Source organism: Nitrospira sp. MA-1, from assembly GCA_032139905.1.
Classification (GTDB): Bacteria; Nitrospirota; Nitrospiria; order Nitrospirales; family UBA8639; genus Nitrospira_E.
Map to the genome: position 1 here is coordinate 115,344 of JAQJDB010000003.1, position 57,671 is coordinate 173,014.

Here is a 57,671-nt window from a genome sequence, read left to right on the forward strand (position 1 = left end):
CATAATGCAAATCTTAAGGTTTTCCAATTTCCCACAGCCGCTTATCATTTTCCTGATACCCGTCAGTTAGATCCTTTTCTCAATTTCCACCCTCGGCAAAAGTCGAGCGCCACCTGACTTCCGCCTCAGGAAAGAGAGATTGCATACGGGAGGTTTGCTCAGCAGATGTGAATGGTTACCTATGGGACTATCGAGACAATATCTCTAACTAAACCGATCGACCAACTGGACGAAGAAGGCAAGAGAGGTCTACCAAGCAATATTGGTTCGCACGATCTTCTGCCGGGCGTTGCCCCAACTCGTGACATACATAGACGGCGTGCGGAAATTCCTTTCCTAAAGGCTGAGCCATGGAACCCTACGATTTCAGCTAAAAGGTGATTGGAAGATCTGGCCCTTAAATTCATTTCGAAAAGTGTTTTCATCCTAAGCAGCACACGCCGCAAGGGCGAGATCCTGTCGCGCGTTCAGTGCAGCTTTCGTCTCTTTCTTTGGACCTGCTCGTACTTTTTTGTATATTTAGGTCACGTACTTTTCATTCAGAATGATTAAGAGGCTATTTAATCCCTTGAATATCGGTTCAAATGATTTAATGTTCTTTATTTCTTTTTCCCCGTGAAAAAAATTATTGCGAAACCTGAAGGCTATGTATATTAGAATCTTGATTGCCTCTTCTATTTTGTCCTTCTTATCCTTATTATATGTAGCAACCAAATCTTTGAAATGAGTTAAATCCTTTCCTTTAAGACCTATATCGTGGCGGAGTTCATCATAATTCCCTTTTTCAAATTCATACCTTGAACTGAACAGGGCATACACATCCCTGATACAAGTAGTTTCTTGATCCGAAAAGCTATAGCGAGCAGTTTTGCTACAAAAGGCTTGGATGTTTTTAGTTTTAAAATTCTTGTCAAAACTCGTAGATTCGAAATAATTCCATATGATAGAAAAGTTTCGGATTTCGTCTAGGTCACAGATACTTTCGCAGTCACTAAACTTAAGAATCCAGGCTTCAGAGTCGTTCATCTCTTGTCCTTTTTTTACCCCATGTAAAGCAAAGGGCTTTAACACGTCGCCCTCGATGCACCTGTTATACGCCATCTGCCGATTCCTGGTTGAGAATGGCGATTGCCTCCGCATACTGCGACTTGCTGAGCCACGCTGGAGCTTTCTCCCTTATTTGATTCCAGATAGAAACGTCTGCGTGAGTTCGGATGCCAAGTCGTACGTTCTCGAAAAAATAGCGCTCATGTCCCTCGACCTGCTGGATCCAAGCATCTGCGATTTCTTCGACGGTTGGACGACTGCATTCTTTTAGAGTCGCTGTGGCAAGGACGAAATCGACATCTACAGTTGCGCCGGTTGCCTTTAGGGGCCAAGGAATTTCGAAAACACCGCGGTCATCCACTGGGGAGATAACGCGTGTCTTCCTCTCACGGAAAGTTTGACACCATGCTTTGAGCCAACTGTGTGATAAATCCGAAAATTTGACGCCGACACAACCCCAAGTTGCGCCCAGTGCACCCGCTGCCGCCTTGGGGTATTCTGCTTTCCAGAGTTCCTCAGCCTCCTCCAATAGTTCTTCAAACCTATCTGTCCGCACCGCGCAAGGCACCAGCACTGCCTGGCCTCGTGGAGTGATAGAAGACTCTAATGTCATCGTGAACGTGTTCCCCCGACTACTGGACCGACGCCTGTACTCCAGCGGCATCTGGACATGCTCTTTCCCAGCAAGTCGGAGGCGGCGCTCGCGCCACTGCCGCCGTACTTCTTGACAGTCGTCCCAAAGAAGAGACCCAATGATCAGGATAGCGCCGCGCATCTCATCTCTTGTGCCATATAACAACAATGATTAAATTTGCTACGCTCGATAAAATTGTCTGAATTTTATCTTGGAATTCGTGCCCCAGACCTTGCGGCTGCTCTTCATACCAAGCTGCGGCATCCGCTAAATCCTCCTCTGCTTCCTCCCGGAGTCGAACCTCAAGGGTCACAGCTTGCGCCGAATTTCCGTGATAGATTCGGTTGCGATTCGACCACGGTTTCTATCGACTTCGTAGGCATCAAGACGTTTGTTGAGTTCCGCCTTTTGCTCGTCGGTAAGGGGTAGCACCTTCTAATCGAAAGCAATGCTATCCCACAACTCTTCAACAAGCTTGATACGCTCGTCGACTGGAAGTTCTCTCAGCTTCGTATTCATCACGATACCTCCCAATTTCAATTGGATAAGTTTAAATCAGAAAACCCAAAACTTCACTCAATGAGTCGATTACGGCACAAACAATTCGGCCATTACCAATTCACGCCACCCACTACTCACCTCCACGGCCTTGCTTCGATGCGTAGGGTGCCGGTCAGGCCAGGGCGAGCGTTCTGCTCGATGGGGATATCGAAGGTGATGCCCGCACTCGGTTTCCCCTTGATGAGAGGACGGGTTTCTACATCTTTGCCGGGTTTCCCGGGATTCATGTCTTGATAGCCATACTTGATGCGCCATCCACTCGGATTTCCCTTATCGGGAAAGGCCTCGACCAGAATCAACTGACGATAGATGAACCCACCCTCGTAATGGCGCTTCATGAAGAGCAGGCCATCCACGACGTAGTCGGGTACGAGGACCTTGATGTCGAAAGCGAAGCTGACCGATTTGGATGCTTTGACGCTCTTGCTTGGATCCAGAAAAATGGAGAAGAGGTGTGGACTCTTCGTGCGATCCGGCCTGCGCTTGGTTCCATCCTTCCCAGGGAAGAGTTCCCCATAGCTGCGGAAGATGGCGGAGTTCTCGCGCACCTCGCGCCGTGTCATCTGCCACTGGCAGCCGCGCACGCTGGCCGCAATTTCGAACTGGTAGGACGCTCGAATCTTCTTGCCGTCTTCGTGCGCTTTTTGCACTTCCACGGGCAATGTGATGTCGTCGATATCCAGAATGCCATCCACGCGCAGTGCACCAAACAGGAACCGCGTGAGGTTCTGATAGCCTTCCTCGGAGTTGACGATACCGTAGTGGCCGGAATGGCTGCGGTGCACGAACGCGCGCGGCGAACTCACATCCTTGCCGTCGGAGCCCGGCCCATGCGTGGTGGCATTCTCAAGACGCACCAGCCCGTCGCTGGCATCCCCTGCCGCCCACGACGAAATGCCGCCGGCCACGGTGTAATCGCGTGCATCGGTGCCGACCAGGTTGAAGATGCGCTCGGGCGGAAAATTTTTGACGACCGAGACGTCATCGCCCTTGGGTACCGCAAGGTATCCGGCCATTTTGTCGCGATTAAAATTGTTGATATCGCCGAACGAGAGCCAACCCGGCACATTACGCACGATCCGCATGTCAATGCCATTATGCGGCGTGGCATAGGTAAAGACTTTATCAACCGCCCCTCGCGCCTCCGCTGAGCCAAGTTTCGTATTCTGCAGAAAAGCCCGGCAGATCAGCCCTCCCATGGAATGAGCCACGAGATAGACCCGGAAGTCTTTAGGCGTAACCTTGTTATCCTTATTCGCGCAGACCTTTTCGCGCAGGCGCAGAATAAGAGTGCCCAGCCCTTTGGCGAAGTGCTCAATAGGGGGCGTCTTGCCGTCCCCAAAGTCCTTCGAGGCTTCATCGTAATAGCGGTAGATAATTATTGAGCGATATGGAACGGGATGGTCGGCACGCTCGGCTGCCACGAGGTCGTCCCCATCCACGAAGACATCCTCATATTCGTGGTCGCCCATTAGCCGCACGAGCGGTGACTCGAAGTAAAAGCGCTTGACGTCACCGGTCCAAGCCACGCGCGACTTGGTTGAGCCGATATTGAACCCCATGTAAGGATCGGCCACCGTTTCTTCAATTTCGCTCGATGTGGCGGCAAAGCCGCGGACATAAATGATGGGGTGGTAGGGATGCTGCGCGGATGTCGTCATGAAAGTACCTCCGAATTACGATTGCGCAAATGGCAGTGTGAACGAGCCTGCTTCGGTTCAAGTGTATCTCCCATCGCAGACGTTGCGATCGGCTGAAGGGAGATTTTTGGTCAAGTGATGAATTTAGTCAAGTGATGAATCAATCGAGGTTAAAACCGTATCGGATCTGAAATCCTCTTCGCAGCGTCTCAAAACGATTGTCATGATACAAAACTTCAGTCGCTCGACAAGACGCCCGCTCTACCAGATTCGAATAGATCACACCACGCGCCTCACGATCATTTCGCTGCCCGGCACCTGTGAGATAGCCGGAGAGAAAAGCGAGTAATTCGCTACGTTCACCCAATCCAATTCGGTGCATTCCCTTGACCCAGATATCACCCAGGTGAATTCCGCATTGCTCCATTGACATCCGCATCAAAAATGGGTGTCCACGTTCGCGGTCAATCACAACAAAACATTTTCGAAAATCTTTATAGTTATCAGAAACACAAATTAAATCTTCTGGGCGAACCTTGGAGTCAATCCCTTTTCGATGGAGTGTACCCATCAATTCACCATACAGGCGAAACAGGCGCCGACGAATTCGTAGGGGCGCTGCTCGATAGACGTCCCGAAACTCTTTGCCCACAACCTCCTCCACTAAAATAAAACCCCTCATAGGCCAGCCCAATAAGCTGTGTGCTCCCCAAGCCACGGCCTTCATGACCGGAATCCCCTGGTCTCGAAATAACTCAAGGACTAACAGCTCTTTGGCCGAGTCCGAAAGAGGGGATCGAAGTCGGCACCAATTTTTCAGTACCCGATGGAAAGATTGAATACCGCTTTGCTTGAGAAAGTACTTCTTTTTCTGTCCCGCTACGTCAAGGAAAAGACTGCGGACATGTCGTTTGGAGGGACGAGATACGAGCTTCCCAGCCGAGTAATTCACAAAATCTTGAAATTTGGAGATACCAACATTGGCCAGGAACGGCCTTATGTTGTGATCGATATGCAGACTCTTGTGAAAAACGTATGAGGGAGAGAGGCCAGCAATGAACTCAAGGCATCTTATTGGGAATGTTGAAAGATTTCCCAAACGGGGTTTTGGCCAATTTGCCGTGTTCACGGCCCTAATATACCCCCTGCGCGTTAAAATGGCTACAGCCTTGCTAGACGGAATTTCTTGAACGTTCCCCTTCAGCTGATGATGGATGTCTCTTCTTCGGCCTGTATTAGCCAAGAGAGAAAAATTTTCAACAGCGCCCTATTACAAAAACTACCAACGCAAATTTTGGCATGAGCTCCTCAATCGCATTATGGCCTCACCGAATTATAATTTGGTCGTTCACTGTCTGAATGGTGACATCCAGGTTTTTACAATTGAGACATGCCAGCCCGGTCCTTTTTCTAGCCTCTCGCTCCACACCATCCACAGTTGTTGAGGCGGACGATCACCCCGCCCGCCTTAACAGATAGTATCCTGCAGCCCCACCCACCAGAGAGGCCAGCAGGATGCCCAATTTGGCTTGGAGGATTAATGCGTCGCTGAAAGCCAGTTCGGTAATAAACAGCGACATCGTGAATCCCACCGAGGCCAGCATCGCAGCACCAAAGAGGTGGCTCCAGCCTGTCTGCTCCGGAAAGGAGGCCCATTGAAAATGTATCAGGATGTAGCACATGCCCATGATGCCGAGGACCTTGCCGCCCAGCAGCCCTGATGCCACGCCTAAGGTGACCGGATTGGCCAATTGATTCAGGAAGTCGGATGGAAAGCTGATTCCCGCATTTGCCAGGGCAAAGACCGGCATCACCACAAACGCTACCAAGGGATGCATGGCGTGCTCCAGACGTTGCAACGGAGTCAGTGCTTCCTTGGCCACTGCGCGAATGTCTTCCAGTATATGGAGTTGCTCATCGGTAACCAGGGTCACGTCATTGCTTGTTGCCGCCTCGAATCTGTCGCCCAAAGCCTTGATGTGTGAAACGAATCCCTTGTCCGAGATCTTCACATTAGCCGGAATGGTGAACGCCGCCAGCACCGCGGCAATAGTGGCATGCACCCCCGACAAGAGAAAGGCCATCCATAGGCCACCGATTCCCAGCAGTCCATACCACAGGATGTTGCGGACCCCCAGCAGATTGGACGTCACCAGCAGGATCATGAATCCCGCACCAACCACAAGACTCATGACGTCGATGTGCGACGTATAGAAGACGGCAATGACCAGCACCGCACCAAGATCGTCCGCGATGGCCAGGGCAGTGAGAAACACTTTAAGCGACAAGGGAACCCTGTTGCCCAACAGGGAGATAATGCCGAGCGCGAAGGCGATATCGGTCGCCATAGGTATGCCCCATCCGTCGTTCGCGTCGCCCGATGGATTGAACGCCAGGTAGATCAACGCCGGCACAACCATCCCGCCTACTCCCGCCATGATAGGGAGAAGAGCATCACGGGGATTCCTCAGTTCACCCGCCATGATTTCGCGTTTCAGTTCAAGGCCGATCACAAAGAAAAACACCGCCATCAATCCATCATTGATCCAATGATGCAATGTCTTGCTGATAATAAAATCATTGAAACCGACTGAGAATTCATTGTGCCAAAGATGGTGATAGGCATCCGCAAAAGGTGAATTAGCCAGAACTAATGCCACCAAGCCGGCAACAAACAGCACTATGCCACTGGTGGTCTGCCTTCCAAGAAAGGTGGAAAGCGGGTCCGTCACCCAAATGTCGATAGGAGTTTTCTTCATATTCCGAAACTGCCAGAAGGAGCGGAAATGCGAAACCGGATACCAAACCGATCGTTTGTGAAACCGGTACCGGCCCTAGACCTTGCTGATTTCCTTGAGCGAAAAGTCTATCACCAGGGACAATGGCCTCATACCCCACACCCATGCACCAGGAACACGATAGGTGCGAACCGGACCATGAGTTTTCAGATCTGCGAAAGATCTCATCGCAGGTCGAAAAACCTGAGAATCAGCGAGATTCTTTGTTCTCTCAAGTCGTCTTCATTAACTTTCAAGTTCTTAGCTGCTATTGCCCCATATGGGAGGGAAGATTTTTTGGCAAGAAATCTTTTTTGACATAATCTTTGGGAGGGTCAAATTCTTTGGCGGCCACCGACTTCTCCTCCACTCCGGTCAACCGGCTTTCTGTGACAACGGTTCCCTTAGAGAAAATTCTCGTCAACACCGGGTAGCCTTCCATCTTTCCAATTGATTCAAAAAACGACGCTGGACCTCCGCCGCCTTTGAATGCCCCTTGCCATACCTCCTGAGAAAAGGAAGCCATATCAAGAAACACGCCCTGGGCTTCCTGGCTGCCGGGAACCTGCTTCCAATCACTCACGCAATGTTCTGCAACTTTTTCCTTTTCCCGCCAGGTTTCATATTTCACACAGGAGTAGCCATTGACGGTTTGGCTTTCGCCGGTTTTTTTTACCTGCATCTCGACTTTCCCGCCCATCATGGCGGGATTGATCCCCTGCCCCGCAAACATTTTTTCCATCATGGCACGTCGTTCCGGTGGCATATTCTTTAACATTTCCTGCATTTTTTCCATGGCCGGGTTGATCTGTTGACCGAGATTGACCATCGTGGCTTTGTCCATCGCCCGCCAGGTGTGATCTCCATGATTGATCAGCAGAATTTCCTCCTGATCGCCTCGATATATGACCGTGGATTGAGTGTTCCCGGCATCATTTATCGTCATCTTCAGTTTTTTCCCGTCGACCGTTATCGCATCGTTTCGGGAAGGCATTTCTGCCCGATTGGGAAAGGTCGTCTCGACATGAAAAACCACGCCTGCACAAACCGTCGTCTGGATGCCCAGCACCAACCCGCTCACAAGACCAAGAACCTTCACCATATCAACCTCCTTATGCGTGAGAGATGGGACAGACTGCTGTTTTGACATGCTGGAAACGCTGAGACCCGTCAATCTCTCAAAATTCAACCCGATTCACAAGTCTTTTTCTTCCAGAGGCTCCCTCATCGCCCCTCTCCCACTATATTTTTGGTCCCACCAAAGACCCTTTTTAATGAGGGGAGCTAGGAATTGGTTTACCTTTCCTGGTAAAAGAACTATGGACAGGAAACGCTCGTTAGGCGACCACCCCACATAACGACAGGCAGACATCCCTCAAAAAGAGTCACAATTTGTCGTGACCTTTCACGGTTTCGTCATCATGGTCAGGGACCATATGCTGCCCGGCGCGACAGGACCAGCGGGTCGCGGGGTAGGACACGGTAAGAAGGCCCGGTCTTTTTAACATAAGGCCATCCAGCCCAGGGAAACCGGTTCAGGCAGAACCGTCCCTTTCTCTCGTCTTTAACGAACATCACATACCGGCAGACCGGCTCAAGTCGGCCTATACACAACTAAGGACCTCATCCAGAAAGGTTGCAAAACCGTCATGAAACACGACACGTCCAACCCACTCACAGCTCCTACTATGAAGGGCTTTTCACCAGGCTTTGCGGCCCTTGGCCTTGAGGCGGCGCTGCTGACCACGCTCGAGGCGTTGGGATATGAAGAGCCCACCCCTATCCAACGCGAAGCCATTCCACCGCTTTTGGCCGGAAAGGACCTCCTGGGGCGTGCCGCAACCGGAACTGGAAAAACCGCTGCATTCACCCTTCCCCTCCTCCAGCGCCTGGCCCATTCACCCAAGCAACCGAACCCATCCGCCCTTATTCTCGTGCCCACACGCGAATTGGCTATACAAGTCTGCGAAGCTGTTCAGCGTTACGGGAAACAACAGCACATCGCCATCCTCGCCGTCTATGGCGGACAGGCCATCCGCCCACAGCTTATCGCGTTGAAACGCGGGGTCGATATCGTCGTGGCCACTCCAGGACGGGCACTGGATCATATCCGACGCAAAACCCTTCAGCTCAAGGACCTTCAGATTGTGGTGCTGGATGAGGCCGATGAAATGCTCAATATGGGTTTCGCCGAAGATCTGGATGCCATTCTGAAACAAACGCCACCAACCAGGCAGACGGCACTGTTTTCAGCGACCATGCCTCCACGGATTGCCTCCATCGCACGCCAGCATTTACGCAATCCCATTGAGATTCAGATCATAAAGGAACCGGTCAAGGCCGGGGTGGCCCCTCGGGTGCATCAGACCGCCTACCTCGTGGCGAGACCTCACAAAGTGGCTGCGCTGGCCAGAATCCTGGATATGTCCGGTCCAAAATCCGCACTGGTCTTTTGCCGAACACGCTTGGAGGTGGATGAGTTGACCTCTATGCTCAACAGCCGGGGGTATCGGGGAGAAGGCCTGCATGGCGGTATGAACCAGGCTCAACGCGATCGCGTGATGCAATCCTTCCGCGCCGGGAAAACGGAATTGCTTGTCGCCACAGACGTGGCGGCCCGAGGGCTGGATATTCCTCACGTATCGCACGTGGTGAATTACGATGTTCCGTCCTCTCCTGAAGCCTACGTTCATCGTATCGGGCGAACCGGACGCGCCGGACGCGCCGGTGAAGCCATTACACTCGTGGAATCACGCGAACGCTGGCTGCTGCAAAACATTGAGCGCCTGACCAAATCAAAAGTCGACATGGGAACACTCCCGACTGTGGCCGACCTTCAAACTAAGCGGCTGGAACAGATTGGTGTGTCCATTCAAGACATTCTCAAGGCCAACGACTTTGAACAATTCCGGGTTGTGGTCAACACCCTCACCGAAAAATTTGACCAGGCGGATGTCGCCGCTGCCGCGATTCAATTGGCCTACGGATCAAAGACGGGCGATCGAGTTGAAGAAGACATTCCTGCGATACGGGACCGGGCATCTGACACAACCCAGACGTCCAGACGGCCAAGGCGGGGTCCATCGGATTACCCGGATGCTCCTAGAGTTCTCAGAGGCGGAGCTGGTGGTGGCAGACCGGTCGGCAGACGGGACCGTCACAGTCAATCCACAAGTATGGCGACCTTGCACGTAAACGCCGGTCGAATGGCAGGAGTGCGGACAGGAGATCTGGTCGGTGCCATTGCCAACGAGGCCGGGATCAGTTCGAATGTGATTGGCCCCATCAAAGTCTCCGATCAATTCTCTCTGGTTAAAGTGCCGGAAGAGCATGTCCATGGCATCATCAAGGCTCTTGGCCGGACCAGAATTAAAGGGCAAAAAGTCACCATCCGCCTCTATAAGGAATAAAGAGGAATCCTGAAACCGCCAGGGTGGGAATTTTCCCAACCACGTACGTTTGCCAAACATCACTATTATGAAGAAATAGACATGAGAAATTAACACGGCCGTTGTCAATATCTCTCTGAATGTGAATCAATTTTATGTCTAATGGAATGACAATTCTTGATGTGCGTGACCGGATAACCATGGCCCGTTCGGTCACGGTTCTTACCGGTGCGGGAATTTCCGCAGATAGCGGCGTGCCGACGTTTCGAGGCCCCGAAGGCTTGTGGAAAAATTTCCGTCCTGAAGAACTGGCTTCACCGGAGGCCTTTGCCCGGGACCCCAAACTTGTTTGGGAATGGTATAACTGGCGACGGGAATTGGTCGCAACCAAACACCCGAATGCGGCACATGAAACTCTCGTTGAACTTGAACGACGAATTAAACACTTCTGGCTCATTACGCAAAACGTCGATGGGCTTCATGCCCTGGCCGGCTCGCAACGTCTTTCGGAAATCCATGGCAATATCTGGAAAGTGCGTTGTACACAATGCAACCGGATTTCGTCTAACCGCGATCTGCCTCTGGTCTATCCACCAACCTGCACGGATTGTTCGGGGTTGTTGCGCCCCCATATTGTGTGGTTTGGAGAGTCATTGGATCAGGAAGATTTGAATCGCAGTTATCAGGCATTGCGAACTTGTGATATTCTTCTCATTATTGGGACCTCAGGCGTGGTCTATCCGGCAGCCTCTTTTGCTCCCGTTGCCAAAGATGGTGGCGCCCTGGTGGTCGAATTAAATTTGGATCCGACGCCCAATTCCTCCGTGGTGGACGTGTCCTTTCAGGGCCGTGCCAAAGATCTGGTGCCGCTCTTGCGACAAGTCACCTAATCGCACCATTTCTTGACTCCCTTCGTAGGGGTTTGTTACGTTTTTTGTTTAGGGATTTTCAGTACTTACGTTTGGAGCACGGCATGCAATTGACGATCAATGGTAAACCCGAAACCCTGGAGGTTTCTACGGTGCTAGACGTCTTGAAAACCAAAGATATTGACCCGCAACTCGTTGCTGTGGAACTGAATACGCAGATGGTTGATCAAGAGCAATTGGGAACGACTTCTCTTAAGGATGGCGATAAACTCGAATTTTTATTTTTCATGGGCGGTGGCGCGTGAGTGCTGCATATCTTCGAAATATCACGGATGGCATTGGGCATACTCCGTTAGTGCGATTAAACCGGCTTTCGCCTGCAGGAGGAGCCACAATTTATGGGAAGGCGGAGTTTTACAATCCGGGCGGCAGCGTCAAGGATCGTATCTGCCTGAATATGATTGATGAAGCAGAGAACAAGGGTCTGCTCAAGCCTGGTGGCACCATTGTGGAACCGACCAGCGGCAATACCGGCATTGGATTAGCCCTGGTGTCTGCCGTTCGGGGCTATAAATTAATTCTGGTTATGCCGGAGGGGATGAGCCTGGAACGGGCCAGCCTGCTCTCCTCCTATGGCGCGCAGTTGGTGTTGACTCCCGCCCGAGAAGGGATGCGAGGATCGATTAAAGAAGCAGAAAGTATTTTGGAGCAAAATCCCGAATACTTCATGCCGAACCAGTTTTCTAACCCGGCTAATCCAGCAATTCATCGCAAGACAACGGCCTTGGAAATCTGGGAGGCCTTGGAGGGCAAGGTGGATGCATTCGTCGCTGCGGTAGGAACCGGCGGAACGATTACCGGATGCGGAGAACTGTTTAAAGAAAACAATCCTTCGGTCAAGGTGATTGCGGTAGAACCAACCGGTTCCCCCGTATTATCGGGAGGAGAACCCGGGCCGCACAGGATTCAAGGGATCGGCGCGGGCTTCGTTCCTAAAGTTCTGAATCGGTCCCTCATCGATCAAATTATGACCGTGACGGATGAAGAGGCTTACCAAACCACGAAGCAACTTGCCAGGAAGGAAGGGCTCCTGGTTGGAATATCTGCAGGGGCAAATATATTTGCCGCTCAAAAGGTCGCCGAAGCCTTAGGCCCGAATAAGAATGTCGTCACCATTCTCTGCGATACAGGCGAACGCTATCTGAGCATTGAGAAATATTTTAATATTTAGTGCAATTCCACGGATCCCCTTCCCTGAAGGAAGAATTTGAGGAGGGCAACTTCTCTCCCTCAAAAAGATAAGGATAACTGAGATGTGCTCTGCAAAGGGTTATTGGAGAATGATTCCCTGGCCCAATAATTATTTTTGATCATGCTCACCCCAATCTCCTCGGATAGCGAGGATGAACCAACATTCAGCACCTAAAAGGTCAGAGGTCATATGAGTTTCACAGAAGACCAAATTACTCGATATAGCCGTCACATCTTACTGCCGGAGGTGGGCGGTAAAGGCCAGAAAAAGCTGTCACAAGCGAAAGTCTTTATTGTCGGCGCGGGAGGCTTGGGCTCCCCGGTGGCCTATTATCTTGCGGCAGCCGGCATTGGCACCATTGGATTGATTGATAGTGATGTGGTTGACCTCTCCAACCTTCAACGACAAATCCTTCACCATACCCCTGATGTGGGACGGTCTAAGGTCGTTTCGGCCAAAGAAAAAATTCAGGCGGTAAACCCTGATGTCCAGGTCAACATCCACGAAGAACGAATGACTTCTCGCAATGCTCGAGAATTAATTAGCCAATATGATGTCGTCATTGATGGGGTCGACAACTTCCCCGCAAAATTTTTGATTAATGATGCCTGTTACCTGGAGAACAAACCTCTTGTGCATGGAGGAATTCTCCGGTTTGAAGGACGAGTCTTCACCATTATTCCAAATCAATCCGCCTGTTATCGTTGTGTGTTCAAAAATCCCCCGCCAGCAGGAGTTGTCCCTACTTGTCAGGAAGCCGGGATCATCGGGGTGGTTGCCGGACTCATTGGAACGATTCAGGCTACAGAAGCCATTAAACTCATCCTCAACATTGGAACGCCTTTAACGAACCGTATTCTGGATTTTGACGCACGCACCACTGCGTTTCGGGAAATTCGCGTCAAACGGAATCCCTCATGTGCGCTTTGCGGCCCAAATCCTTCGTTGACGGAACTTATCGACTATGAACAGGAAGCGTGCCAACTTCAACCATCGGCTACAACGCTAACCAACGGATAAACCCCGCCGTTTAAAAGGGGAGGATGATGCTATGAAAAAAATGCTAGCTCTAGTGTGTCGGGAGTGCGGGAAAGAATATCCTACGCAGGATATTCATGTATGCGAATTATGCTTTGGCCCACTGGAAGTCAAATACGATTATGCCGTCATCAAACAGGTCATGACGCGTGAAAAAATTACATCCGGTCCTCGCAGCCTTTGGCGATATGTGGATCTTCTCCCCGTGGAAGGCACCAATTTCATCGGTCTTCATGCCGGATTTACCCCGCTGGTTCATGCCAAAAATCTGGGGGCCTTCCTCGGACTGGACAACCTGTACATTAAAAATGATTGCGTCAATCATCCGACATTGTCGTTTAAGGATCGCGTGGTGGCCATCGCCTTAACTCGGGCCAGGGAACTGGGATTTGAAACCGTTGCCTGTGCCTCAACCGGCAATCTGGCAAATTCGGTATCGGCCCATGCAGCTTCGGCAGGAATGAAATGCTATGTGTTCATTCCCGGAGACCTGGAAGCGGCGAAGGTGTTGGGCAATCTGATTTATCGTCCGAATGTCGTGGAAATTGAAGGAAATTATGATGATGTCAATCGACTCTGCAGCGAAATCGCGGGAGAACGTCACTGGGCTTTCGTCAACATCAATATCCGCCCCTATTATGCTGAAGGCTCGAAAACGTTGGCCTTTGAAACTGTCGAGCAATTAGGTTGGCGGGCTCCTGATCAAGTCGTGGTGCCCATGGCATCCGGATCATTGCTGACAAAAATTTGGAAAGGCCTCAAAGAATTTGAAAAGTTGGGCTTGGTCGATTCAGTGAACACGAAAGTGAACGGGGCGCAAGCAGAAGGCTGCTCTCCCATTGCCACGGCATTTCGAGAGGGCCGTGATTTCTTTAAACCGGTGAAACCCCACACCATTGCCAAATCGCTGGCCATTGGCAATCCGGCGGATGGGTACTACGCATTAAAAACCGCTGCGGAAAGCCAAGGGGCCATGGACGCCGTCACCGATGATGAAATAGTCGAAGGCATTAAGCTTCTGGCTCAAACGGAAGGGATTTTTGCTGAAACCGCGGGGGGGGTCACCATTGGGGTCCTTCGCAAATTAGTGAAACAAGGGCGCATTCAAAAAAATGATGTGACCGTGGCCTATATTACCGGGAACGGACTGAAAACTCAGGAAGCGGTCGTCGATTCCGTCGGACGCCCCTTCCGCATCCCACCCAGTCTCAGTCACTTTATCAAGACTTTTGCCATAGAGGAGTCAGCATGATTAAGGTCAGAATCCCCACTCCCTTACGCCCCATGACCGGGGGAAAAAGTGAAGTGGAAATAGCGGGGAACACGGTGTCGGAAATAATTGACAACCTGGGCTCTGCCCATCCCGGCATTAAGGAACGCGTCTATGATGAACAGGGAGAGGTTCGCCGATTCATCAATATCTATGTTAATGAGGAAGATATTCGGTTTTTAACCGGCAAAGACACCCCACTGAAAGACGGAGATGAAGTCTCCATCATTCCCGCAATCGCAGGAGGTGCATGATGGCCAGATTACGCTTTCACATTCGATATCCTGAGGATAAAATTCCTTCTCCCATCCTGTATGAAATCGGGCAGGAATTTCAGGTCGTGCCCAGTATACGACGGGCCGATGTCCGTGAGACCACAGGCTGGATGGATGTGGAATTTTCTGGAGAAACAGATGAAATTGACCGGGCGATTCAGGGTCTTCGTCAAAAAGGCTGCATGGTTGATCCGATTGAACTGAACGTCGTTGAATAAGGATTTCGCTTCCCATGGAATTTACTGAATCTCAAATCCAGCGTTACAGCCGTCAAATTATTCTGTCAGAAGTGGGCGGCAAAGGACAGAAAAAATTGCAGGATGCCAAAATCCTGGTGATTGGGGCAGGAGGCCTTGGTTCTCCGGCAGCTTTGTATCTTGCTGCGGCCGGAATCGGAACCTTAGGTCTGACTGATGGCGATGTCGTGGACCTATCCAATCTTCAACGTCAAATTCTCCATACAACCGACCGTATTGGTGTTCCGAAGGTTGAATCCGGCGGGACATTATTATCAGCCCTCAATCCTGAAATCACTCTTAATCTTTACCCTGAACATGTCAGCGTCACCAATATCCTTGCCTTAATTGAGGCCTACGATATCGTTCTAGACGGATCCGACAATTTCTCCACGCGGTTTCTCGTCAATGATGCCTGTTTTTTTGCAAAAAAAACGCTGATTTCAGGGAGTATCTTTCGGTTTGAAGGGCAATTAGTCACGATTAAACCCCATGAAGGCTTTCCCTGTTATCGCTGTTTATATCCTGAGCCTCCACCAGCCGGCCTTGTGCCGAATTGCCAAGAAGCCGGGGTATTAGGGGCCTTAGCCGGGACCATTGGTGTCTTGCAAGCCAACGAGGCTATTAAGGAAGTCCTCGGACTTGGAGAAAGTTTGGCAAAACATCTTCTGCTCTACGATGCCCTTGATATGACATTCCGAAAGGTCGGTCGTCCAAAATCTCCAGACTGTCCTCTCTGTGGTCCCCATCCCACCATCACCAAACTTGTGGAACAGGAAGTTTCCTGTAGTATCTAGGTCCATGCTTTCCATTCCGTCAAGTATTATCAACAACATGATAGCCCATGCGCGGGAATTGGCACCTCATGAATGTTGTGGCATTCTTTCAGGAACCGGAAGCACAATCACCGAATACTATCGCATTACCAATATTCTGGCTGAGTTATCCGAAGAAGAACTTTCACGCTTTGACCGAGCTAAACTGTCCGACCTGCAACGTTTATCGCCGGAGGAGCGAGCGGATATCGCCTTTCAGATGGACGCGAGAGAAATGGCCATGGCTCAGCGGGACATTCGTTCGAAAAATCTCGACCTTTTAGGATTTTATCATTCCCACACATTTAGTCCGGCCAGGCCATCTCAAACCGATATCACCATCGCCATGGAATTTGAAAGCTATCGGGCCAAACTAAACTTTCCTGAACCATTTCACCTGATAATTTCCTTAGAGCATGTGGAGCAGGCGGTGGTTCGAGCCTACCGAATCCAAGAATCTAAGGCCACAGAAATTCCCATCCAAACCATGCCCTAGCTCAGGCCATCACAAACATGTCTGCAATTTCCTGATGCAACCCCCATAGAAACCCCCATAGACTTTCTGCTAAGAATATTGCGATAATGAGAAAGGCTTCTCAAAGTAACAACAGGAGAAATTTATGCCAAACCTCCATCACCTGCTTGTTTTTCTGCTAGGGTTGATTGTTTTTTTTCAGCCTGGGTCACAGGTGTATGCCGAAGCTTCAACCTCACTCCAGAAGTTCAACAGTCCCATTATGAAAATTGAATCGGACAAAGGCGTATTTTTGATTACGACTGATTCTGGTATTCAATGGGTTCAGGTTGAAGAAGAAGGAAAGATTCAACTGAAAACTTTGGATGTGGGAGATATCATTGACGTGATCGTCGAAATGCGACCAGACCCTACTCCCCCATTAGTTAAATCCTGGAAACTAGCCAGAAGTGGTTCTTCCTGTAAAGTGTTCAATGGCAGGACCTGCAGTCCTTAATACTTTCTCAACGGTAAAATTCTAACCGCCACTTTTCCACGAACTCTCTTGAGGCCTATTTCCTCAATGAGCCATAGCCCAACACACCTGAACCTGGCAGCTTTTCCGAATGAGAAGGTATTGCCTTAACCCCTGTCCCCTATTGGGAAATATGGTAAAAACTGAGTACGTGATGGTGGCAATGCAGCCAATACATCAAATTCTATGAGAAAACGGTGGTTTGTTGCGACCGTGCCCTATCTCCTGACCTCCCAGAGACATTGGAGGAGACACGAAATTACCAATGAAGAATTTTTCCGATTTCGGTCACCGTGTATCCCCCAAGTGATTCGATTTCCCGCCTGAAGGGATGACTGACCATGGCATCAAGAAATTGAGACATCACGGGGTGGGATGTAAGAAATTCGCGACGCATAATCAGGTCATACTGTTCTTCTCGAAGCGGAATAAAATCAAGACCAAAATGACGCGCTGCGGCTTCCACTCCAATGCCCACGTCAGCTATGCCATCTCGAATCAGACGAGCCACTTCGAGATGAGACGGCACTTCATTGTCATACCCCAGTAACATCTCTCCGGTTAATCCAGATTTTTGAAGGAGCGTATCCAAAAGAAATCTCGCGCCGGCTCCTACTTCCCGATTGACGAGACGAATCCCGCCCTGGCCAAAATCTTCAACAGTACGAATATGTTTAGGATTTCCCTGCTGAATTAAGAGACCTTGAACCCAGGAAGCAAATCGCACTCCGACAAAATCCTGCCCGGGAATATGTCGTTTCAGGTAAGGAACATTACTTTGTCCGGATTTCACATCCACAAGATGCAAGCCGGCCATGTGAACTTCTTCCCGTTGAAGCGCACGGAGCGCGTTCGCGCTTCCCATGGTCCAATTCGTGATTCCCGCCATGGCGTTTACCTTACGGACATGCTCCCCGGCTAGAAATAACGCCGGGTCGCATCCGGCAATGAGAATCCCCTTTTTGATGACTTCCGGCGAATTCAGTAATTGAACGCGTACATATGGCCTTTTGGGACTGGTCGATCTCTTGGTCTGCTCCACAACCACACCATCTGCTGGCATCACAAAATTTAACACATCACCCAGTTCAGCCATCGGCCTGGCCAGTATCCTTGATCCAACGTATGCCAGCTTAACCCTTGTCGGGTGCCCCAACGCCGTTGGGGCACCAATGAATTCAGCTTCGACCATTTCTTCTTGATTTGAAAGGATAAAAATATCCTCAACCCGGCACTTCAACGCACGAGCGAACCGTAAAGCAACATTGGTGCTTGGCAAATATTGATTGGCTTCAATGGCATAGACCGCTTGTCGTGTCAGACCCACCAGGGCCGCTAACTCCACCTGGGAAATTCCCTGTTTTTTTCGTATATCTCGCAAGCGATTACACACGGATTCTTGAAGCAAGACCTCCCCCCGGCCAGAAGCTTTCAGACTTTTAGGGACAATTCTTCTCATAATCGTATTGGAATAACGAAATACCTCCGGGATGACCAATAGTCCCATAGCCTACGAAAGACTCTTTCATCATCGTTGGTCTTCTCTATGCAGAACCTCATTAAGGAAGGCTTATCGTTGTCTCTCGGCCTCTTTACATCCCCTACCGGTACAACCCAGGATTAGACGTTTACATTTTCATCATCGACAATCGGGAAAGATCGAGAACGATCTCACCGCTGTGCTCATCCCCCAAAATAGTTTCCCAAAACTTTTTCTCTTTTGGCATCACCGTCTCTTCTGAATCATAAAGTAAATCTACATCAAGGGGAGCCAGAGAAAACAACGGATACCGCCGATCATAGATCAGCCCTGCAGGGGGAATTTCATACGTTGCTCGGTGATTACTGATGATGACGTGGAGATGCCCATCTCTGACATACATCCCTCCCGAGGTCACTTCCCGTTTCGTAGCATTCACCGGATGACTGATGTAAAACGTAACCAGTTCCTGGGGAACAGCTAACCCTAGTCCATCGAGTAAACGTGGGGCTAACAATTCTATTTCCTCCTTCAAGAACGCCGGCTCAGGATCCGCAAGGCCACGGACCCATCGGATGGGGCCTGAACGATACTCACGCACCCGCAATCCGCTCAGGGCCTCGATCATTTGATGTCGAGACATGGTGGCAGGATGCTCGTTCAATGTCTGAGGAACATCAGTGTCGACCCAAGGGGAAACCTCAAGTCGAACAAACGATGTGGGATTTTCGTAGACCAGGTAGGAATAGAACGGTGGAGCAACACAACCCGCCAATAGCCATCCACCAAGGAGACACCAAGGCCAGACCCGCCCCCACTTCTTAGGCATTCGCTTCAGGGACACTCATGGTCATTTCAATCCGATCAATAGGATTATCATTGGCATCCCGCTTAGCATTGACGATTCGATCAACTGTCTCCATTCCACTCACCACCTCACCAAACACAGTATATTGACCATCTAAAAAACTCGAATCTGCTACACAAATAAAAAATTGGGAACCCGCGCTATTAGGATCTTGCGATCTCGCCATCGATAGCGTCCCTCGCTTATGAGGCGTGGAGCTAAATTCCGCATCGACTCGATAGCCCGGGCCACCCATTCCATGGCGTGAACGATCCTGCTCCTTACTATTGGGATCTCCCCCTTGAATCATAAAGTTGGGAATCACCCGATGAAACGTCGTGCCGTCATAAAACTTTTCTTTGGCTAATTTCAGCATATTCTGAACATGATTGGGCGCGACATCCGAAAAAAGCCTTAAGTGGATATCACCCCAGGAATCGCCGTTCACCTGAATATGGATAGTGATTGTCTGATCTTTCTGAGTTGCGTCGCTCATCTCCCGTCCTTTCCGTTACCTGGATTTATTCATAAGGGCCTTTGGGAACCAACTGGACACCCAACCCTTGGCTAATATTCGTCCAATGCGCACCCCCGTCTTGACTTCGAAATGCTCCACTACTGGTTCCGGCATATAACTCCCCGGCATCCGATAGCGTGAGGCTTTGAATAGCCAGGTTAGTCAACCCGGTGTTCATGCCCACCCATTGTTGCTGATCAGTCTTCCATCGGAAAATTCCATTTCCAGTGGCCACAATAATATCTTCATGATCGGGGACAATGCTTCTAATTGAATCATTGGGGAGATTCCGGCTGAGTGACAACCAGGATTGACCACGATCCGTACTCCGGAAGATCCCTCCATCCTGTGTTCCTAAAAAAATGTGTTGGGCCTCATTGACGGCAATGACTCGAAGATAGCGATGTGGCAACCGTTCCCGTGGATCGACAAATATGGATTGGGAGTCCACCCATTTAGCGGGAGAAGCCTGTTGAGTCTCCAGATGAAAAAGCCCTTTGCCAGAAGTCGCGGCGAAAAGTTTCCCATCATCCATGATGGCCAGACCAGGAACCAGAATTCGATCCAATCCGGCTCCGACGATGACCCACTGTTTTTCGGCTTCTACCCACCGGTACACCCCGGTTCCTGTTCCCGCATATACGGCATCCCCGTGAACCAGGAATGATTTGACTTCCGCCTCATGTAATCCTGTTCCAATGGACTCCCAAGTCGTACCCTTGAGCCCAAGACGATAGACCCCACCACGCATCGTCCCGGCATAGATGTGCTTCCCTGGAGTCACCGTAAGACACAGTAAAAATGGGTCCGTCAAACCTCGATTCAACGCGTCCCAGGATTTCCCCTTATCCTGGCTCCGAAACAGCCCCATTCCAAAGGATCCCGCATAGACCACTCCGTCCGGAGTTACCACAAGGGTTTGAATACTCGGGGCAAACCCTTGGTGGGTATTTTCAGAGTCATCAGGATGAAGAGAGGGAATATTCGAGACCGGATATACCGACGATAACAGAGGACGACTGTCTCCAAATCCGGAAAACCCCATAAGCCAGAGCGAAGCAACTGTGCCCACAAGACAATTCCATAGAGGTTTTTGTCCTTGTGTCGATCGGATACCTGATCCCATCCGTTTAGCCTTTCTCTTCATCGTCCACGCCCTCATCCCCCTCGGTTGCTTGACTCTTTTCCCCTGCCGATTGAGGAACACGCCCAAAGACCTTTGCACCCCAAATGCCTATCTCATACAGTAGGATCAAGGGAACGGCCATTAATAACATGGTGAACATTGTCGCATCCGGCGTAATCACGGCCGAAAGAATCAACGCCACCAGAGCGGCATGTTTGCGGAACCGCATGAGGACAGACGCCTGAATGACTCCTGCACGAGACAGAAGAGAAATCACCAGTGGAATTTCGAACGCAAAGCCAAACGCCAGGAGAAACTTGACGTTAAAGTCGACATAAGTTCCGACGGCTAATTCCGGCGTAATGGCTCGATCCATGCCAAACGTCACAAAAAAGTCGATGACCAACGGGAGGATCACCATATTGCAAAAAGCCAACCCCAAGAGGAAAAACCCCAACCCGAGGAAGAAGAGCGGCACCGCCCATCGTTGCTCTTTCTGAAGCAACGCCGGCTCAATAAATTTCCAAAATTGGTACAGAATGATTGGGACACTGGCAATCACCGCCGCCATAAAAGAAATTTTAATGGAGGCAAATAATGCCTCGGCCGGGGCATAAAAAATCAGATCATCTTCAAAGGGCCGTTTAAACCAATCGATCAGAATAGAAGAGTATGAAAACGCTATAACAAAAAACACCATGATCGTGGCTCCCACGATCAATAATCGGCGTTTAATATCACGAATGTGGCGCTGAAGGGGATGCACCACCGCATTCATGGCCATGGTAGGGGAAAAGGCAGCCATTAGAAAGTGGGGCTTAGCGTGCGAAGCAGCCGTTCGGATTATCCAGGTGTGTTGGCATTATCACATGAGGCACGATGGTCACGAATCAGGGCAGCCATTCGATCTTTCTTGCCAAGCTTTTCTTTCTGTAAATGTTTTTTTAGAATTTCTTCCTGAGGAGTCAACACATGATGTTTCAATAACTGCTGGAGTTCCAGATCCAACCGGTGATGGGATTCCTCCAACTCCTGATACTCCACATTGGATGACCGCAAATTTTCGGCGATTTGTTCGTCCGTCACTTTCGGTGCCCTCCCGTGTTAGTAGTGATTGAACCGGCAAGCGTCTCCTATTTGCATTCGACCTGAATTTCCCCTAAATCATTTTTATCGGAAATTTCCCCTGAAATCGGTTCCAGAATCATAAGGATAGCATCCTCGCTAGGATTCGTATAGTAGGAACTCCTTCTGCCATATTCCTTAAATTTAAAGAACTCATAGAGCTTTTTGGCCATCTGATTGGAGTCCCGAACCTCCAACATCCCCCGACAACATCCCTGAGCACTCCCGATGCATAATGCTTCTAGAATTAACTGCTTAGCCAATCCATTTCCACGAAAATGAGGGTGAACCGCCAGATTTAAAAAGCGGATTTCTTCAAAGATCACCCATACACAGATGTAGGCCAGCAAGGGAATTTCCGGCTGTTCCTTTGGCCCTGGGATAACAAGCATTTGGCTGAAAGAATTCCCGTCCAATTCGACTTCAAAGCTTTTTCTCGACCAGGGGACAGCAAAGCAGGACTCTTCCAGACTCACCAATGCATCCAAATCTGCCAATGTGGCTAATCGAATGGCCTCATTGTGAAATGGATCAGTACCCACGAGCCGGTCCTTTGTGAACATCCCTCGCTCCTCTATGGTCGCACGAACAGATATCCAAGAATTCTCACTTGATGGGATTCACGCTTTTTGTTTTTGATATCTCTGCATACGATGGCTGAATATACTGTGGGGTGCAACCTTGAGGAAGGAGAACGCCTCGTTCCAGCAGTACCCGTCCTGCCATTCCGGTCCCTTTGGCCGATGGCCATTGCACCTCGGAAGGAGCTTCGAGAAGAGAGAATCCTTTTGAAAGGAGAGTCGTCCGGTTCTGCATCCACCCATCTCCGAGCACAATGGTGGGTTCGGACAGGGCACCGCAGACATCAATGATATCCCCGATTTGAGACTCTTTCACGCATACCATCTGTTGATTTTCCCAACGGAACAGTGCCCAATACACGACTCCCTGGCGAATACCGATAGTGCTGAGCAGAGGGAGATCGGTAACAGGATGATTCCAGGCAAGCCCTTCGAGTGTGGAAACCCCAACCAAAGGAATCTGTAAAGCCATCCGAAAGGCCGTCATGGTCGCCAGGCCCACTCGTAATCCGGTGAAAGTCCCCGGACCTATGGAAACCACCAAACCTTCCAGATTGGATAAATGCAAAGAGACCGAGGATAACAGCCGATCGATTGTGGGGATGAGTTGCGGGGTCAGAGGTTGGCCTGACTCACAGTCCAGACTACCTAACAACTGTTCGTCGCGAAAGACGGCCACACTCTGATGAGAGGTGGCGGACTCCAGAGCTAAAAACAGCATAGAGCTTATTGACTCCCGACTTGCTGATTAGTGGTGGCTTGACGCATAAGGACAACTACGAGGCCGCATTGACGATAAATTCCTTGAAGTGCAGGGTAATGGATCCTCCGCTGGGTCGATAATCTGTCGCCCGCACAAGAAAAGGCAATCGAACAGGTAAACTCTCTTCGGTAGTCGTCACTTGCACCTCTCGATAATCTTCACATTCCACGGACACGACGATATCATCAAACGAGCGTCGATATTCAATAGATATCAGGTCCATGGTCTGGGCATCCACCCAGGTCCTGACGGTGAAATCGTCTGGAGATGCCGTGGCTGAGGATTGGTTTTCAGGAAGATCAATGCGATAACGTTCGTTGCTTTTCCACACACGGGCCTCTTTACTTGATCCCCCGGAAATCTTTCCTAACACGGCATCCAGGGCACGAATACTCAGCATCACGGTGTGATCCCATGCTGTGCGCTCCTGGGTATCATCAACTTTTCCGATGACCACCTTACCTTCAGCGGGAAAATACAGTTCATACTCGTTCCCCTTGCGATGAAAATCCATCACGGGCACGCCCATTCGAATAAACCCTTTCAGATCCAGAACATCGGGACGCACGTACGAAACCGTTCCAAGAATATTTTGAGAAAGAGGAACGCCGGAACCGGAAATTGATCCGTGAAATAATCCTCGTAGGGTGAGAATCGTCAATTCCTTTTGACGCAAGGCTTGAAGTACCTGTTGCTCTTGCCCGTCTTCGAGCGGTCGTAACGGTCCTTGGAACATTCCGGCGCATCCGACGAGCAGCACCACCGGCAAGAGCGCCCATCGACTTGTAGCCTTCATCGTATACAGTCCGCCTGCAGGTACCATTTATGAGGCATGACTGACAACCGTTTCCCAAATGTCGCCAATGTCACGAATCCCCACGACTTCCATGCCAGCCACAGGTTTCCATTGGTTCAGATTCGGTTCAGGCACCACACAACGCTGAAACCCCAATTTCATCGCCTCACGGATGCGCAGGTCCGCATGCTGTACCGGCCGAACTTCTCCGCCTAACCCGACTTCTCCCATCACAACCAATCGCGAGTCCAGTGCCAACTCTCGAAAGCTCGAAAGCACAGCACATACGATGCCCACGTCAACCGTTGGCTCATCGATCCGAAGCCCCCCCACCACATTTACGTACACATCGTATCCGGCAAAGTGCAACCCGAGTCGCTTTTCCAGGACGGCCAACAACAAAGACACCCGATTCACTTCTACACCTTTGGCCATACGTTTCGGCATAGGGTAGGTCGTCTCCGCTACCAGAGCCTGCAATTCCACTAATAAAGGCCGAGAGCCTTCCACGCTGGACACGACCACAGACCCGGCGCCATGTCCGATTCGCCCCGTCAAAAATAGTTCTGAGGGATTCCCAACCTCGGTCAGTCCCTCATCCTTCATTTCAAAGACCCCGATTTCATTGGTCGGCCCGAACCGATTTTTCACCGCCCGAAGAATTCGATAGCTCTGTCCTTTATCTCCTTCGAAATACAACACCGTATCGACAATATGCTCCAGAAGCCTTGGCCCGGCAATCACTCCTTCTTTCGTCACATGCCCGATAATAAAAATAGGGACATGCGTCCGCTTGGCAAACCACATCAGACGACAGCCCACCTCCTGAACCTGGCTGACACTACCCGGCGCTGATGTGAGCTCCTGGGTAAAGACTGTTTGGATGGAATCCACGACGATGACACCGGGATTCATCTGCTCAGCCACTTTGAAAATTTCTTCCAGGGATGTCGCGGCAGCGACATACAGGTTGGGCGATTGAATACCTATGCGATCCGCCCGCATTTTAATTTGCTGAGGGGATTCTTCTCCCGATACATACAACCCGACCTGTCTGGCCGTTCCCAAGGAGGCGAGGGTTTGGAGCAGGAGTGTCGTTTTACCAATTCCAGGATCACCTCCAATCAAGATAACCGATCCCGGAACCACTCCCCCACCAAGCACTCGATTCAATTCTTCAATGCCAGCCTGAAGACGAAACTCCTGAGTCTGCACTATTGAGCTGATAGGAACAGCCTCTGGTGTTCCCCCAGCGACACTTCGCTGTTGAAGAGTTGAAAGATCTCGATCAACCTCTTCCCGTAAGGAATTCCATTGCGCGCATTCCGGACACCGGCCGCTCCAGCGGACGCCTTGATGTCCACATTCCTGACACACAAAACGGGTTTTAGGTCGTGCGGCTTTCAACGGAGCATCTCCCCTACGATCTATCACATGAGCAGAAAGTTATATGCATCGAGAAATATAAACCTTCCTCACCGGATCATTCATCGCCCGGCTCTTTGCTCACTGTCGTCATCAAAGATGCCGTCGGACACGTGACCAATCATTGAGGACAATGGCCCTGCGTGGAAACCGGTCCTCTGTCTGTGGCAAGGGCAAAATCACGGTTTGCAACCTATTTTGAACGAGAACTTCCGCAAAATCTGCCGTGCGCCCAATGCCACCACTCACTTTTTCCCAACCCTCTTTTTTTAGATCGTGTATAAGTTCGGTCAATGCCGTGGGCGTCTTCGAAAGGATCCTAATCATTCCTGGAGGGAATTGATGCTCCCGCACCCAATCCTGAATATCTTCAAGATGCCCTCGCCCGGTCAAGTCCAGATACACAAGGTTGTAATAGAATTCAGCTAGCTTGCCTAATTCCGAAGCCGCTGCAGGATGGGCATTTCCTAATATGAGCCCGGGATCATTATAAAGTTCAGGCGGAGGCGGTTCCGTGACCACCTCTCCTTCCACTAACACCGCCAGGTCAATCAGCAATATGGGACGGCGCCGTTCCCAGGATAAGAGGACCCCTTTCCCTTGGATGGCATCCACCTTCGATGTCGTCACTACTTTCACAATGATCGGTAAATTCCCCCGCATACTGGGAGCAAAGTCAAGCCGTGCCCACCCTTTCGCGTCGGTATTCGCCTGCCCAACTGTCCGGCCATGAACAATAAATTCCAAAGGCTGATCGGCCAAACCGATTTCCCCTTCTGCCTCAGGATTGGTTAAGCGCGCCTGTAATTGAATGGTCTTTCCTGGAGATGTGAGTAAATCGGTCACTGACACATTCGCGGCCTGAGCCAGCGAGGCCGTCAATCCTATCCCGGGCACCAATAGGCACAGAGCCAGACTTAATCGGACAAAGATAAGCACGTGACGATCGCATTGCTTCATTCTACGATCTCCATATACCTGGCAGATATCAAAACAATCCTCTCCCGCGTTTGCCAAATGCAAACGCATCGAAGCCTGCCAGAATGGCAAATTGCATGTAAATTAACCATCCTGTCGGCCAGAAAAGCTTGGAAATGATCATTAAAAGAATCCCACAGACCAAGAAAATATTCCCGCGTTTGACACCTAAGTATAGATGGCCGATCCCCGGTAAAATGGAGAGAGTGGCGGCTCCAAGAGCATGCATCGTCTTTTCACGATCATTCATCAGGGTGACCCTACCAAACCATACCATTGGCCCTCTGGAGAGTTCCAGGGATAAGAATCAGGGCTAAAAAAGGATTGGGGCACACTCACAGGAATTTAAAAATCTGGAGGGAGGGGGAAAAGAGCAATTCTTCAGCTTAGGTTCCGCTTACGTAATTCTTCCTGGTAGGTTTTTTGATAAAGGACATCCCACTCTTGAGAACCTTCCGGAACCGGCCGGGAATACGATTGCAATCGACCTCGAACCTTTTGAACCAACTCCTCTTCAGCTTTCATGTGCTCGGCCAACACACGCTTCACTTCACGAAGGGCGTGAGCAGTATCGCCGATCATCTTCACCTCGGACATTTCTGTGACATTGGTCAGAATCACATGTGCAAGATGTGTCTGTTTTTCGTCGCTGAGGATGGGAGTATTCATCATCAATCCAGTCGTTCAGGCATTAATCACATTCTTCCGTCTGCCCTATAAAATGACCCCGCGGTCTTTGATGAGCTTTTGTTTCACCATCGTAAACATTTTCTGATAATCCGCTCGACCTTCCGCAAACTCCCGTTCAAATTTTTTCAACATTTCCCGGACATCCGCATTCAACCGATCTTCCACCTGCAACTCGGATACAATTGCTGATTCCAATTTTTGAATGACCACTTCAGATTTTCCGTGAATTTCCAACAATCCACTCGACTGCAATCGTTCAATGACTGAGACGGCCATCTGATGCACGCGAACTTTATTGAGTCGCATCAGGTTCCTTCAGGAAGCCGTTCCACTTTCATGAGGGAAGCCCCTGTGGCCTCCATCAACACTCTCGGATCACCTATCACTTTTCCAATAACATTCACCCGATCAGCCGGAACCGGATCATCGCCAAGACTCATGGGAGTACGCCCAAAAAAGACGGCCAACATTCCCCCCATTCCCCAAAACGCCACATCACCGACTTTCACCTGTGTGGTGGCCACCTCCCGATAATCCTTGACACCCGGCATGTTGCAATAAAACTCTTCTCCCCATTGATTCACGGGCACCTCAACAGGCAGGGCGTCAACCACAGCCTGTGCGGTTCGATTCGGCTTCAGTTGTGCAATAACTTGTATCCCACCGATGGTCATTTTGATTTTCTGTGGACTGAATTCCATATATTCTCTCTAAGGTTTCGAATGAAATACGATCTAAAGATTGCTTCGAATGTAGCTTGTCCTCTTGGTGAAATCAAGGTTAGAATTAAGCCCATTTCCTGTTTAGACACATGTTACAATCCACATTTCTTTTTTTACCTGGTATTGGAGAATCTACCGAACGTCTCTGGTGGGGGGATGGTATTGGCACATGGGATGCTTTTCTCGAGAAAACTATCGCTCCCCGCATTTCTTCGTTTCGGAAAGCGCAGTACGATGAGGCCATTCTGGAGGCGCAAAAACAGTGGAAAGCGCAGAATTCCCGCTTCTTTACCCACATCCTGAAAGCGCGCGACCACTGGCGTCTTTATCCTAACTTTCGATCTCAGGCTGCGTTTCTGGATATTGAGACAAATGGAATCCCATTGCCCGATGGCGAGATCACGGTGGTGGGTATTTACGGAAAAGGTCGCATGACAACCTTCATTCGGGGAGAAAACTTATCCGGGGAGCGGTTGCAAGCCGAATTTGCCTCCTACGATGTTCTCGTAACCTTCTTTGGCTCAGGTTTTGACCTGCCATTTTTGAAGGCCAAATACCCAGACTTGATTCTTGACCATCCTCATATCGACTTGTGTTTTTCGGCCAGACGCCTTGGTTTAAAAGGTGGACTGAAGGCGATTGAGACGGAAATAGGCTGCTATCGCCCGGCTTCGCTGGAAGGACTCACGGGGTGGGATGCCGTCCGTCTGTGGGAAGAATGGCAACTCGGACAAGCGGCCTCTAGAGAGATACTTATCCGATATAATGAAGCAGATTGCAAAAATCTTGAGCCTTTGGCCGACCTTATTTACAACCGTCTGGCCCAACGCCATGGAATCCCGGAATTCATTGCTTCTCTATGACATCAGCGCAACCATCTAACAAATGGACTGGCATAGGACTAACGCATATTGGTCTGGTGAGAAAACTCAACCAGGATGCGTTTTCGATCGACAACACCCTACAACTATGGGTATTGGCAGATGGAATGGGCGGACATGCTGGGGGAGAATTGGCCAGCCAAATTGCGGTTAAAACTATTCCCGATGTCATTCGAACCCAACGGGCGACTGAAACCTCTGAATACGTTCAACCTGAAAAATTAGAATCGGTGCTGAATCAAGGCCTTGAGTCTGCGAATGAAAGGATTCGACGGGAAGCCGCAGAAAATGAACGACTGAAAGGAATGGGGACAACCATTGTCGTGGTCGCCATCAGTCGTTCCCCGACGGGATTTCAGGCCAGTGTAGCTCATGCCGGCGACAGCCGGGCATATCTTTTCAGACAGGGTTCGCTCTCGCTCTGGACAAAAGATCATACCCTCATGGAGGAGCGTTTGGCCCTTAACCTCATTACCCCTGAACAGGTTCGCACACACCCTCTTCGTCATGTGTTGACCAAAGCCCTGGGAATCGATCCTGAGGCACAACCCACCGTTCAAACCTATCCGCTTGAACCCTCAGACCTCATTCTGCTTTGTTCGGACGGGCTCACCAAAATGCTGACTGATCAGGAGATTCAAACGATTGTCAGCCAGGAAGCTCCGCACGCTGAAGCCATATGTCGTACACTTGTGGGTACTGCCAACCAATTAGGTGGAGAAGATAATACAACCGTGGTGTTGATTGGGTTGCACTGAGGAAGGATATGGAACCAGTCTTTAACGGTGAGGTTTTCGAAACATGGCCGACCATCCAAAATATCCCACAGCATCTTTCATATTTGAGAACCAGCGTTGAGCCAGCCCCATTGAGGGATTAGTGACGTATTGGAGCGTCAGCACAATCCGCTCTTCCCCAGCCCCAAGCGGCGTCACGGCATGATGCAATTTATCGCCATTAAAGAAAATATATGTGCCGGGGTCAGTCCTGAGGGATAGTTCTTTAACCTCTCGACCCTGTTCCTTGGTATGGAGACGGCAGACCAGTCGACTGCTCGATTGATCCTGCAAACCCAGTAATACCGTAAATCGTTCACCTTTGTAATATGAGGTGTCATAATGATACCCGATATGGTCTCCTGCCTCGGTATAAAAATACAGCGCACAGGAATGGGGATCCTCTTCAGGGCACAGCATTAACGGAACTCCGGCAATCTGGCTCAGGAGATTAATCCAACCCTGATGCTGATAGAACGCAAGAATTGCGGGAGCTGATTGCTGCAGAAGATAAAAGCTGACACTTCCCCCCTTTTTATGCCCTGGTATAAAATTTCGATTGATCTGGGGCCGCACGCGCTCTACTTCCCGCATAAACTCCTGAACAACCTGAGTGGGCATGAAATGCTCCAAAGCCACAAACTCACCCTGATCCCGATAGTGACGGGAAACCTCCTCAAGCTTGAGAGTCTGGATCGTCTCAGTCAACAGTTGATCAATGTCATTTACCGTTGGATCGAGCATATGCAATCTCCTTCATTCCTCCACGCTCCAACATTTACGCTGATCCATTTTTTTTAAAACCATCATTGACCCTAGTTTAACATGCCTTTCACCACATTCTCACGAAACGATAATAAAACAATTCCTTCAGCCTCATCTCACACTGATCGACATTTTGCGGTACATTCAACCCTGCATCTAAGGCATCGAGTGAACACGCTTTACCTTGATGAAAGACCAGAATCTGCCGGTTTAACGGATCGAGGTCGACGATACTAAGAGGACCGCGGTCGTCGATGTCGTAGGGCATGGCGTTCACCTTTTTATCGATTGGATCTTCCCAACGAACGACTTTTCATCCATTGTGCCGACGGGACTTTTAGCTGAGACTATGCGTTAGCTTCACAATGAATGGTTATGAGGTTTTTGAGAAACCCGAATCTTAACAATTCTCTCAGACAGAGAATAAGTTATCCACCCGTTCATGAATGGCTACCTGAATGTACCGGCTCATTCGAAATTAGATTAGGTCTTGGCAGGTTTCTTTCTTGGCTTTTGGAGACCGACGCCTACGTGAGGGCTGCTTCCCCGATCCAGCATTTCACCGGCGGTCTTTCTGATGGTTGGGGTCAGGGTGCCGCCACCCAACATGCGAGCGATTTCGGTTTCCCGATGTACTCCAGTGACTTCATGTACTTTCGTCAGCGTTCGGTCATCTAGCGTTGTTTTCTCCACCACAAATTGTGCATGAGCCTGCGAGGCAATCTGTGGGAGATGGGTGATACAACATACTTGATGAAATTTCGCCAATTGACGCAAACGACTCCCCATGACCATTCCCGCTTCCCCGCCTATACCACTGTCAATTTCATCGAAAATAACGACGGGTGTCCGATCATTCTCCGCAAACACGGTTTTTAAGGCCAACATGATTCGAGACAATTCTCCACCCGATGCAATTCGGCCCAATGGCATGAGCGGTTCTCCCGGGTTGGGAGCCAGGAGCATCTCAACACGATCCATTCCTGTCAAACCAATTCCGGTATCTCCATTGGCCATCTCAATATTAACCTGCACCTCCATTGTCGACATTTTCAGAGCCGCTAATTCCTGCTTGATCTCCTTGACCAAATGCTTCGCAACTGTTTTCCGCCTGGCCGATAATTCTTCAGCCGAGGCCTTCATCGATTCATATCGACTGGTCACTTCTGCTTGCAAATGCGCCACTTGCTCTTCTCCATTTTGGAGTAACGCCAAGTCTTGCTTCAGGATAGTGGTAAGTTCCACTAAATCTTCGATCGGCTTTCCATATTTCTTTTTAAGCCGCTGAAGACCGGCCAACCGACTATCAATCAGATCCATTCGCTCCGGGTCATACTCTATCTGATTCCGATAATCTCGAAGATTATCCGTCACCTCCCGCAACGCCACGGTCGCTGCTTCCAACAATGGGACCCATGGTTCACCTTGCCCATCAATTTTCGCAAGTTCTTGTACCCGCTCAGTCACCTCACCCAGGTGATCCAGAACAGATCGTTCTCCTTCATATAACGCAGTAAAAGCTTGATTCGATAACTCTCCTAATCGACCGCTATGTTTCAATCGATGGTATTCCTGGCTTAGGGACTCTTCTTCTCCAGACTGCAACTGCATCTTGACCAACTCGTCATATTGGTATTGAAGGATATCCTGCCTATTGGCTTGATCCCGTATCTTCCCTACGTATTCATCCAGAGCCGCCTTTTTCTCAAACCATTCACGATGCATCTGTTGATAGCGACCTACGACATCCTCAAGATTTCCAAATGCATCCAGCAATTTGAGCTGGGTCTTAGCGGAAAGCAGTGATTGCTGGTCATGTTGGCCATGGATATCTACCAACTGGGAACCAATGTCTTGAATCGTTTGAAGAGGGGCCAGTTGCCCATTGAGGAAATTGCGGTTCTTTCCTGACCGCGACAACAACCGACGAACGATAAGGTCCTGTTGATCCGGCAGGAGGTATCCGTCCTGTTGTAACCTGATTGTGAGATGATGTGTCGCGGGAAGAATAAAACAGGCTTCTAACAGGGCTTCGTCAGCACCAAACCGAATATGCTCTGCAGAGGCTCGCCCGCCGGTAAGTAATACCAGGGCATCAATGAGGAGAGATTTTCCAGCTCCGGTCTCCCCCGTCAGGACAAGAAATCCAGGCGGGAGCTCCAGATGAAGTTGATCAATGAGAGCAAAATTGGAAATACGCAGCTCGGTCAGCATAACACCGAGTCATCGGCCCCACTGATCAGGCAGGGGAAGTAGATTGAGCCAGGAGCGAGTCAATGATTTGTTTAAATTGTTGCTTTGGTCTTGCTCCAACAATTTTTTCGACAACTTGGCCACCCTTAAAAAAGAGGATACTGGGAATGCTCATGATTTGGTATTGTCCCGCAACCTCGGGGGCATCATCGGTGTTGAGCTTCATGACTTTAAGCTTGCCTTGATACTCCTGTGCGAGCTCATCGACGATTGGGGCCACCATTTGACAGGGTCCACACCAGACCGCCCAGAAATCCACCATGACCACCTCTGAAGATTTCAGCACTTCCCCATCCCAATTCGTTGCATCCGCTTTGGCCACTAAATCAGACACTGACTGCCTCCTTGGATAAATACGACAAAATGCCCAGCTCTGATGGCATCCTAAAACCGCTCTTGTCGGACTGTCAACTCATTCATACAGGCTTAGCTAGCTAATGAGGGCTACCCCCTATGATTTGAGGGATCTCTAACACTCGCAGAAATGACAGGAACCGAATTCACCACTGCCATTCATCCGGTGTGCCGGTCCACCATGAATCAGGATTCAATTCGCGCCACCGGGTTTGTTGTGCCCATAATTCTTCCGTCTGTGTCCGACTCAACCGATTGGCCATCGCTGCTGTCACGTCAAATTGTTGTCGAATGCCTTCATGAATAAGCTCTTGCGCCATACGAGGCATGGCATTTGGCGGATCAATGAGATCAAGAATGTCCCGTGCGGTCAAATTCAAAGCTAACTGCTCTACTTTCACATAATCCTCCTGCTTCGCTAATGATCCTAAATAACCATCAATTGCCTGATATACGTAGGCTAAATAAACGTACGCTTCAACCGAGGGATTGCGGTCAATATTTTTTTGGCAAGCCTCCACCGCTCGCCGGTAATCTCCGGCACTCAAAAACACTTTAGCATGCGCGAGAGGCTTACTAGTCAGGATAGGAATTTGGTCTGACTGAGCCCAACCATTGGAATGCGGCAACGTAACCAGAAGAATTACTCCCACGCCGAAACACACCATCAGTTCCCATGCTCTTTTGCTCGCCGACAAAGCCCTCATGATCTCCTCCCTCACTAAAATCATGCAATATGCAGCATTCTCGATAGATTCCCAGGTTGTTCATCCCATTTTCCGCTGATTCAATTACCCAGTTTTAAGATTGTCGGATTTTTAATCAGTAGGAGAATCCCGAAATCTCTTTGTTTCCAATGCCTATTAAAAAAAAACCGTTTGCCCTTGTCTATGATGTCCCGGAACCACGACATAATGCTGTAGGGAAGGCCACTTGTAATTTATAAAAATCCAAAAGGCCTAACACCAAACTCCCCACTACAATAATACAAGACTCCCATAAAAACGAGCCATTGAACAATCTAAAACTTCACTGGCATATACCTTGCGAAAGATTTTATCCAAAAAGCATTACATTGAACTTAGCTCCTTTATTAAAAAAAACAACGCGCAAACAATTTAAACCCATCACCACTAAAAAAGGGATAAAATGAAACAAAACAAAAGACTTTTGCCTTTTATACTCATCATTGGCCTAGAAAGCTTCTTTTTATGCTTAATCCCGGTCTCCCCTACTCACGTAAATTCGGCTGATATCGCTTTGGTTCTTTCGTCTTCTTCGCCTGACTCATCATTGCCGCTAGAAATGACCCAGACGAAGGATTCCACCCACAGCGACGATACATTAGCCGCCCTAACAATCTACCTGGAAGCCCGTGGGGAAAGTTTTGCTGGAAAGTTAGGCGTTGCGGCCGTCATTCGGAACCGGATGACTCACAAATACCACAGCGATGGCACGGTCAAAGGCACGGTTCTTCGTGCCAAACAGTTTGAGCCATGGATCGGGCGGAATCCAAACGAAGTGAAATTTGATCAAACGAATCGAAAAATGCAAGAAAGTTTATTAGCCTGGAGGCTTGTGCAAGACGGTCGGAAGGTAGTGGATGGGGCTGTGCTGTTTTATAATCCCAAACTGGTCAAGACCCCCCATTGGGCTCAGGTCAACCGAAAAGTGGCCCAAATTGGCGGACACGAATTCTTTAATAAGCACACCATTTAACTAGTCATTGCCTGCACGCGTTTTTCGTAAATTCTTAGGCCGAGTCGCACTGCATCCCCCATCCTCAATACGTTTCAACTCTATGCGTAAATGTCGGAGTGCACCGGAATGCACCCGACAGACGCCAGATTCGGTAAGCCCCATTTGGTGACCAATTTCCTTCATCGTTAATCCGGTGTGATAATAGGACTGAAGTACTTCTTGCTGGCGTGCCGATAATGTCTCAAGGGCCGCTGATAATGCCGCCTTCATTTCTGCGTCCGCACAGGCCACAAAAGGGTCCAGATAGTTAACATCCGGCAAAACATCACGAAGCGTACATTCATCTTCCCCTTGCCCAACCGGCTCGTCCAGACTAATTAGACGAGGATCACACCCTCCCACTCCCTCTATTTCATCAATGGGAACGCCCAATAGCGCAGCCAATTCCTGTGAAGTCGGTGGCGTCCCGTTTTTCTGAAGATGTTCTTCAACAATTTGTCGCACTTGATCTCGACGGGATCGAACAGACCGAGGAACCCAATCCATTGCCCGAATTTCATCTAACATCATGCCACGGATGCGATATTCGGCAAATGTTCTAAATTTGATATCCCGTGTTGGATCATAGCGCTTTAACGCGGACAACAAACCCATTGCCCCGGCGCTCGTCAAATCCTCGACATCCAGGGAAAAGGGATTCTTGAACGCCATAACTCCAGCCATCCGGCGAATGATCGGGAGAAACTCCAATAAAATCCGAGTAACATGTTCCTGATCAAGCCGGTCCTGCGCTTCTCCATTTTCTGCTTTGTCCTGACTAACTGAGCCAAGGCAAGACGAGTCGAGCTCTTTGATGCCAATTGCTGGCTCTGTGAAATGTTGCGCGTCATCGTCCATATTTCGGCCTTTCCTTGTGACCAAAAAAAAAGCGCCCAATTCCAGGGAATGGGCGCATGAACGAACGCATGGACCTACCAACACAGTTCGGTAACCAGACGAACCCTAAAACAACCACGCTCTCAGGGTTTCTTGGCTTTGCGCCCTACCCTCACGGATAGTTTGCCCTTGTCACCTGTTGAATTTGTTATCCGATAATCACAACCTTATGTAAGTGGTGAGTTTTTGAAATTTCCGATCCACTGTCTGCCTGAAAGCATTGGGGCCTCCTCTACCCTTCAAGCTCTGTCTCTGTGCAAGTGTTATCGGATTCAAGACAGGGGGAGTTAAGAAAAAACCTTGCGTGTTCATGAGGGAAATTGACAAATTCATACATTGCACAGCATCAGGAACAAACACTAATGGTGCCAGCAAACAAAGACGAAATTTTCAATCACACATTTTTCGGAGCAATCTTCAAGGCAATCGCGATTCCCTCATTTTAGCTTCAAAAAAAGGTTAATTCCGATGACCAAAAACATGGCTGTGGCAATCCAACTACCAATGATCGGTAACACCGCTCCATTGCGTCCTAAAACAATACCCACGGAATGTGCGGCCCAGAAGAAAAATCCAATTGCCAGAGTTTGCCCAAGCCCTTTCGCCACTCCCACCCCACGCACACCACTTCCTCGAAGACTCACCGAGATCCCTAGCAATGTCATCACCAGAGGAACGATGGAGTACGCAAAACGAGCCCAATAATCAGTTAAAAAACGATGAGGACTATGGCCATCTTCAATTACTCTCTGAATATAATCATGCAATTCATACAACGACATGTGCTCTGGAGACTGAGATAGCCAATTCTGAAAATCATCAGGCGTGAGAGAGAGGCGCAACACCTGCCGTGGCATGCCATTCACTTGCATGCGTTCTTCTTCCTGAAATGTTCGTTGAATCACATGCTCAATCACCCATTCCTCATCGACAAATGTTGCCCATTCCCCTTCAAGAATTCCCTTGAGATTGAAGCGATCATCGAGTGTGTACTGGTGAATACCATTCAAACGATGTCCATCCTCTGTCACCGAATCAATACGCAAAAGGTGATTTCGTCCCACCCTGAGCCACAAACCTTCCGGAGTGAGTGAGAGGGGCTCTGGTTTATTTTGAATCAGGACCGATTGGACATATTCGGCTTTGATATTGGCCAGAGGAATCAACACAGCCGTCAAACTCAGACCCACGACACTCACGAGCGCACCAAAAACAAAAAAGGGAATGGCAATTTGATAAAAACTTAACCCGCAACTGCGCATCGCCGTAATTTCACGAGTCCGGTTAAGCCCACCAACCGTCAAAATTGAGGCCATCAGGGCCGCCAGCGGGGCCAGTAAAAAGGCAATTTCAGGGATTCGATAGACAAAAAAGCTAAAAATAACCGTTAAGTCCGCATCATATTTTAAAAATTTTCTTAATTTTTCGAAAAAATCCACGACGAGATAAATCGTCAACACCGTTACAAGACACATCAGGAAGACCCGGCTAAATTTTCCAAACACATACCAAGAAATTTTCTTCATGATCTAAATCTGGTTGAAAAATTTCTTGATCATTGCTTTCGTGCTTGAAATAGTAAGAATCCTGTCAGGCAGGCCAGGATGATGTTTGGCATCCATGCGCCAGCTAATGGAGAAATCACCAAAGTCGTCACGAGAAACTCTCCCAGCACATTTAATAGATAAAACCCGATGACCACGAGAACCCCAATCGCAAACCCTCCGGCTTTTCCCGACCGCTTCGACACAATTCCGACCGGAACGCCCAATAAACCCAGCACAAAGGTGGCGACCGGAAAGGCCGTGTCTTTATGAAACTCTATTAATCGACGAAGGGCACCGGCATCCGTTCCACCCGATTCTTCCAATTGTTGAGTGAGGTCTTGGTAGGTTTTCCGTTTGGTTTTTTCTTTCACTGACGTAAATGGTGAAGATAGCCAAAAATCATAGGTATCAAAGGCGACCCGATGAAAACTATTGGCATCTTTGGGGATTTGATGGATTGCCCCCCTAAACAAGCGAATACCAAACTGCTGACGTTCGCTCTGTTTCAACATTTGAAAATTCTCCGCCACAATGATCAAGGGTTGGTCGGGATTACGCTGATCCGAAATAAATACGCCCTTTTGGCCAGAGCCATTCTCTGAGTGAGGCACATACACCATGAGTCCAGGGATCGGTTCATTAAACACACCCGAATCAACAGCAAGAGTCAACTCATCTTCGATGACGCTCAGGGCCAAAGTCTTCAATGACACTTTGGCCCACGGCTGGCCCCATTGAGAAAGGTACACCGTTAAAAGAAATACCATTCCGGAAAAGACCGCCACAGGAAGGTTGATCCGCCAGAAACTAACCCCCGCGGCTCGAATGGCAGTCACCTCATTGTCAAACGATAGGCGATTAAATGCCGAAATTGAGGCAATCAAGCAGGCAATTGGTAAGGTTAGGACTAAAAAGGAAGGAAGCAAATGCAGAACAATCGACCCCAAGCCCGCCAAGCTAATTCCTCTAGATACCACTAAATCCACCAGCCGTAGCATTTCCTTCGTAAAAATGATGAAACACAATCCGGTGAGGCTGGTCAAAAATGGGGGAAGTAACTCAAAAAAAATGTACCGATCGAGAAGTCTGATCAACATCTTGGACAATACGGATGAATAAAAAGTGATAAAAAATGTCGGATAACCAACATGGCCCCCTCGGCCATTAATTCCAAATCTGGAACAATTACCCTACAGGCGAAATAGTAGGGAATGAATTTCCTCCTGTCATTTATTGACAGATTCTTTAAACTGTGCTACACCATCATCGTTTTTGTATTATGGTTAAAGAAGTGAAAAGGATATTACGCCGTGAAGCCGAGAGAGGAATGAACTCCTTTTTCGGCTTTTTTTTTTAGAAACGCACAAATTTTATAATCTATATCCACAAGTGCTCTAATGGGGAGGGCCATCATGAGAAGTAAGGGAACGGTAAAATGGTTTAATGATCGAAAAGGTTTTGGATTCATTCAAGTTGAAGGTGGACAGGACGTGTTTGTCCATTATTCCGCTCTCCAAGAAGACGGATTTAAATCCCTAAAGGAGGGGGAATCCGTCGAATTTGACTTGGTAGAAGGAGCAAAGGGTCCGCAGGCTGCCAACGTCACTAAATCAGGAATTGGCCAACCTTCGTAAGCACTGTTGAATATCTGTCGCCTTCTTACCTACCTTTGAGTGGTGAAGGGGGCGAGGTTTTTGGGTTCCCTATGGATCAACTTTTCTTCAAAAATAATAAGGTAAGAGTATTCCTTGATCTGTCATAACTTACAATTGACTTGTTATCTAAGAAGGTTAGGAGGTCATGGGCCTGCTAAGCCTTCCTTGACTTCGCTATTTTTCTCCTGGTAGACTTTTCTCGTAAGTCGTTGTATTTATTGCAAAATTTCAAATTATACACAATTGACTCATCAATTTCAGAGGAACAGCATGACAAAACTTCTCGATGCCTTATTTTTTGAAAACCCGCTATCTCGAACCAGGTTGTTGACCGTAGAAAGTGGGGAGGAAGACTGGGGAGCAGGACAAAACCAGGATGCCAATATTCCTCAGGCACCAGACAACTTACGTGCTATCCCTGATCATACGCGTATTACCCTCACATGGGATCCTGTCCCTGAAGCCCTGTATTACAACGTTTATTTCATGACCACCAAAGGCGTTCAAATTAAGCCAAATGAACTGACCAGACCAGTCGCAGGGCATGAGGATTTTATCCCAAAAGTTGGGATTACAAAAGAAAAAGCCAATTGCATTGAAGGAGCGATATCTCCTTATGAACATAACGACTTAGCCAATAACTTCTGTTACCACTATGCAATCTCTGTGGTCACAGAAGAGGGTGAAAGTCTATTGTCTGAGGAAGTAATGTCGATTCCCTCCCCCTATCTCTCCGTAATGCAAATCGGATGTGAAGGCGTCGACGATGGAGAATTCAAATCACCAACCGGCATTGCTATTGATAAAGACGGAAATATCTATGTCGGCGATACAGACAATCATTCAATTCAGAAGTTTGACCGATCGGGAAAATTTCTTGCACGTTGGGGGGACGAACCCGATTCAAGCGAAGGAAAATTTTATTACCCACGTGGCATCGCCACCTCACCAGAAGGAGAGGTGTATGTGGCCGACAGTGGGAACAATCGCATCCAAAAATTTGATTCAGAAGGTAATATTATCAACGCATGGGGGAAATTTGGTTTTGCCTGGCGAGGGGCGGAAGCCGGGAAATTTGATGTCCCTTGGGGTGTTACCACCGATTCCCAAGGCAACCTGTTTGTCTCTGATACCAGCAATGCAAGAATTCAAAAATTCCTGCCAAACGGATCCCCTGTGCTCAAGTGGGGCCGTGACGGGGGATATGACGGGGCGTTCTTTTTTCCTCGCGGACTCGCAGTTGACTTTGTAGGGAATATTTATATTGCTGATGAGGGGAACAATCGGATTCAAAAGTTTGATGCACGCGGTAACTTTCTCCTGAAGTGGGGAAAGGAAGGGAATGCCCCTGGCCAATTCAAAGCCCCATGGGGAGTCGCCTGCGACCCGTTGGGATATGTGTACATTGTCGACAGCGGAAATCACCGTGTCCAAAAATTTGATTCTAGCGGAACCTATCTAACTTCATGGGGAAATCGTGGATTAACCGAAGGACAGCTGAATTTCCCGTCAGGGATCGCAGTAGACAAAGAGGGATATGTATACGTAATAGACAGCGGCAACCATCGTTTAACCAAGTTTGCCCCAACAGAAGAAGAACTCAATCGTGGCAAACAAGAAAAACGGGTTTCCAGCGATCTTACCGCCCCCATCAACCTTGCCGTTAAGCCGGGGGATACGGAAAACATCCTTAGTTGGCTCGAAGTTCCCAATGCCGTCAGTTACAACCTCTATTTTAGTACGGAACCCAATGTCTCTACAGAAACTTCAACAAAGATTGAAGGCGTGACCACCCCCTATATTCATAGTGGTCTCACGAATGACACGCCATATTTTTATGCCATGACTTCGGTCACTGAAGAAGGAGCAGAAAGCCAGCTTTCTGAGGAACAGACCGCTATTCCGGTTCTGATCGACATTTCGGCACCTCAAAATCCTGACATCGTCATAAACCATGGCGCTTACATGACCAATAGTCCCGACATGGTCGCCACCATCTCAGCTAAAGACGTAGATAGCGGGGTGGCTGCCTATTTCATCTCTGAAAACCCCATGACTCCAAGCGGGACCATGCCTGGGTGGGTTGAGGTGGAGCCGGAACAAAAATTTGGAGCCACGATTCCTTTTACCACCTCTCCAACAGATGGAACAAAAACCGTCTACGTTTGGTTTAAAGATGCCAACAATAACGTTTCCGTTCCGGCCAGCACCCATATCCTTCTCAATACATCTGGGTATATTTGCGCCACAAAGTGGGGAAAACCAGGCCGGGGAGCCTCTCTTCTCCATGGAGGAGAATTTATTAGCCCTCTATACGGGCTGACGATTGATCGCCAAGGGTCATTATTTGTGGTTGATAACGGGAACAACCGAGTTCAGAAATTCGACCGTAATGGCAATTTCATCCTCCTATGGGGAAGTTTCGGTGCCGCTAATGGCGGTTTCAATAATCCAACCGGTATCGCATGTGATGGGAATGGCAATGTATATGTGGCAGACACCAATAACCATCGGATTCAAAAATTTGATGGGAAATTAGGGCATTACATGATGAAACTCGGATCCCGTGGTAATGGCGAAGGACAGTTTAATGCTCCATGGGGTGTAGCGGTCGACCGAGTCCGCGGGTACCTGTATGTCGTCGATAGTGCCAACTTTCGGATTCAAAAGTTTGATGAAACCGGAGAATTTATCATGCAGTGGGGAAGCTTTGGTAATGGGGACGGGCAGTTTTATTTTGCGCGAGGCATTGCGGTAGATCAAACCGATGGAACTGTCTACATAGTCGATATGGGGAATCATCGGATTCAAAAATTTGATACCAGCTCAAACGTCCTCCCTCAATTACTCACCAAGTGGGGCGGTGGAATTGGACCTGGTCATGCCAGCAGCGCTCAGGCACAAGAACCTGGACAATTCCGATCACCCTGGGGTGTGGCGGTAGACGAATCAGGTGACGTATTCATCAGTGATACCGGCAACCAACGCATCCAAAAGTTTGATCGGGACGGTAACTTTATCACCCAATGGGGTGGCTTCGGCTCCCAGGATGGCCAATTCAACTTTCCCTATGGAATAGGGGCTGACTCCAGAGGACACATTTATTCCGTTGACAGCGGCAATATGCGAGTTCAGGAATTCATGCAGGCAGATGAGGCCGAAGATCACTTCCAAGAAGAGGAAACGATGGCCTTTATTCCGGAAGCAGCCGAATAGCCACATAGCTCTGGCAACATCCCCAGGAAACAACCACCCACATTGACCAGATGCCAACGGGAATACCTGCACCCGTTGGCATCAGTTTAAGGCCACACCCGAGTCCTCGGCTGAGAATACAGTTAGCTGCTGATTCTGAAGGGTATTGGGTGTTCTCCCAATCCCATCTGGAAAAACAAGAAGGACATTGACTGACTTTTAAAAGAAAATTATGATGAAAGACTTTTCCGTATACAGATTTCGGCAAGGGACAGGATACAAGGCCTAACTCATGTTGGAGAAACAATTACGAATAGGGCTCACTTTTGATGACGTGGTTTTGGTCCCACGCCATTCAAATATCATTCCATCTGATGTGGATCCCTCCACCCAACTCACTCGAAATATTCGTATCAATATCCCCATTCTGAGCGCGGCCATGGACACCGTCACCGAAGGGCGATTGGCCATTGCGATAGCGCGGGAAGGGGGGATTGGAATTATTCACCGTGCACTCTCCCCTGACGTGCAGGCCTCAGAAGTCGATAAGGTCAAAAAATCAGAAAGCGGGATGATCCTTTCTCCGATTACCATCTCCCCGGATCATACTATTCGCGATGCTCACCATCTCATGTCGACCTATCGCATATCCGGAATCCCTGTAACCAAAGATAGCAAATTGGTTGGAATCTTAACGAATCGAGACCTTCGTTTTGAAAACCGTCTGGATCTCAAAGTTTCCCAGGTTATGACGAAAAACAACCTAGTGACTGCCCCTGAGGGCACTGGATTAGACCAAGCCCAGGCAATCCTTCATGAGCATCGCATTGAAAAACTTCCGGTAGTGAATGATCAATTTGAGCTAAAAGGGTTGATCACCATTAAAGACATTCAGAAAAAAATCAAATATCCTTTTGCCTGCAAAGATGCGCACGGGCGTCTGCGCGTTGGCGCGGCCGTCGGGGTCGGACCTGATGTAGAAGAACGGCTGGAACGGCTCACAAAAGCTGGAATTGACCTAATCGTTGTCGATACCGCTCATGGGCACTCTCAAAGCGTCTTGGACAAAGTCAAAGACATTAAATCCCGCTATCCGGACCTGGAGCTGATGGCAGGAAATGTCGCAACTTCTGCTGCCACGCTGGATCTCATTAAGGCCGGAGCAGATGCCATTAAAGTTGGAGTCGGGCCAGGCTCAATCTGCACCACCAGAATTGTATCAGGAGCCGGAGTCCCTCAACTAACGGCAGTGGCCGATTGTGCCACCGTCGCCAAAGAACACCAAATACCCTTAATTGCTGATGGAGGCATCAAATACTCGGGAGATCTCACCAAGGCCCTCGCGGCCGGGGCCTCTTGCGTGATGATCGGATCACTTTTTGCCGGAACCGAAGAATCGCCAGGTGAAACCGTTTTGTATCAGGGCCGAACCTACAAAGAATACCGGGGGATGGGATCACTGGGAGCCATGGAACGAGGAGGAAAGGATCGCTACTTTCAAGAAGGCCGCGAAACTTCCAAATTAGTTCCCGAAGGCATTGAAGCCAGAGTTCCCTATAAAGGAAATCTCGCGGTCATGGTCTATCAATTAGTCGGAGGGCTGAAGGCAGGAATGGGGTACTGCGGATGTCGGACAATCGAAGAACTTCAACAGAATGCTCAGTTCCTTCAGCTCACCTCTGCAGGGCTTCGGGAGGCCCACGTTCATGATGTGGTGATTACCAAAGAGGCCCCAAATTATCGGGCTGACTAAAATCTGGTTCTGCCCTTAAGTCAGTCAGTTCCCACGTTGACAAATTAACTCGCAGGCTCATGCACTCGCAACACGATACCATTGTCATTCTTGATTTTGGATCGCAGTATACGCAACTCATCGCACGGCGGATACGCGAATTCCACATTTTCTCTGTCATCCTCCCCTCGCAGGCGACGGTTCAGGACATCCTTAACTACCACCCCAAAGGGATTATTTTTTCCGGAGGTCCGGCCAGCGTTACTCATGCCCATGCCCCCAAAATAGACAGCCAAATTTTTGATCTTGCCATACCCATCCTGGGCATCTGCTACGGCATGCAATTACTCGCCCATCAATGTGGCGGAACCGTCAATCCCACACCCCATCGTGAATTCGGTCGAGCCGATCTGACCATTGACGACAACACGAATTTATTTCTTGGCCTTGATCCCGCAACCGCATTTCCTGTGTGGATGTCTCATGGGGATTCCGTTCAACAACTTCCACCAGGATTTCAAGTGATTGCCCACACGACCCATGCCCCGATCGCCGCGATGAAGTCCTCCCCAAATACCCAACAGCTCTTTGGGATCCAGTTCCACCCTGAAGTCATCCATACCCTCCACGGGTCAACTATTCTTCAAAACTTTGCACGTCATATTTGCCACTGCGAGCCAACTTGGACAATGGGGTCATTCATCGAACAAGCCGTGACAAACATCCGTCAGACTGTCGGCAGCGACAAGGTCATTTGCGCACTTAGCGGGGGAGTGGATTCTACAGTGGCCGCTGTCCTGGCTCACCGGGCAATTGGAGACCAATTGACCTGCATCTTTATTGACAATGGCCTTATGCGAAAGAATGAAGTGGCACAATTACAAACCACGTTCGATTCTGCCTATCATCTGAAAGTTCGCATTGCTGACCATGGAGACACCTTTCTATCAGCACTGGGGCGCACAACAGACCCGGAACGCAAACGAAAAATCATTGGTCGTCAATTCATCAAAGTTTTCGAACAAGAAGCAGTATCTTTAGGCACAGTCAAATTTCTCGTTCAAGGGACACTGTATCCTGATGTGATTGAAAGTCTGAGCGTGAAAGGGCCCTCGGCAACGATCAAAACACATCATAATGTCGGTGGCTTACCGAAACGCATGAAATTTAAACTGATTGAACCTTTTCGAGAATTGTTTAAAGATGAAGTTCGTCAATTGGGATTGGAATTAGGTCTGCCAGAGGACATTGTTTGGCGACAACCCTTTCCCGGTCCGGGCTTAGCAATTCGCATCATCGGTTCTGTGACCGCACAGCGCCTGGCAATTCTTCGTGAGGCGGATGCCATTGTCCGTGATGAAATTGAACGCGCCGGACTGTCAAGAACCATCTGGCAATCGTTCGCTGTTTTACTGCCAATCCAGACTGTGGGAGTCATGGGCGACCAACGGACCTACGAATCAGTGGTCGCCATTCGTGCCGTCACCAGTACAGACGGCATGACTGCGGACTGGGGAGTGATTCCGCCAGAGGTATTGGGCAAAATGTCCAATCGAATTATCAATGAAGTGCAAGGGGTCAACCGTGTGGTGTATGACATTAGCTCAAAACCCCCGGCAACGATCGAATGGGAATAGGTATGGCTCAGGCAGAGAAAACAGTTCGTTTACAAAAAATCATCGCCCGTTCCGGCTTCGCCTCCAGACGCAAGGCTGAAGAACTTATCCAACATGGACTGGTCACCGTCAACGGGGAAACGGTCATGACACTAGGGACCAAAGTCGATCCTGCGATTGACCATATCAAGGTCGAAGGACGCCACCTGAAATCCCGCCCTCCTGATATGTTTCTCATGCTCAATAAGCCTTTGGGATATATCTCCACGTTGCATGATCCTGCTGGGCGCCCTACGATCAAAGCCTTGGTTCCGAAACCTTCCATCCGGTTATTTCCCGTCGGACGTTTGGACTATGATAGTGAAGGCCTACTGCTGCTCACCAATAACGGTGATATTGCCCAAGCCTGTCTTCACCCCGCACATCATGTCCATAAAACCTATCTTGTAAAAATCAAGGGTATCTTAGAAGAACCAGAAATTCAAAAACTTCGACATGGACTGATGTTAGAAGATGGGCCAACAGCTCCCGCAAAAGTAAAAAAAGCTGGAAAGGCGGCAGCGAATTCTTGGGTGGAAATTACCATTCATGAAGGACGTAAACACCAAGTCAAACGCATGTTTGAACAAATTGGCCATCCAGTAATCCGGTTAAAACGTGTTCAGTTTGGACCTTTGAACCTTGGAACCCTTCCTCCAGGTCAAACGCGATACTTGACAGATAAGGAAGCGAATGACCTTCGGCATTTACTCATCGCACCTGAATCGCCACGTCTGGCTATCCACCAGCCGGCAAAGAGGGCCGAAAAAATCCCAACATCAAGACCTGCAGGACAGTTACGGCCCCGTTCACCAAACCCGAATTCCATGAGAAGTAAGAGCACCCCAGCGCCTGCGGGAACGACAGGGAAAACTCGACCATGGCTGCCCACTCGTCAGCCTATTAAGCATTCAGAAAAATTCCCTACATCCAGACCTACGGCTCCTTCGCGGCCCCGTTCACCAAACCCGAATTCCATGAGAAGTAGGAGCACCCCAGCGCCTGCGGGAACGACCGACCAAGCAGGGCTGTACCGATCCAAGGATCAGACGATCAAAAGAACGGAAAAGCTCCCTAAATCTGGGCCAGCTGGTCAGTTTTGGCCGCGCCAGGGAAACTCCAAACCCATCAGGCGCAAGAAGACGATCTCGACTCCTGACACCACAAGCAAAGCACGGCCCCGCCGACCAGGCGTCACATCACCAAGCCGATTCAAATTTAAAACTTGAACTTCCATATTCTTGGTTTCATGTTCTCCCATCAAAAGCTGACAGGTATTGGAAAGGATCCTACAGTTGAAACGATCACATCATTGCGGTGAACTCTCCTTGGATCACGTTGGCCAAACCGTGACTCTGGCAGGCTGGGTGGCTAGCCGTCGCGACCATGGCGGAGTGAGGTTTATTGACCTTCGCGACCGCTACGGACTCACACAAATCGTGTTTGATTCAGAAAAGGAGCCCACGGTACATCAACTAGCCGATCATCTTCGCAATGAGTACGTCATCACCGTCACAGGTGAGGTGACGCTGCGACCTGAGGGATCAGCCAACCCCCACATCCCGACCGGTGCCATAGAAATACGAACAACAGCACTCATCATTCTCAATGAAGCCAAACCCCTCCCCTTTGCACTTGACGATACCATCACCACCTCAGAGACCCTTCGTTTAAAGCACCGGTACCTGGACCTTCGACGGCCAAAGATGCAAGAACTTCTTCAACTCCGCAGTCAGGTGTCACATCTCGTGCGACAATTCCTTCACGCCAATCAATTCATAGAAGTGGAAACACCCATTTTAACGAAAAGCACACCGGAAGGCGCACGGGATTATCTCGTACCGAGTCGAGTCAACCCAGGTGATTTTTTTGCACTTCCCCAATCGCCGCAACTCTTTAAGCAGATTCTTATGATTGGGGGAACTGATCGTTATTATCAACTGGCCCGATGCTTCCGCGATGAAGACCTCAGGCTGGATCGACAACCAGAATTTACGCAAATCGATGTCGAAATGTCGTTCGTGGATCAGGAAGATATCATGAACCTGATCGAACATATGGTCAGACTTGTCTTTAAAGAGACCAAGAGCATTGATTTCCCCACCCCGCTGCCTCGGCTGTCCTTTGAAGAGGCCATGGGACGCTATGGAACGGACAAACCGGATCTCCGCTTTGATCTTCAGCTCCAAGACCTGAGTCAATTTTCCACAACCTGCGATTTTAAAGTCTTTCGGAGTGCAGTGGAAAACGGGGGGATCGTTAAAGCCCTTATCGTTCCTGGGGGAAACGCCTTCACCCGAAACCGGATAGACAATCTGATTGATACGGCGAAAGAATTCGGGGCCAAGGGGCTAGCCTGGGTCAAAATTAATGATGAGGGCAATCTGGATTCCTCCATCGCCAAATTTTTCAAGACTCATGCCCTACGTGAAGCGCTCCCCTCGGCCAAATCCGAGGACCTGCTCATATTTGTCGCAGATCAAGCGCCCATCGTCCATCAAGTCTTAGGACGCCTTCGCCTACTGCTGGGAGAGGAGCTTCAATTGATTGACCGAAACCGGTGGGAACCCTTGTGGGTCATGGATTTTCCCATGTTTGAATATGACGATGCCGCCAAACGGTATGTCGCGCTGCACCATCCGTTTACGGCTCCTCACCCAAATGATATCCCGCTTCTGGAAACCGATCCCCTCAAGATTCGAACTCAAGCCTATGACCTGGTGTTGAATGGCTTTGAGTTAGGGGGAGGGAGTATTCGAATTCATGCGCCACAAGTTCAGTCAAAAGTCTTTGACTTACTCAACATCTCCAAAACGGAGGCTCGTGAAAAATTTGGATTTCTCTTAGATGCCTTGGAATCAGGGGCCCCGCCTCATGGAGGCATCGCGCTGGGACTTGATCGGTTGGTGATGTTACTCGGCAAGACGGAATCGATTCGAGAAGTGATCCCGTTTCCTAAAACACAGAAGGCTCAATGCCTGATGACCGAAGCCCCCTCCCCCGTCACACTAGAACAACTACAGGAGCTCTCTATTCGCACGACGGCTAAAAAGCCTGACAACCCCGTTTAAGCGTTCAGTACATCCAGAACAATGGAATGCAATCCCGTTGCCCCAGCTGGCTGTGGTCTCGTGATTTCCGAGGTTTGGATCTTTCCCTTGGTATCGATAGCCCTGATAGACACCATGTGCTTGCCAGGTTTTGGCGGACTCCAATCATAATTCCAGATCACCCAGGTTAACGGAGACAGGGGTGGTTCGATTTCCGCAGACACCCATGTTTTCTCCTGATCAAAACTCAGTTGAACTTCACTGATGCTCTCCGGTCCCCCGTAGGCAATCCCGCGCAAGCGTTGTCGAAGGCCTTGTAACGACTGATAATGACCAGGGCTATCAATGCGGGAAAAAATATGAATAGTCCCATCATCCGTCCAACCTTTTTGCTGCCAGTAGCCCAGGTAGTCTCCGTTATAGACTTCGATTTCCGTAATCCACTTCACATTTTTTATCCCGTAGAGACCTGGAACAATCAGGCGAACAGGAAAGCCGTGATCCTTGGGAAGCTTTTCCCCATTCATCAGATAGGCCAACATGACATCATCTTCCATCGCCCTGGAAAATGGAATGCTGTCGGAATACCCGTCAGCCGCTCTAAAAATCACATCCCTGGCAATGTCTTCATCAGCTCCGATGTTTTGCAAAAGTTTTTTGAGGGAAATTCCTCGCCACATGGCGGTCCCCAAGCTACTCCCGCCTGGAAGCGTATCAATGCACATCAGGGTCACAGCCTGATCAAAGGATTCCCAGTTGAGCAAATCACGCCACTTCATAACCACAGGGCGTTCCACGGCGCCTTTGACCACCATTTTCCATTGCTCCACATCCAGGTCCCGCGTAAAGTTGTAGGAAGCATCCATGAAATTCACGGTATAAAATTTATCGTTCGAGGTAAAATATGTGGTCTCTCGTGGAGGGACCGCAAACATCGACCCCATATCGCATCCAGGAAGGCCGAAGCCAATGGAAGCCAGTCCCCCAAGCTTGAAGAGAGCCCGACGAGACAGAGGAAAAGAAAAAGGAGAATGGTTTGAAAATGGCATAGACATTACCCTATTATCTAACACTCTTGCAGCTTCGGACAAGGTCTCCCGTTCATTGGTTCACACAAATTCAGAAGTATAGAAGGAGAAATCGCATGCGGATATTCATAACCGGAGGCGCCGGATTCCTAGGAAGTCATTTATGTGAAACGCTTATCCTTCAAGGACATTCAGTCATTTGCCTGGACAATCTCCTTACCGGACGCACAGAGAATATCAGTGCCCTCATGGGCCATCCGGAGTTCTCATTTATTCACTACAATGTCTGCGATTACCTTCATGTCGACGGACCAGTCGATGCCGTCATGCATTTTGCCTCACCGGCAAGCCCACAGGACTATCTGGAATTTCCCATCGCCACCATGAAAGTCGGTGCATTAGGCACGCACAAAGCCTTGGGCTTAGCCAAAGCGAAACAGGCGCGATTTCTTCTAGCCAGTACCTCTGAAGTGTATGGGGATCCACTGGTCAACCCACAGCCTGAAACCTATTGGGGCAATGTCAATCCCATTAGTCCCCGTGGGGTGTATGACGAAGCCAAACGATTTGCCGAAGCCTTAACCACCGCCTATCATCGGTTCCATGGCCTCGATACTCGAATTGTCAGAATTTTCAATACCTATGGTCCACGGATGCGCCCAAAGGATGGGCGGGTGGTGTCCAATTTTATCGTTCAAGCATTACAAGGCCATCCGTTAACCGTGTATGGCGATGGGTCTCAGACCCGTAGCTTTTGTTACGTTGATGATCTGGTCGCAGGAATTGTTGCCCTTCTCCAGGCCCCGGCGGACGAACTTCGAAAGAATCAAGAATTTCAGGATTCGGTACGGTTCGGATTAACTCAAGCTAACCTTGGATCTATCCATGACCCAGTTAACATAGGCAATCCACATGAGCTCACGGTTATGGATATTGCCGAGACAGTGATCAAACTCACCAACTCATCGAGCACGATTACGCAACACCCCCTCCCCATCGACGACCCCAAAGTGCGCCGGCCCAATATCGAGAAGGCCAAAACCCTGCTTAAGTGGGAACCTCGGATTACTTTAGAACAAGGCCTCGACAAAGCCATCGACTATTTCCGCTCTCATTTCGACCTCGCAAAGTGAATCAAGGATTAGAGGTTGATCGATTCCGGGAAATCTGTACCCCATTATGGGCTCGATAAGCCCGCGTTCCGCCAATGCTCCGACTGCAACTGATCTGGGCCAGTGGACAGAGACACCTTGCCACCATAGAATAAAAACATGCAGAACATTCGTCATGACCACATACTTGAAGGCATTTTAGTCACCCTTCGCGGTTCCCTTGCGGCTTGCCCGGAAGTAGCCGGATCAGAGGTCATGACCTCAACACTTATCGCAAACTTTCTGCATTCCTATGCACCAGACAAAATCCTGACTCATCTCGGTGGTTATGGAATCGCAGCGGTTTATGAGGGACAACATCCTGGGCCAACGGTGATGATTCGATGTGAACTGGATGGCCTTCCTGTAGAAGAAGCAGACAAAAACCAATGGCTCGTTCCTGGAGCGAACATCGCCCACCGATGCGGTCATGACGGACATATGGCCATCGTGGCGGGCCTGGCACCCCTGCTTCATCGCACGCCACCAAGCTGTGGCCGAGTGGTGCTATTATTCCAGCCCGCAGAGGAAACAGGGGCAGGCGCACGGGCGATTATCGATGATCCGAATTTTGAGAAGGTCCGGCCGGACTACGCCATAACTATGCATAATCTACCAGGCTTTCCCAGCGGGCATGTCGTGTATCGAAGGGGGACATTCGCCAGTGCATCTGTCGGAATGAGAGTTCGTCTCCTTGGTCAAGCGTCCCACGCGGCCGAGCCTGAACAAGCTCGGTCACCTGCAAATGCGGTCGGACAGCTACTCGCTGAACTCCCCCGATTGAGCAGAATCACGGACAATCCCTATCGTATGCTCACGTTGACTCATGCCCAGCTGGGGCTCATGTCGTTTGGGCTTACACCGGGAGAGGCGACCGTGTGTGCCACGCTGCGTGCAGCTTCTGCGGCGAGCCTTCAAACCTTGCAACGCGAAGCTGAACAGTGTGTTCGCGATTGTGCCGCAGCGGAACTGCTCTTTGCGGAAGTCGAGTGGGTGCAGGATTTTCCAGCGACCGTCAACGATGATGCCTTGGTTGATACCTTGGAGCGCGTGTGTCTGGATGCAGGAATTGTGGCCATTGAAATTCCCAAACCGTTCCGCTGGTCGGAGGACTTTGGGCATTTTGCCGAGATTTGCCCTATCCTGCATTTCGGACTCGGCATTGGTGAGCATGCACCGGGCCTCCATCAGCCGGATTATGAGTTCTGCGACGAGACGATCCTGATTGCCGTGAGTGGTTTTTATGAAATGGTCAAATCGCTTTTAATCGGATATGGAAATCGAGGAGAGAATGCCGCGACGGGTACCTGATCAGGTTCGAGAAGATCGCCAAACCTACTTCTACTAAGACAGTAATTCCAGAGACAACTCTAATCAACACCAGAAACCGGTGGAGGGATCTACGAACCGTTCAAGGATTCGGCCGGAACCATCGTCAAAATAGACAGGAATAGGCCTGACGGGTTGCTTGATTTCGGGCGAGTACGACACAACAGCAAAAGGGAGAAGGCTGCACGACCATTTCCATTAGCCTTCTTAATATATCTTGCTTAATTGGACAGTACTTTAAGAGAAGGGCGACAAGACAATCCTCATCGAATTTTCAGGGACTTTGGAGGTGTTGGAGGAGTTGGTGGAGTTGGAAGCGTGGTGTCGCCAATACTTGTCGAAGAGCGAGAAGGTTGAATGTCAAAATTTCGAGGTAATGGTAATGCCGAAGACGAGGCCGAATTTTTCAATGTTTGAGCAAGACAAATTTGTAGTTGCGCGATGGCTTGTATGGTAAGGGTGGTAGAATCGTTCGCATAATCCGTGGCCAGCTTTCGGCAAATGACCCCTTCCACAGCTTCCTTGACTTCGAACACATCGGCCAAACCCAACTCCGTAAAGACCATAACCCCAAACAACGCTCTAAAGAACACCGCCTCTATTTTCATGCATCATCTTCCTGGTCGAAGGACATTAAAAATATCCATCCCCTACCGTGTTTTCAACTCAATCCAAGAAAGATTCCAATAAGTAGGGATTTTATTTCCATCCACCGCCTAATGCCTTGTAAATTTTTACTGCCGCGATACGAAGTTGCTTGGCAAAATTGATCAATTCGAGATCGGATTGCAAGGTATTCCGTTGTGCAGTGAGGACCTCCAGGTAGGTTGCCCGGCCATATCTATAGAGTAAGTGTGATGTTTCAACGGATTGTCGCAACACTTCGTTTTGTTTCTTTTTCAGAATATTGATTTTTCGCAAGTTATGAATATTAGAGAGCTCATTGGCCACTTCCACATAGGCGTTCAAAATTGTTTTTTGGTAGTGATACATGGCAGTCAACTGATTGGCTTCGGCATTATTGAACTGTGCTTGTAACGCGTTTCTATTAATAAGTGGTGCGACCAACGTGCCTACGGCGGTATAGGCGATTGAGGCAGGGGCCACAAATAAAAAATCGGGATTGAATGCCTGAAACCCAAAACTTGCCGTGATGTTAAAGCTTGGGAAAAATGCAGCCTTAGCTACTTTCAAATCGAAATTACTGCCCTTGATCTGCAATTCGGCTTCACGAACATCCGGGCGGTTTGCCAATAATTGTGAAGGAACACCCGATGCAATTTCATGTGGAATTTCCGAGAAATATTGGCCTTTGGTCCGTTCTATAGTTTGGGGATAGCGGCCTAACAAAAAGTTTATGTGATTTTCGGTGATCGTAATTTGTTGCAGGACCTCTTTTTCCAAAATACTGGTATTGAGCACTTGAGCCTTGAATAGTTCCACGGCTAATTCAGTTGCCCTGCCGGCTTCCTTTTGCAGTTCAACCACCTCCAACGATTCGTACTGTGTGTGGAGGGTTTGCCTGATGATGTCCAACTCATTATCCAAAGCCTGCAATTCGTTATAATAGATGGCTACATCCGCTACGAGATTAGAAACGACAAAGCTCGTCCCTTCGATACTGGCCAGAAATTTCGCCATTGCGGAACTGCGCTGGTTTTGCAACTTCCCCCAAATATCAACTTCCCACGATGACTGTAAGCCCACAAAAAGATCAGGCAAGTTAGCGGGAATTTGTTGACCTGATTTAAAGTCGGTCGTCGCGTTCCCTGCCCCGTCCATGGTGTACAGTCCGTATCGGCGAATGGCGGTTCCTACACCCAAACCCATTGTCGGCATCAGTGCCCCTGTGGCTGCCCGGACACTTGAACGAGAAATTTCAATTCGCTGCAAAGCCATTTGCAAATCAAGGTTATTCTCAATGGCAGTCTCAATTAATTCATGGAGGAGCGGGTCAACAAAGTAATCTTTCCATTGGATGTCAGCGATATTCGTGGTATCTGTTTTGTCCTTAAAGCTTGTTGGTATTTCGTTTTCCTGAATGGCCAGATCGGTCTTCAGTCCTGTGCAGCCATTAAAAATTAGAACCAGGAACAAAATGATAAGAAAGGAATACATATGACGTTTCATTGTGTATAAGAAAAAATTCTAAAATTCGTTAAAAATGGACTGAGTTCCCTGACGAAACGCGGACTATTGAAGTTTGGCTAACCTGCGGGCAAGTTTAAACCTCGACTTAAAACTCAACCGGGACGCCTTCCCTGTTTTCGATCTTTCCTCTCGATTTTTGCTCTCTCCCATCGTTGCAAGCACCACATATAAGCCCGGGATAAGAATCACGCCGAAAATGGTCCCGAAAAACATACCTCCCGCCGCCGCAGAGCCAATGGTATTGTTTCCGATCTCACCGGCTCCCGAGGCAAACATCAATGGAAGGAGCCCGGCAATAAATGCGAATGATGTCATCAATATTGGACGCAAACGCAGTGCGGCCCCCTCAATCGCTGCTTCAAAGGCGGTTTTTCCCCGTTTCTGCTGCAATATGGCAAATTCGATGATCAGAATGGCATTTTTACCGAGAATGCCAATCAACATGATCATCGCGATTTGAGCGTAGATATTATTTTCCAAACCCATAATTAACAGGAAAAATAAGGCACCAAAGATCCCAACGGGTAGGGAAAGAATGACCGGCATGGGCAGTAAAAAACTCTCATATTGTGCGGCGAGGAGTAGATACACAAATAATAAGCAAATCAGAAAAATGTAAATGGCCTGATTGCCCATTTGGGCCTCATCTCGTGATGACCCTGCCCAATCGTATCCAAAACCTTTCGGCAATTTACTGGCAGCCACCTCCTTGATGGCGGTAATAGCCTGCCCGCTGCTGTACCCTTTGGCAGGCTGACCATTGATCATGGCTGAGGGGTACATATTGTAACGGGTCACCTGCTCAGGACCATAAATTTTTTCAACGCGAAGAAAAGAAGAAAAGTGGACCATTTCCCCTGTGTCATTTTTGATATATAACTTCATCAGATCATCAGGTTCTGCACGAAACTCTGGAAGCGCCTGGACCATGACTTTATACATCTGGCCGAAGCGGATGAAGTTGGTCGCATACACACTGCCAATCAGTGCTTGAAGGGTATTCATCGCATTTTCAGCCGTGACTCCCTTTTGAGCCGCCTTCTCGCCATCGATATGAAGCATAAACTGAGGAAAACGTGCATTGAAGGTGGTAAAAGCATTAGCGATTTCCGGCCGTTTGTTAAGGTCATCGACAAAGGAATCAGCCGTTTTTTGCAATTCCTCAAGGGTGCCCGAACCGGTTTTGTCTAACAACCGCATTTCAAAACCGCTGGAATTCCCATAACCCGGCACAGGGGGGGGGGTAAAAAATTCAATGCTGGCATCTTTAATATGTTTGGTTTTTTCTTCAAGAAGGCTGATAATTTCATTATCGGAAGCCATTCGTTCATTCCATTTTTTCAAACTGATCAGATTCATTCCGTAGACGGCACCCGTACCTTCCGACAGGATGCTGAACCCTGCAAGACTTGAGACTGAAGTAACATCCTCCAATTCTGAGGCAATTTGCTGCACTTCATCGACAACTTTTTCCGTGCGTTCAAGAGTCGCGCCTGTTGGAGCGGTGACATTGGCATAAATCGTGCCTTGATCTTCATTAGGAATAAAGCCCGAGGGAACAAACGCCCCGATCAAACCGGTGCCCACGGAAAAACCAAGCAGAACCCCAAAAGTGATAATCCTTCTGTTCCCTATCGCGCTAATGAGTTTTTTGTAGTTATCAGAAAGATTGTCATACCACCGATTGAATCCATCAAATAATTTCTGAAGTCGCGATGGTTGAGGGTGCTCGCTGTTGTGGGTATTTTTAAGAAACACGGCACAAAGCGCGGGGGTCAGTGTGAGCGCGGTTATCCCTGAAAGAACAATAGAGCAGGCCATAGTCAAAGAAAACTGCCTGTAAAAAATTCCCGTCGGTCCATCCATAAACGCAACGGGCAAAAACACAGCCGACATGACAAGGGTAATGGCCATAATGGCCCCACTAATTTCATGCATGGCTTCCTCGGTAGCTTGCTGGGCTCCAATTCCTAAACCCTCCATCTTGGCATGAACCGCTTCAATCACCACAATCGCGTTATCGACCACAATACCTATGGCAAGAACCAACGCAAAAAGAGTAATGAGATTCAGAGAAAAACCCATCATGTGCATGAAGAAAAATGTGCCGACCAGAGATACCGGTACGGCCAAAATAGGGATGATGGTGAGCCGAACATTCTGCAAAAAGACAAACACCACCAGGGATACCAGAAGAAAGGCTTCAACCAGGGTTGTCAGGACTTGATGAATGGAGGCATCCAAAAACTGAGAAACATCATAACTGAGGCTGTAATCCATCCCTGGAGGGAATGACGTCGATTTAATTTCCTCCATTTTCTCCTTGATCGTATTGATCACCTCCTTGGCATTACTTCCGGGGCGCTGTTTTAACACAATAGCAGCGGAGGCTTGTCCGTTTTCCTTGGAGAGAACATCATAATCCTGGGAATCGAATTCAATGTCTGCGACGTCTTTTAGCCGCAGAATTTCCCCATCATCCGTACTACTTAACACCAAATCTTCATAAGCTTCTTTTGTATTGTGTTTGCCGGTATATTTCAACACATACTGAAGGGCCTGGGCGTTCTTATTCCTACCTGAGCTTTCGCCAATTTTACCCGGCGCAGCTTCTACATTCTGGGCCTGTAATTTTTCGATAACCTCGAGAGCTGAAATGTTGTACATGACTAATTTATTGGGCCTTAGCCACACACGCATGGCATATTCCCTTGATCCCAAAATTTCAGCAAAACCGACGCCATCAATTCTTTTCAGCTCCTTCAGGACATTGATATCAGTGAAATTGTAGAGAAATTTTTCGTCTATCGTGGGATCCAGACTGAGTATGTTGATATACAACAACATACTGTTTTGTACCTTTTCGACGATCACTCCGGACTTAATCGCCTCTGGGGGTAACTCTTCCAAGGCGGAAGCCACTCTGTTCTGAACGTTGACAGCGGCTATCTCCGGGTCGGTCCCGGCCTTAAAAATAATCTGGATAAGGCTGGTGCCATCATTCCCAGAAACCGACGCCATGTAGGCCATGCCAGCGACACCATTAATGGCTCGCTCAAGTGGAGTCACCACCGCCTTGACCACCGCCTCGGCATTCGCACCAATAAATTTTGACGTCACATTGACTTCGGGAGGAGTAATATCGGGAAACTGAGTAACAGGGAGTTGGGTAAAGGACAATAAGCCCAGCAATGTGATGAAAAGAGATATAACGATGGAGAGAACCGGACGATGAATAAATATTGCAGTCATAGGTATCTAATGTTTCTCAATCTTGACTGCTTCACAGCATGGCGGTGGCAATATCAACATGAACAGGGTGCACCTTGTCTCCATTCATCACATTCTCCACACCCTCGAACAGGATCTGTTCGTCTTCAGACAAACCCGATTCCACCACGTACAAATTTGGCAGTCGCATTTTAGAAACAATATTCCTTTGTTCCAGCACATTGTCTTGATTCACCACGTACACATACAATTGATCTTGGATTTCAAATGTTGATTTTTGAGGAATGAGCAACGCATTTTCCAGTATTTTATGAACAATGACCTTCCCATTTGCCCCCTGTTTTAATAGTCCATCGGGGTTGGGGAATCTGGCCCTGAACGCAATATTCCCTGTTGAGCTGTCGAATTCACTTTCAATCATTTCTATCGTTCCTTCATA

The 57,671-nt window shown here is 49.1% G+C and carries 55 protein-coding genes, 2 pseudogenes and 1 riboswitch (1 of these 58 only partly in view); of the genes and pseudogenes, 22 read left to right on the forward strand and 35 right to left on the reverse strand.

Annotation, left to right across the window (positions count from 1 at the left end; all coding sequences use genetic code 11):
- Window positions 1-519 precede the first annotated feature (519 nt).
- From PJI16_02445 to PJI16_02480, 8 genes are all read right to left on the reverse strand, one after another.
- Window positions 520-1,071, reverse strand: coding sequence for a hypothetical protein (locus PJI16_02445; GenBank protein ID MDT3776417.1), 552 nt, complete (start codon window positions 1,069-1,071; stop codon window positions 520-522).
- A 19-nt stretch (window positions 1,072-1,090) separates the two neighbouring features.
- Window positions 1,091-1,660: a hypothetical protein gene (locus PJI16_02450; protein ID MDT3776418.1), complete on the reverse strand. Its 570-nt coding sequence runs from the start codon at window positions 1,658-1,660 to the stop codon at window positions 1,091-1,093.
- 330 nt (window positions 1,661-1,990) lie between these two features.
- Window positions 1,991-2,113 carry a hypothetical protein gene (locus tag PJI16_02455; protein ID MDT3776419.1) on the reverse strand — a complete coding sequence of 41 codons (123 nt, stop codon included), beginning with the start codon at window positions 2,111-2,113 and terminating at the stop codon, window positions 1,991-1,993.
- 3 nt (window positions 2,114-2,116) lie between these two features.
- Window positions 2,117-2,200: an addiction module protein gene (locus tag PJI16_02460; GenBank protein ID MDT3776420.1), complete on the reverse strand. Its 84-nt coding sequence runs from the start codon at window positions 2,198-2,200 to the stop codon at window positions 2,117-2,119.
- Window positions 2,201-2,316: 116 nt separating this feature from the next.
- Window positions 2,317-3,903 (reverse strand): hypothetical protein, encoded by a 1,587-nt coding sequence (locus PJI16_02465; GenBank protein ID MDT3776421.1) that lies wholly within the window; start codon window positions 3,901-3,903, stop codon window positions 2,317-2,319.
- 139 nt (window positions 3,904-4,042) lie between these two features.
- Window positions 4,043-4,834, reverse strand: coding sequence for a lipopolysaccharide kinase InaA family protein (locus PJI16_02470; GenBank protein ID MDT3776422.1), 792 nt, complete (start codon window positions 4,832-4,834; stop codon window positions 4,043-4,045).
- 502 nt (window positions 4,835-5,336) lie between these two features.
- On the reverse strand, window positions 5,337-6,641 hold the full coding sequence (nhaA, locus tag PJI16_02475) for a Na+/H+ antiporter NhaA (protein ID MDT3776423.1): 1,305 nt from the start codon (window positions 6,639-6,641) through the stop codon (window positions 5,337-5,339).
- 286 nt (window positions 6,642-6,927) lie between these two features.
- Window positions 6,928-7,761 (reverse strand): DUF4412 domain-containing protein, encoded by an 834-nt coding sequence (locus PJI16_02480; protein ID MDT3776424.1) that lies wholly within the window; start codon window positions 7,759-7,761, stop codon window positions 6,928-6,930.
- Between the two features lie 547 nt (window positions 7,762-8,308).
- On the opposite strand from PJI16_02480, the gene PJI16_02485 reads away from it, so the two are divergent.
- The 11 genes from PJI16_02485 (at window position 8,309) to PJI16_02535 (ending at window position 16,774) form a co-directional block, all read left to right on the forward strand.
- The gene (locus PJI16_02485) at window positions 8,309-10,069 is read left to right on the forward strand and encodes a DEAD/DEAH box helicase (protein ID MDT3776425.1); all 1,761 of its coding nucleotides are present in this window, start codon (window positions 8,309-8,311) and stop codon (window positions 10,067-10,069) included.
- A gap of 134 nt (window positions 10,070-10,203) precedes the next feature.
- Window positions 10,204-10,938, forward strand: coding sequence for an NAD-dependent deacylase (locus PJI16_02490; GenBank protein ID MDT3776426.1), 735 nt, complete (start codon window positions 10,204-10,206; stop codon window positions 10,936-10,938).
- A gap of 83 nt (window positions 10,939-11,021) precedes the next feature.
- Entirely contained in the window at window positions 11,022-11,222 is a 201-nt protein-coding gene (thiS, locus tag PJI16_02495; GenBank protein MDT3776427.1) for a sulfur carrier protein ThiS, read from the forward strand.
- Entirely contained in the window at window positions 11,219-12,148 is a 930-nt protein-coding gene (cysK, locus tag PJI16_02500; GenBank protein ID MDT3776428.1) for a cysteine synthase A, read from the forward strand. The genes thiS and cysK overlap by 4 nt, the downstream gene beginning before the upstream one ends.
- A 210-nt stretch (window positions 12,149-12,358) precedes the next feature.
- Window positions 12,359-13,189: a molybdopterin-synthase adenylyltransferase MoeB gene (gene moeB, locus PJI16_02505; GenBank protein ID MDT3776429.1), complete on the forward strand. Its 831-nt coding sequence runs from the start codon at window positions 12,359-12,361 to the stop codon at window positions 13,187-13,189.
- A gap of 31 nt (window positions 13,190-13,220) precedes the next feature.
- Window positions 13,221-14,459, forward strand: a complete 1,239-nt coding sequence (gene thrC / locus PJI16_02510) for a threonine synthase (protein MDT3776430.1) — start codon at window positions 13,221-13,223, stop codon at window positions 14,457-14,459.
- Window positions 14,456-14,731, forward strand: a complete 276-nt coding sequence (locus PJI16_02515; GenBank protein ID MDT3776431.1) for a MoaD/ThiS family protein — start codon at window positions 14,456-14,458, stop codon at window positions 14,729-14,731. The genes thrC and PJI16_02515 overlap by 4 nt, the downstream gene beginning before the upstream one ends.
- The gene (locus PJI16_02520; GenBank protein ID MDT3776432.1) at window positions 14,728-14,970 is read left to right on the forward strand and encodes an NIL domain-containing protein; all 243 of its coding nucleotides are present in this window, start codon (window positions 14,728-14,730) and stop codon (window positions 14,968-14,970) included. The genes PJI16_02515 and PJI16_02520 overlap by 4 nt, the downstream gene beginning before the upstream one ends.
- A 14-nt stretch (window positions 14,971-14,984) precedes the next feature.
- On the forward strand, window positions 14,985-15,785 hold the full coding sequence (gene moeB, locus PJI16_02525; protein ID MDT3776433.1) for a molybdopterin-synthase adenylyltransferase MoeB: 801 nt from the start codon (window positions 14,985-14,987) through the stop codon (window positions 15,783-15,785).
- Between the two features lie 4 nt (window positions 15,786-15,789).
- Window positions 15,790-16,299, forward strand: coding sequence for a M67 family metallopeptidase (locus tag PJI16_02530; protein ID MDT3776434.1), 510 nt, complete (start codon window positions 15,790-15,792; stop codon window positions 16,297-16,299).
- A 124-nt stretch (window positions 16,300-16,423) separates the two neighbouring features.
- Complete coding sequence (locus tag PJI16_02535) at window positions 16,424-16,774, forward strand: hypothetical protein (protein MDT3776435.1); 351 nt, start codon at window positions 16,424-16,426, stop codon at window positions 16,772-16,774.
- A 277-nt stretch (window positions 16,775-17,051) separates the two neighbouring features.
- On the opposite strand, the gene PJI16_02540 is transcribed toward PJI16_02535, so the two are convergent.
- From PJI16_02540 to PJI16_02605, 14 genes and pseudogenes are all read right to left on the reverse strand, one after another.
- Window positions 17,052-18,200 (reverse strand): substrate-binding domain-containing protein, encoded by a 1,149-nt coding sequence (locus tag PJI16_02540; protein ID MDT3776436.1) that lies wholly within the window; start codon window positions 18,198-18,200, stop codon window positions 17,052-17,054.
- Between the two features lie 220 nt (window positions 18,201-18,420).
- Window positions 18,421-19,101: a hypothetical protein gene (locus PJI16_02545; GenBank protein MDT3776437.1), complete on the reverse strand. Its 681-nt coding sequence runs from the start codon at window positions 19,099-19,101 to the stop codon at window positions 18,421-18,423.
- Complete coding sequence (locus tag PJI16_02550; GenBank protein MDT3776438.1) at window positions 19,094-19,615, reverse strand: peptidylprolyl isomerase; 522 nt, start codon at window positions 19,613-19,615, stop codon at window positions 19,094-19,096. Before PJI16_02550 ends, PJI16_02545 begins: the two co-directional genes overlap by 8 nt.
- Before the next feature lie 25 nt (window positions 19,616-19,640).
- On the reverse strand, window positions 19,641-20,783 hold the full coding sequence (locus PJI16_02555) for a hypothetical protein (GenBank protein MDT3776439.1): 1,143 nt from the start codon (window positions 20,781-20,783) through the stop codon (window positions 19,641-19,643).
- Window positions 20,767-21,567 (reverse strand): twin-arginine translocase subunit TatC, encoded by an 801-nt coding sequence (tatC, locus tag PJI16_02560; protein ID MDT3776440.1) that lies wholly within the window; start codon window positions 21,565-21,567, stop codon window positions 20,767-20,769. Before tatC ends, PJI16_02555 begins: the two co-directional genes overlap by 17 nt.
- Before the next feature lie 38 nt (window positions 21,568-21,605).
- Entirely contained in the window at window positions 21,606-21,848 is a 243-nt protein-coding gene (locus tag PJI16_02565; protein ID MDT3776441.1) for a DUF465 domain-containing protein, read from the reverse strand.
- Window positions 21,849-21,895: 47 nt separating this feature from the next.
- The gene (rimI, locus tag PJI16_02570; GenBank protein MDT3776442.1) at window positions 21,896-22,450 is read right to left on the reverse strand and encodes a ribosomal protein S18-alanine N-acetyltransferase; all 555 of its coding nucleotides are present in this window, start codon (window positions 22,448-22,450) and stop codon (window positions 21,896-21,898) included.
- Window positions 22,451-22,493: 43 nt separating this feature from the next.
- Window positions 22,494-23,189, reverse strand: a complete 696-nt coding sequence (gene tsaB, locus PJI16_02575; protein MDT3776443.1) for a tRNA (adenosine(37)-N6)-threonylcarbamoyltransferase complex dimerization subunit type 1 TsaB — start codon at window positions 23,187-23,189, stop codon at window positions 22,494-22,496.
- Between the two features lie 55 nt (window positions 23,190-23,244).
- Window positions 23,245-24,027, reverse strand: coding sequence for a hypothetical protein (locus tag PJI16_02580; GenBank protein MDT3776444.1), 783 nt, complete (start codon window positions 24,025-24,027; stop codon window positions 23,245-23,247).
- Between the two features lie 27 nt (window positions 24,028-24,054).
- Entirely contained in the window at window positions 24,055-25,434 is a 1,380-nt protein-coding gene (gene radA / locus PJI16_02585; protein ID MDT3776445.1) for a DNA repair protein RadA, read from the reverse strand.
- A gap of 111 nt (window positions 25,435-25,545) precedes the next feature.
- Window positions 25,546-26,412, reverse strand: coding sequence for a hypothetical protein (locus tag PJI16_02590; protein MDT3776446.1), 867 nt, complete (start codon window positions 26,410-26,412; stop codon window positions 25,546-25,548).
- A 28-nt stretch (window positions 26,413-26,440) separates the two neighbouring features.
- Window positions 26,441-26,680 (reverse strand): hypothetical protein, encoded by a 240-nt coding sequence (locus tag PJI16_02595; GenBank protein MDT3776447.1) that lies wholly within the window; start codon window positions 26,678-26,680, stop codon window positions 26,441-26,443.
- 131 nt (window positions 26,681-26,811) lie between these two features.
- Window positions 26,812-27,426: pseudogene (locus PJI16_02600) on the reverse strand (DUF507 family protein).
- The gene (locus tag PJI16_02605; protein ID MDT3776448.1) at window positions 27,426-27,821 is read right to left on the reverse strand and encodes a cyclophilin-like fold protein; all 396 of its coding nucleotides are present in this window, start codon (window positions 27,819-27,821) and stop codon (window positions 27,426-27,428) included. The pseudogene PJI16_02600 and the gene PJI16_02605 overlap by 1 nt, the downstream one beginning before the upstream one ends.
- A gap of 110 nt (window positions 27,822-27,931) precedes the next feature.
- Here PJI16_02605 and PJI16_02610 point away from each other — a divergent pair, with 110 nt between their 5' ends.
- Both PJI16_02610 and PJI16_02615 read left to right on the forward strand, forming a co-directional pair.
- Window positions 27,932-28,705, forward strand: coding sequence for a ribonuclease H-like domain-containing protein (locus PJI16_02610; protein ID MDT3776449.1), 774 nt, complete (start codon window positions 27,932-27,934; stop codon window positions 28,703-28,705).
- Window positions 28,702-29,481 (forward strand): Stp1/IreP family PP2C-type Ser/Thr phosphatase, encoded by a 780-nt coding sequence (locus tag PJI16_02615; protein MDT3776450.1) that lies wholly within the window; start codon window positions 28,702-28,704, stop codon window positions 29,479-29,481. Before PJI16_02610 ends, PJI16_02615 begins: the two co-directional genes overlap by 4 nt.
- Window positions 29,482-29,502: 21 nt before the next feature.
- On the opposite strand, the gene PJI16_02620 is transcribed toward PJI16_02615, so the two are convergent.
- The 5 genes from PJI16_02620 to PJI16_02640 all read right to left on the reverse strand — a co-directional run bounded on the left by PJI16_02620 (window position 29,503) and on the right by PJI16_02640 (window position 33,578).
- Window positions 29,503-30,243 (reverse strand): 2OG-Fe(II) oxygenase, encoded by a 741-nt coding sequence (locus PJI16_02620; protein ID MDT3776451.1) that lies wholly within the window; start codon window positions 30,241-30,243, stop codon window positions 29,503-29,505.
- Window positions 30,244-30,331: 88 nt separating this feature from the next.
- Window positions 30,332-30,532 (reverse strand): hypothetical protein, encoded by a 201-nt coding sequence (locus PJI16_02625; protein MDT3776452.1) that lies wholly within the window; start codon window positions 30,530-30,532, stop codon window positions 30,332-30,334.
- A gap of 215 nt (window positions 30,533-30,747) precedes the next feature.
- The gene (recN, locus tag PJI16_02630; protein MDT3776453.1) at window positions 30,748-32,478 is read right to left on the reverse strand and encodes a DNA repair protein RecN; all 1,731 of its coding nucleotides are present in this window, start codon (window positions 32,476-32,478) and stop codon (window positions 30,748-30,750) included.
- A gap of 25 nt (window positions 32,479-32,503) precedes the next feature.
- Window positions 32,504-32,851, reverse strand: a complete 348-nt coding sequence (gene trxA / locus PJI16_02635) for a thioredoxin (protein MDT3776454.1) — start codon at window positions 32,849-32,851, stop codon at window positions 32,504-32,506.
- A gap of 166 nt (window positions 32,852-33,017) precedes the next feature.
- Window positions 33,018-33,578: a hypothetical protein gene (locus PJI16_02640; GenBank protein MDT3776455.1), complete on the reverse strand. Its 561-nt coding sequence runs from the start codon at window positions 33,576-33,578 to the stop codon at window positions 33,018-33,020.
- A 598-nt stretch (window positions 33,579-34,176) separates the two neighbouring features.
- On the opposite strand from PJI16_02640, the gene PJI16_02645 reads away from it, so the two are divergent.
- On the forward strand, window positions 34,177-34,590 hold the full coding sequence (locus PJI16_02645; GenBank protein MDT3776456.1) for a cell wall hydrolase: 414 nt from the start codon (window positions 34,177-34,179) through the stop codon (window positions 34,588-34,590).
- On the opposite strand, the gene PJI16_02650 is transcribed toward PJI16_02645, so the two are convergent.
- From PJI16_02650 to PJI16_02660, 3 genes are all read right to left on the reverse strand, one after another.
- Window positions 34,591-35,469 (reverse strand): FliA/WhiG family RNA polymerase sigma factor, encoded by an 879-nt coding sequence (locus PJI16_02650; GenBank protein MDT3776457.1) that lies wholly within the window; start codon window positions 35,467-35,469, stop codon window positions 34,591-34,593.
- A gap of 86 nt (window positions 35,470-35,555) precedes the next feature.
- Window positions 35,556-35,646: riboswitch (cyclic di-GMP riboswitch) on the reverse strand.
- A 299-nt stretch (window positions 35,647-35,945) separates the two neighbouring features.
- The gene (gene lptG, locus PJI16_02655; protein MDT3776458.1) at window positions 35,946-37,034 is read right to left on the reverse strand and encodes an LPS export ABC transporter permease LptG; all 1,089 of its coding nucleotides are present in this window, start codon (window positions 37,032-37,034) and stop codon (window positions 35,946-35,948) included.
- Window positions 37,035-37,063: 29 nt separating this feature from the next.
- On the reverse strand, window positions 37,064-38,152 hold the full coding sequence (locus PJI16_02660; protein MDT3776459.1) for an LptF/LptG family permease: 1,089 nt from the start codon (window positions 38,150-38,152) through the stop codon (window positions 37,064-37,066).
- A gap of 315 nt (window positions 38,153-38,467) precedes the next feature.
- On the opposite strand from PJI16_02660, the gene PJI16_02665 reads away from it, so the two are divergent.
- The 6 genes and pseudogenes from PJI16_02665 to aspS all read left to right on the forward strand — a co-directional run bounded on the left by PJI16_02665 (window position 38,468) and on the right by aspS (window position 48,363).
- Window positions 38,468-38,689: a cold shock domain-containing protein gene (locus tag PJI16_02665; GenBank protein ID MDT3776460.1), complete on the forward strand. Its 222-nt coding sequence runs from the start codon at window positions 38,468-38,470 to the stop codon at window positions 38,687-38,689.
- A gap of 291 nt (window positions 38,690-38,980) precedes the next feature.
- Window positions 38,981-41,926 carry an SMP-30/gluconolactonase/LRE family protein gene (locus tag PJI16_02670; protein ID MDT3776461.1) on the forward strand — a complete coding sequence of 982 codons (2,946 nt, stop codon included), beginning with the start codon at window positions 38,981-38,983 and terminating at the stop codon, window positions 41,924-41,926.
- 271 nt (window positions 41,927-42,197) lie between these two features.
- Entirely contained in the window at window positions 42,198-43,658 is a 1,461-nt protein-coding gene (gene guaB, locus PJI16_02675) for an IMP dehydrogenase (GenBank protein ID MDT3776462.1), read from the forward strand.
- Between the two features lie 59 nt (window positions 43,659-43,717).
- Window positions 43,718-45,274 (forward strand): glutamine-hydrolyzing GMP synthase, encoded by a 1,557-nt coding sequence (gene guaA / locus PJI16_02680; protein MDT3776463.1) that lies wholly within the window; start codon window positions 43,718-43,720, stop codon window positions 45,272-45,274.
- Window positions 45,275-45,276: 2 nt separating this feature from the next.
- Window positions 45,277-45,993: pseudogene (locus PJI16_02685) on the forward strand (pseudouridine synthase).
- Between the two features lie 594 nt (window positions 45,994-46,587).
- Window positions 46,588-48,363 carry an aspartate--tRNA ligase gene (gene aspS / locus PJI16_02690; GenBank protein ID MDT3776464.1) on the forward strand — a complete coding sequence of 592 codons (1,776 nt, stop codon included), beginning with the start codon at window positions 46,588-46,590 and terminating at the stop codon, window positions 48,361-48,363.
- Here the strand turns inward: aspS and PJI16_02695 are convergent.
- A complete protein-coding gene (locus PJI16_02695; protein ID MDT3776465.1) occupies window positions 48,360-49,391 on the reverse strand; it encodes a molybdopterin-dependent oxidoreductase in 1,032 nt (343 codons plus the stop codon). The genes aspS and PJI16_02695 overlap by 4 nt on opposite strands.
- Before the next feature lie 95 nt (window positions 49,392-49,486).
- On the opposite strand from PJI16_02695, the gene PJI16_02700 reads away from it, so the two are divergent.
- Window positions 49,487-50,503 (forward strand): SDR family oxidoreductase, encoded by a 1,017-nt coding sequence (locus tag PJI16_02700; protein ID MDT3776466.1) that lies wholly within the window; start codon window positions 49,487-49,489, stop codon window positions 50,501-50,503.
- Window positions 50,504-50,641: 138 nt separating this feature from the next.
- Window positions 50,642-51,832: an amidohydrolase gene (locus PJI16_02705; protein ID MDT3776467.1), complete on the forward strand. Its 1,191-nt coding sequence runs from the start codon at window positions 50,642-50,644 to the stop codon at window positions 51,830-51,832.
- Between the two features lie 281 nt (window positions 51,833-52,113).
- Here PJI16_02705 and PJI16_02710 read toward each other — a convergent pair whose 3' ends face one another.
- The 4 genes from PJI16_02710 to PJI16_02725 form a co-directional block, all read right to left on the reverse strand.
- The gene (locus PJI16_02710; protein ID MDT3776468.1) at window positions 52,114-52,458 is read right to left on the reverse strand and encodes a hypothetical protein; all 345 of its coding nucleotides are present in this window, start codon (window positions 52,456-52,458) and stop codon (window positions 52,114-52,116) included.
- A 91-nt stretch (window positions 52,459-52,549) separates the two neighbouring features.
- Window positions 52,550-53,968, reverse strand: a complete 1,419-nt coding sequence (locus PJI16_02715) for a TolC family protein (protein ID MDT3776469.1) — start codon at window positions 53,966-53,968, stop codon at window positions 52,550-52,552.
- 75 nt (window positions 53,969-54,043) lie between these two features.
- On the reverse strand, window positions 54,044-57,253 hold the full coding sequence (locus PJI16_02720; GenBank protein ID MDT3776470.1) for an efflux RND transporter permease subunit: 3,210 nt from the start codon (window positions 57,251-57,253) through the stop codon (window positions 54,044-54,046).
- 31 nt (window positions 57,254-57,284) lie between these two features.
- A protein-coding gene (locus PJI16_02725; protein ID MDT3776471.1) for an efflux RND transporter periplasmic adaptor subunit crosses the window boundary here: on the reverse strand, window positions 57,285-57,671 show its final stretch. 708 nt of this gene lie beyond the right edge of the window; 387 of the gene's 1,095 nt are visible here — the last part of the coding sequence; the start codon falls outside the window, past its right edge; it ends in the stop codon at window positions 57,285-57,287.

Excerpts from the sequence above, each read along its gene's own strand:
- PJI16_02450 (MDT3776418.1), bottom strand. The coding sequence starts at position 1,660 with ATGACATTAGAGTCTTCTATCACTCCACGAGGCCAGGCAGTGCTGGTG.
- PJI16_02460 (MDT3776420.1), bottom strand. The coding sequence starts at position 2,200 with ATGAATACGAAGCTGAGAGAACTTCCAGTCGACGAGCGTATCAAGCTT.
- PJI16_02465 (MDT3776421.1), bottom strand. The coding sequence starts at position 3,903 with ATGACGACATCCGCGCAGCATCCCTACCACCCCATCATTTATGTCCGC.
- nhaA (MDT3776423.1), bottom strand. The coding sequence starts at position 6,641 with ATGAAGAAAACTCCTATCGACATTTGGGTGACGGACCCGCTTTCCACC.
- PJI16_02480 (MDT3776424.1), bottom strand. The coding sequence starts at position 7,761 with ATGGTGAAGGTTCTTGGTCTTGTGAGCGGGTTGGTGCTGGGCATCCAG.
- PJI16_02485 (MDT3776425.1), top strand. The coding sequence starts at position 8,309 with ATGAAACACGACACGTCCAACCCACTCACAGCTCCTACTATGAAGGGC.
- PJI16_02490 (MDT3776426.1), top strand. The coding sequence starts at position 10,204 with ATGTCTAATGGAATGACAATTCTTGATGTGCGTGACCGGATAACCATG.
- thiS (MDT3776427.1), top strand. The coding sequence starts at position 11,022 with ATGCAATTGACGATCAATGGTAAACCCGAAACCCTGGAGGTTTCTACG.
- moeB (MDT3776429.1), top strand. The coding sequence starts at position 12,359 with ATGAGTTTCACAGAAGACCAAATTACTCGATATAGCCGTCACATCTTA.
- thrC (MDT3776430.1), top strand. The coding sequence starts at position 13,221 with ATGAAAAAAATGCTAGCTCTAGTGTGTCGGGAGTGCGGGAAAGAATAT.
- PJI16_02515 (MDT3776431.1), top strand. The coding sequence starts at position 14,456 with ATGATTAAGGTCAGAATCCCCACTCCCTTACGCCCCATGACCGGGGGA.
- PJI16_02520 (MDT3776432.1), top strand. The coding sequence starts at position 14,728 with ATGATGGCCAGATTACGCTTTCACATTCGATATCCTGAGGATAAAATT.
- moeB (MDT3776433.1), top strand. The coding sequence starts at position 14,985 with ATGGAATTTACTGAATCTCAAATCCAGCGTTACAGCCGTCAAATTATT.
- PJI16_02530 (MDT3776434.1), top strand. The coding sequence starts at position 15,790 with ATGCTTTCCATTCCGTCAAGTATTATCAACAACATGATAGCCCATGCG.
- PJI16_02535 (MDT3776435.1), top strand. The coding sequence starts at position 16,424 with ATGCCAAACCTCCATCACCTGCTTGTTTTTCTGCTAGGGTTGATTGTT.
- PJI16_02545 (MDT3776437.1), bottom strand. The coding sequence starts at position 19,101 with ATGCCTAAGAAGTGGGGGCGGGTCTGGCCTTGGTGTCTCCTTGGTGGA.
- PJI16_02550 (MDT3776438.1), bottom strand. The coding sequence starts at position 19,615 with ATGAGCGACGCAACTCAGAAAGATCAGACAATCACTATCCATATTCAG.
- PJI16_02555 (MDT3776439.1), bottom strand. The coding sequence starts at position 20,783 with ATGAAGAGAAAGGCTAAACGGATGGGATCAGGTATCCGATCGACACAA.
- tatC (MDT3776440.1), bottom strand. The coding sequence starts at position 21,567 with ATGGCTGCCTTTTCCCCTACCATGGCCATGAATGCGGTGGTGCATCCC.
- rimI (MDT3776442.1), bottom strand. The coding sequence starts at position 22,450 with ATGTTCACAAAGGACCGGCTCGTGGGTACTGATCCATTTCACAATGAG.
- tsaB (MDT3776443.1), bottom strand. The coding sequence starts at position 23,189 with ATGCTGTTTTTAGCTCTGGAGTCCGCCACCTCTCATCAGAGTGTGGCC.
- PJI16_02580 (MDT3776444.1), bottom strand. The coding sequence starts at position 24,027 with ATGAAGGCTACAAGTCGATGGGCGCTCTTGCCGGTGGTGCTGCTCGTC.
- PJI16_02590 (MDT3776446.1), bottom strand. The coding sequence starts at position 26,412 with ATGAAGCAATGCGATCGTCACGTGCTTATCTTTGTCCGATTAAGTCTG.
- PJI16_02595 (MDT3776447.1), bottom strand. The coding sequence starts at position 26,680 with ATGAATGATCGTGAAAAGACGATGCATGCTCTTGGAGCCGCCACTCTC.
- PJI16_02605 (MDT3776448.1), bottom strand. The coding sequence starts at position 27,821 with ATGGAATTCAGTCCACAGAAAATCAAAATGACCATCGGTGGGATACAA.
- PJI16_02610 (MDT3776449.1), top strand. The coding sequence starts at position 27,932 with ATGTTACAATCCACATTTCTTTTTTTACCTGGTATTGGAGAATCTACC.
- PJI16_02615 (MDT3776450.1), top strand. The coding sequence starts at position 28,702 with ATGACATCAGCGCAACCATCTAACAAATGGACTGGCATAGGACTAACG.
- PJI16_02620 (MDT3776451.1), bottom strand. The coding sequence starts at position 30,243 with ATGCTCGATCCAACGGTAAATGACATTGATCAACTGTTGACTGAGACG.
- PJI16_02625 (MDT3776452.1), bottom strand. The coding sequence starts at position 30,532 with ATGCCCTACGACATCGACGACCGCGGTCCTCTTAGTATCGTCGACCTC.
- recN (MDT3776453.1), bottom strand. The coding sequence starts at position 32,478 with ATGCTGACCGAGCTGCGTATTTCCAATTTTGCTCTCATTGATCAACTT.
- PJI16_02640 (MDT3776455.1), bottom strand. The coding sequence starts at position 33,578 with ATGAGGGCTTTGTCGGCGAGCAAAAGAGCATGGGAACTGATGGTGTGT.
- PJI16_02645 (MDT3776456.1), top strand. The coding sequence starts at position 34,177 with ATGACCCAGACGAAGGATTCCACCCACAGCGACGATACATTAGCCGCC.
- PJI16_02650 (MDT3776457.1), bottom strand. The coding sequence starts at position 35,469 with ATGGACGATGACGCGCAACATTTCACAGAGCCAGCAATTGGCATCAAA.
- lptG (MDT3776458.1), bottom strand. The coding sequence starts at position 37,034 with ATGAAGAAAATTTCTTGGTATGTGTTTGGAAAATTTAGCCGGGTCTTC.
- PJI16_02660 (MDT3776459.1), bottom strand. The coding sequence starts at position 38,152 with ATGTTGATCAGACTTCTCGATCGGTACATTTTTTTTGAGTTACTTCCC.
- PJI16_02665 (MDT3776460.1), top strand. The coding sequence starts at position 38,468 with ATGAGAAGTAAGGGAACGGTAAAATGGTTTAATGATCGAAAAGGTTTT.
- PJI16_02670 (MDT3776461.1), top strand. The coding sequence starts at position 38,981 with ATGACAAAACTTCTCGATGCCTTATTTTTTGAAAACCCGCTATCTCGA.
- guaB (MDT3776462.1), top strand. The coding sequence starts at position 42,198 with ATGTTGGAGAAACAATTACGAATAGGGCTCACTTTTGATGACGTGGTT.
- guaA (MDT3776463.1), top strand. The coding sequence starts at position 43,718 with ATGCACTCGCAACACGATACCATTGTCATTCTTGATTTTGGATCGCAG.
- PJI16_02695 (MDT3776465.1), bottom strand. The coding sequence starts at position 49,391 with ATGCCATTTTCAAACCATTCTCCTTTTTCTTTTCCTCTGTCTCGTCGG.
- PJI16_02700 (MDT3776466.1), top strand. The coding sequence starts at position 49,487 with ATGCGGATATTCATAACCGGAGGCGCCGGATTCCTAGGAAGTCATTTA.
- PJI16_02705 (MDT3776467.1), top strand. The coding sequence starts at position 50,642 with ATGCAGAACATTCGTCATGACCACATACTTGAAGGCATTTTAGTCACC.
- PJI16_02710 (MDT3776468.1), bottom strand. The coding sequence starts at position 52,458 with ATGAAAATAGAGGCGGTGTTCTTTAGAGCGTTGTTTGGGGTTATGGTC.
- PJI16_02715 (MDT3776469.1), bottom strand. The coding sequence starts at position 53,968 with ATGTATTCCTTTCTTATCATTTTGTTCCTGGTTCTAATTTTTAATGGC.
- PJI16_02720 (MDT3776470.1), bottom strand. The coding sequence starts at position 57,253 with ATGACTGCAATATTTATTCATCGTCCGGTTCTCTCCATCGTTATATCT.